We start from the raw sequence: 56,974 nt of genomic DNA on the forward strand, positions 1-56,974 counted from the left end.
CGACACCGACGCCGCCGGGGGCGCGGTGGAATGGGTGACCGGGCTGTGCAGGTAGCGCTTGACCAGCTTGTCGACCTCCCCGTCGAGGGTGGCCGAGAAGAGCAGCCGCTGGCCATTCTTCGGGGTCTGATCGAGCAGCCGGGTGACCTGGGGCAGGAAGCCCATGTCGGCCATGTGATCGGCCTCGTCGAGCGCGGTGATCAGCACGTCGTCGAGGGCGGCCGCGCCCTGGGCGATCAGATCGGACAACCGGCCGGGCGTGGCGATCAGCAGATCGACACCGCGCGAGAGGCGGTCGGCCTGCCGCTTGATCGGCGCGCCGCCGACCACCGAGGCGACCCGCAGGCCGAGGGAGAGGGCGGGCTCGTCGAGCGCGCGCTCGATCTGGGCGGCCAGCTCCCTGGTCGGCACGAGCACCAGGCCGCGGGGGCGGCGCGGCGCGGCGGCATTGCCCGCCAGCCGCACGAGCATGGGCAGGCCGAAGGCCAGGGTCTTGCCGGAGCCGGTGGGGCCCCGGCCGAGGACGTCCTTGCCGGCGAGCGCGTCGGGGACGGTCGCGGCCTGGATCGGGAAGGGTGCGTCGATGCCGCCACGGCGTAGCGCTTGCACGAGCACGGCGGGCAGGCCCAGAGACTCGAAGGACACGGTGGGTGTCGCGGCGTCGGGCGTAGTGGTCACGGAGATGGGTGAAGCCTTTCTGGGTGCGGTGCCCTCGGGCGCCGCTCGGGTCGGCCCACGCCGGAGGGCGGGGCCGTGCGCGCGCCGGACCGTTGCGATCGTCGCTGCGGAGGGTGCGCCCGCGGATGGCCGGTGAATCTCGGGCCTCGCGGTGGAAACCGTTCGTTGCTCGGGCGGTGGATCCGCTCGGTGAACAGTCGTCGTGGTGTCGGTTCGGTCGTCGGACGGTCTGTGCGCGAACTCCGGGATCTGTGCCCCGGACAGCTCAGTGACCGAACAATCGACTCAGTTCGACCAGCCAGGGTACCGCGACCGCGAGGGTCGGCACCACCAGGATCGCCAGCGAACCGAGATACGCGGCAGTGGCGATGCGCACATCGGTGCCGTTGGTGCGATCGCCGAGCCGCTGCACGCGGATGAGCGTGGTCGGCCCGCCCGCGGCCAGAGCGCCCTGCGGGGCGGTGGATTTCGCGCATGCCACCAGGGCGCGGGCCAGCGGGGTGGGCCCGGTGACCTTCACCGCGGAGTCGTCGGCGAGCAACTCGATGAGCAGCTTCACCGAGCCCAGTGCCGCTTTGCTGCGCACCACTCGGGGGAAAGCCTCGTGCACCGCGGTGAACGCCTCGAGCACGAGGTCGTGGCGGGCACGCAGATGGGAACGCTCATGGCTGACGATGGCGGTGATCTCCGGGCCGTCCATCTTGGTCAGGGTGCCTTCACTGAGCACGACGCGCCTGCGCAGGCCGGGCAGGCAGTAGGCGATGGGCTCGGTGGCCGCCAGGACACGGATGTCGTGTGCCTGGCGGTGCGGCCCGCTCTGGTCGAGCAGGTCGACCAGCATCCGGTGTCGGGCGCGTCGGCGGCGGGTGTGTACGGCGACGCGGACGATCGAGAACACCAGCCGTGCGCCGACCAGCAGGGTCAGCGCGAAGACCAGCACGTAGGCCAGCCACAGGGGCAGCCCGAGGGCATCGATCTCGCTCGTGGGCGAGGTGGTGGGCCGCCCGTCCGGGCCGGGCACGAGCAGTTCCGCGGCGATGGCCAAGCCGGAACCGAAGGCGCTGAGCACCGCGGCCAGGGCGACGGCCTGCCAGAGCACCAGGGCGGCGCGGGGAGTGCGATAAGGCCATGTCGCACGGCTGAGCAATGCGGGTGCGGGGCCCGCGAGAAGCAAGGCGAGTCCGGCGAAGACCGGCGCGGTTGCGTTCATCGACTCAGCTCACTGCGTTGTGGGGACCGGGAACGCACCTCGTTGTGCGTCCCAGGGCGGTTGGCCGACCACATCCTAACCTGGTCGGCTCGCCGCTTCAGTCGAGCGGCGGTGAGGTGCCTTCGGCGGCCTCGAGTCTGGCCAGGGCTTCTCGCAGCGCGTCGGCCTCGTCGGGGCCGACCTGCTCGACGAAGTGCACCAGCGCGGCGGCGCGGCTGCCCGCCTCGTCGGCCTGCTGGAGAGCGTCGAACATCAGGCTCGCGACCAGTTCGTCGCGAGTGTGCACGGGCGCGTAGCGGTGCGCGCGATCGTCGCGCCGCTGGACCACCAGATTCTTCTTCGCCAGTCGCTGCAGCACAGTCATGACCGTGGTGTACGCGAGCTCGCGACGTGCGGCGAGTGCTTCGTGCACCTGCCGGACGGTTTGCGGTTGGTCGCTGGACCACAACTGGTCCATGACCGCCTTCTCGAGTTCACCAAGACCTGCCATCCTTTGAGTTTACGGACCCAACGACGCAAATGCGTACTACACCCTGTCGTAACTATCGGGTTGCTGGTGTGGTATTGGTCATATCCGCCGGTGGAGTCGCTGATTTTGGGGTCGCGCCGCCGGGTCCGGCCGACGCCCGGGAGTCATGGGTGACCCGGCCCTCGCGTATGTCCACCGGCTCGGTCGATGTATCGGATGGGCCGATCGAGACCTCGAGGCTGTCGCGGGCGAGCGCCGCCCGCGACGGCGCGCCCCCGATCCTCGATCGCGGCGCGTGCGACCCTGGTGACTCGCCGTCAGGTCTGGTAAGCCTAACCTAATCTACTCGCTCCGAGACTTCCCTCGTTCCGGAGCCGACCCGAGGAGCTGCCATGACCGAAACCGTGACCGGTTACTCCAGTCGCCACGCCGATTCGGTGTTCGAGCGCACGAGTTCGCGGCTGCGTGCCCTGCAGCCGGATCATCCGCGCGTCTACGCCGTGGCCGCGGTCTCCGAACACGGCCGCAGGCGCTGGTGGAAGCTGTCGGAGGGGGTGCGCGAGGGGCGTATCGAGGTGATGTACCGCAGGCACGCCGCCGAGATGCGCAGCGCCGACATCGCCGCCGAGGTGGTCGCGACCGCGCTCGTGCACGCCGTCGTCGGACGAGTGGCCGCGCTGTGGGTGATGGACGGCCGTGCCTGGGATCCCGGGCTGGAGAACCTGTGGGTGCACAACGACAACGACGGCGGCCTGGACTGGGCCGGCCTCGAGGACACCACGCTGCGCGTGCTCGATGGTGACCCGATGTCCGGCCGTGCGGGCGTCGTCGCCCTGCCGTGTGAGCGGGCCATGGCGGTCTGGCTGGCGCATCGCTGCGAAGCGTCGCTGACGCTGGTCTACGAGGGGCTCGCGCGCTGCTCTCGGCTGAGCGTCCACCGATTCTGGTCGTTGGTGGGCCAATCCGTCGTCGGTGCGGCCACGTACGTGCCGGATCTGGCGCGCACCGATGCGATGCTGGGTGCCCGGCGCGGTCAGGCATTGCTGGCGGCGCTGGGGGATCGCGGTCCGGCGGTGCGGCGCGACGCATTCGTGCCGGGTTGATCCGTCTCGGTCCGTCTCGGTCCGTCTCGAGGGTTCTGTCTCGGCGATCGAAAGCGCACGGAAATCGCCACGCTCTTGTGAGTTAGGTAAGCCTGTCCTATAGTTCGATGTGGCGTAAGGATCGCGCGTGCGTCCTGAGGGCTGCAGAGACCCCCGATCCGTGCCGCGGCGGGCCCCACCCCGGTGGGGCCCGCCGCTTCGTTCCGCGGGCCGGGCATCCCCCTCCTCGTCGCGGTTTCGTGTGGTGTAAAGCTGGAGCGCATGACAGAGCAGAGCTTCCCCACCATGACCGCCGAGGCGATGAACAAGGTCGACGCCGAGCTGGGCACCTTCACCGACATGATCGGCCTGCGCTACACGGAAATGGGCCCGGACCGCGTCGCGGGCGAGTGGACCGTCAAGTCGCACCTGTATCAGCCCGCGGGCATTGTCAACGGCGGCGTCTACTGCACCGTCGTGGAAAGTCTCGCCAGTGTTGCCGGTGCGATCTGGTACGGCGATCAGGGCTCTGTGGTGGGTGTCAACAACAACACCGATTTCCTGCGGTCCGTGCGTGAGGGCGTACTGCGCGGCGTGGCGACCCCGCTGCATCGCGGTCGCACCCAGCAGCTGTGGCAGGTGGTCATCACCGACGAGCAGGAGCGCGTCGTCGCGCGCGGTCAGGTGCGGCTGGCGAACCTGCCCAAGCGGGACTGAACGGCCCCACGCTCGACCGGCGGTACCGGCGCGCGCGTGCCAGAATGGCCGTCATTCTTCGACCGACCGGTGAGGAGCCCGGATGCGACTGTCGCCGCACGAGCAGGAACGACTGCTGCTGAGCTACGCGGCCGAGCTGGCGCGGCGCAGGAAAGCCCGCGGCCTCGCGCTGAATCATCCCGAGGCGGTCGCGATCATCACCGACCACGTGCTCGAGGGCGCGCGCGACGGACGCACCGTCGCCGAGCTGATGTCCTCGGGCCGCACGGTGCTCACCCGCGCGGACGTGATGGACGGGGTGCCGGAGATGATCCACGACGTCCAGGTGGAGGCCACGTTCCCGGACGGCACCAAGCTCGTCACGGTCCATCAGCCGATCGCGTGAAGGAGACGCCAGCGTGATTCCGGGCGAATATCTCTGCGCCGAGGGCGTGATCGAGCTCAACTCCGGGCGCGAGCGCCTCGAAATGGATGTCGTCAACACCGGCGACCGCCCGGTGCAGGTCGGCAGCCACGTCCATTTCCCGCAGGCCAACGCCGCGCTCGACTTCGATCGCGCGGCCGCGCACGGTCATCGTCTCGACATCCCGGCGGGCACCGCCGTGCGATTCGAGCCCGGCCTGGGGCAACGCGTTCGCCTGGTCCCGCTGGCCGGCACGCGCGAGGTGTACGGCATCGGTCCGAATCCGCCGGGCCGCCTGGATGATCCGGGCCGCGTCGATGATCCGAACCGTCCCGAGGGGGAGCAGCAGTGAGCGAACTGAGCCGGGCCCGCTACGCGGAGCTGTTCGGACCCACCACCGGCGACCGGGTGCGCCTGGCCGACACCGATCTGCTGATCGAGATCACCGAGGACCGCAGCGGCGGTCCGGGGCTGGCCGGTGACGAAGCCGTCTTCGGCGGCGGCAAAGTGCTGCGCGAGTCGATGGGCCAGTCGCGCGCCACCCGCGCCGACGGCGCCCCCGACACCGTCGTCACCGGCGCGATCATCGTCGACTACTGGGGAATCATCAAGGCCGACATCGGTATTCGTGACGGCCGGATCAGCGCCATCGGCAAGGCGGGCAACCCCGACATCATGTCCGGTGTGCACCCGGATCTGGTGGTCGGACCCTCCACCGAGATCATCGCCGGCAACGGCCGCATCGTGACCGCGGGCGCGATCGACTGCCACGTCCACTTCATCTGCCCACAACTGATGGACGAGGCGCTCGGCGGCGGCATCACCACCCTGATCGGCGGCGGCACCGGCCCCGCCGAAGGCAGCAAGGCCACCACCGTCACTCCGGGCGCCTGGCATCTGGCCCGCATGCTCGAGGCCACCGACCACTGGCCGCTGAACATCGCCCTGCTCGGCAAGGGCAACACCGTGAGCGAAGCCGCCATGTGGGAGCAGTTGCGCGCGGGCGCCTCGGGTTTCAAGCTGCACGAGGACTGGGGCTCGACTCCCGCCGCGATCGACGCCTGCCTGCGCGTGGCCGACGCCTCCGGGGTGCAGGTCGCCCTGCATTCGGACACGCTCAACGAGATCGGCTTCGTCGAGGACACCTTGGCCGCCATCGCCGGCCGCGGCATCCACGCCTATCACACCGAAGGCGCGGGCGGCGGTCACGCCCCCGACATCATCACCGTCGCCTCGCACCCGAACGTCCTGCCCAGTTCCACCAACCCCACGCGCCCGCACACCGTCAACACCCTCGACGAACACCTCGACATGCTCATGGTGTGCCACCATCTCAGCTCGGCCATCCCCGAGGACCTGGCCTTCGCCGAGAGCCGCATCCGTCCCTCGACCATCGCCGCCGAGGATCTGCTGCACGATCTGGGCGCGATCTCGATGATCGGCAGCGACTCCCAGGCCATGGGCCGCATCGGCGAAGTGGTGATGCGCACCTGGCAGACCGCGCACGTGATGAAGCGCCGCCGCGGCGCCCTGCCCGGCGACGGCGCCGCCGACAACCACCGCGTCCGCCGCTACGTCGCCAAATACACGATCTGCCCGGCCGTCGCGCACGGCCTCGACGACGAGGTCGGCTCGGTCGAACCCGGCAAACTCGCCGACCTGGTGCTCTGGGATCCCGCCTTCTTCGGTGTGCGCCCACACGCGGTTCTCAAGGGCGGTGCGATCGCGTGGGCCGCCATGGGCGATGCCAACGCCTCCATTCCCACTCCACAGCCCGTCCTGCCGCGCCCGATGTTCGGCGCCGCCGCCCCCGTCGCCGCCGCCACCTCGCTGCATTTCGTCTCCGCCCACGCCGTCGAGGACGGCCTGGCCGAGCGCATCGCGGTCCGTCGTCGCCTGGCCCCGGTCAAGGACGTTCGTCAGGTGACCAAGGCCGATATGCCCGGCAACGACGCCATGCCCCGCATCGACGTCGACCCCGACACCTTCACCGTCCGCGTCGACGGCGAGGTGTGGGCCGAGGAACCCGCCACCGAACTGCCCATGGCTCAGCGCTACTTCCTCTTCTGACCCACGGTCCACGGGCCGCGGGTCTCCGGCGAGATCGGTCTTGACCTTGACGCGACGTCATGGTCGAGACTGGGGCGCATGAGAATAGGTCAGCTCGCCGAGGCCGCGGGGACGACGACGCGGACGGTGCGGCACTACCACCGCCTCGGTCTGCTCCCCGAACCACGACGGCTGGCCAACGGCTATCGCGAATACACGGTGGGCGACCTCGTGCGCCTGATGCGGATCCGGTGGCTGGTGGCGAGCGGGGTGCCGCTCGGCTCGGTCGCCGCCGTGTCGGCCGAGCGGATGTCGAGTGCGGACGAGCGCGATGTGGTGGCGGATCTGCGTGCCGTGCTCGAGGCCGTCGAAAGTGAGCAGGCCGTGCTCGCCCGGCGTCACGCCCGGCTGACCGCCATGCTGGCCGAAGCCGAACGGGGACATCCGGTCTCGGCGCTGCCCGGCGAACTCGTCACCGCGTTGAACGGTGCCGTGGACTCCGCGTCCTCGCCCGCGGTCGGCGCCGCGCTGCGCCTCGAGCGGGATCTGCTCGAAGCCGTGGTCCTGACAGGTGCGGCACCGGAGGCGCTCGTCTCCGGCTTCTCGGCGATGTTGGGCGATGCCGAGGCTCGCGCGGACTATCTGGCACTGCTGTCGGACTGGGCGGAAATGGAAGGGCTCGAACCCGATTCGGTGGTGGCGGCCGGTCGGATCGACGCTCTCGTGCATCGGATGCTCGAATTCCACGATCGCGGCGGCGGGATCGATGTCGGCATGGCGGAAACTGCCGGTGCCGAGTCCGGCGCGTTCTCCCTCGAGGAGATCGTTCCCGACCGCGCGCAACGCGCGGTCGTGCGGCGCTTCCTGGAAGAACTCTCGGCTCGTTCGGTGATGCGGAGCAGCGGGTGAGGACGGGCCTGAGGCTTCGGCGATTCCAGTGGGTCGCGCAGGGGGTCACCGTGATCGTCGTGCTGTTCGACGCCGCGCTGTCGGCCACCGGGGTTCTCACCGTGCGGCAAGCGCTGGTCCTTTTCGCCGTAGTAGAGATTCCGTTGATGTGCGTTGTCGCAACAGCTTTCACAGTGACGGTGGTGTCCAGGACACGCCGGGGTGATGGAGTCCGGTCGGCGATGGTGCATGCGCTCGGTCATTCCCCGTTCCTGCCGCTTATCCGGGCCGAGATCCGGGGGTATCGGGCGCTGTGGCAGGCGATTCGTGGCCGCGACTGCGGTGTCGAACCCGATGCGATCGTCCTGCGTGCGCGCCGGGGTGCACTGGCGCTGCCGGTCGCTTTCGCGATCGCGACCGTGGTCGAGATCGGAGCACTGCACCTGCTGCTGCCGTGGGCGTGGCTGCGCGTCGCGCTGGCGCTCGTGTCGGTGTGGTCGCTGATCGCGCTGTCCGGGTACCTGGCCGTGCATCGAACGCACCCGCACTATCTGACCGGCGCCTCGCTGGTGCTCCGGCAGTCCGGGGCAGTGGTGGCCGTGATCGACCGCGCGCGTATCGAATCCGTGGTGGCCCGAGGAAGATTCACGCAGACCGCGCCTACGGTCGTCGACGGTAGGCTGTTCCTCCCCGGTGCGGATGGAACGACGGTCGATCTGACGCTGACCTCGCCGGTCACCGTCACGCTTCCCGCGCTCGTACCGGCACGCAGGAAGACCGGGGAGGTCGATCACATCAGCGTGTACGTCGATGAGCCCGACCTGCTGGTCTCGGCTCTGCGGGGTCGTCGCCGGAGGCGAAACCCGCTGGACTCGGACGAGGTGTCCCGGTGACCGGCACCGCCGGGACGTCGCCGCCCGGGAGACAGGAGACCGGGCGGCGACGTTCCGAGGTTCGTCAGGCGTCGATCGAGGACAGGTCGCTGTAGCGTTCGCCCGCGACCGCGTCGCGCGGGACGGCCTCGGCCAGCCGGGTCAGATCCTTGTCGTCGAGGGTCACGCTCGCGGCGGCGACGTTCTCCTCGAGATACTTCACGCGCTTGGTGCCGGGAATCGGAACGACGTCGTCACCCCGCGACAGCACCCAGGCGAGGGCGAGCTGACCGGGCGTCACGCCCTTGTCCGCGGCGATCTCGGTGATCCGGGCGACGAGCGAGAGATTGGCTCGCAGCGCCTCACCCTGGAAACGGGGGAAGCGGCCCTGGCGGCGCGAATCAGCCTCGGCCAGGTCATCCGCCGAGGTGATCGCCCCGGTCAGCATGCCGCGCCCGAGCGGGGAGTAGGGGACGAGCCCGATGCCGAGTTCGCGCAGCACCGGCAGGATCTGGTCTTCGAGATGCCGGGTGAACAGGGAGTATTCCGACTGCAGCGCGGTGATCGGGTGGACGGCGTGCGCGCGCCGGATGGTGCCCGCCGCGGCCTCGGACAGTCCGAGGTAGCGCACCTTGCCCGCCTCCACCAGTTCCTTCATCGCTCCGACGGTGTCCTCGATCGGGACCGTCTTGTCGACCCGATGCTGGTAGTAGAGGTCGATGTGGTCGACGCCGAGGCGTCGCAGCGAGGCGTCGGCGGCCTTGCGGACGTAGTCGGGATCCCCGCTGACGCCGAGGAATTCGCCGTTCGCACCGCGCATATTGCCGAACTTGGTGGCCAGCTGGACTTCGTCGCGGCGGCCCGCGATCGCCCGGCCGACGAGTTGTTCGTTGGTGAACGGGCCGTACATGTCCGCGGTGTCGAGGAACGTGACGCCCAGGTCGAGGGCGCGCCGGATGGTGTCGATGCCGGTCGCCTCGTTCGCGGTGCCGTAGAACTCCGACATGCCCATGCAGCCCAGCCCCAGGAGGGAGACGGTGAGGGCATGGTCGCCGGCGCCGAGAGTGCGGTGGCCGAGGGAAGCGTGTGATTCGGTCATGAACTCATCCAATCCCTTCGAGCGCGCTCTAGGTCAAGCCTCGGAATTCCAAACGGTCGGCGTAGATGCCGATCTTGCGGTCGATCGCCCCGAGATGGTCCTGGACCTCGGCGAGCTGGTCGAGTACCCGCTGCCGGTGGTCGCGCAGCAGCGCCAGCCGCTCGGCTTCGTTGCCGCTGCCCGCACGCACCATTTCGGCGTAGCGCTTGATGTCGCGGATCGGCATCCCGGTGGCCCGCAGGCGGGTGACCAGCTCGATCCAGGTCAGATCGTGGTCGCTGTAGCGGCGGTGGCCGCTGGACGAGCGGCCGACCCGCCGCAACATCAGCCCGTCGCGCTCGTAGTAGCGCAGGGTGTGCGCGGACAGACCGGTCCGGTTGGCGGTCTCGGCGATGGAGTAGGTGCGGGTGCTGGTGTCGACGGGTGTCACCCTGCCAGTCTGATCCTTGGAGCGCACTCGAAGTCAACGCCCACGCTCGAAGCCGAAGCCGCAACGTCGGTGCCTGCCCACGCCGCGCACCGGCACCGACTCCCGTGTCGGTGGCAGCCCCCGAGCGCGGGGATCGACATCGAGCGTGGGTTTCGGAATCGACCGGGCGTCAGCCGAACGACATGGTCGCGAAGGTCGCGCCCGCCGGATCGGCGACGACGCCCACCCGCGACGGTCCGGGCAGATCCTTGGCGGGCTCGACGATCGAGCCGCCGAGTTCGACCGCGCACGCGGCCGCTTTGTCGGAGTCCTCGACGCGGAAGGTGACCGACCAGAACGGTGCGGGCTCGCCCTCGGCCGCGATATGCGCGCCGCCGAATTCACGCCCACCCGTGCTCGGCGCCAGCGCCTGATAGGGGTTGACGGTGGCGGTTTCCCATGCCGCGTTCGCGTGCTGCCAGCCGAGCACGGTGCGGTAATGGGCCATCGCGTCCGCAGGGGAGCCGGTCGCGGCGTATTCCACCCAGCACGGGTTGTCCTGTTCGGCCCAGTTCGCGGAGCCCGGGTGGGTGAGCAGCTGCGCGAGCGCGTAGGTCGCGCCCGCCGGGTCGGTCAGCACCGCGAAACGCAGCCGCCCGAAGACATCGACCGGTTCGAGGTCCACCCGTGCGCCTGCCGAGCCTGCCGCCGCCACCGTGGCATCGATGTCCTCGACGGCGAAGTACACCGTCCACACCGGCGGTGCTGTACCGCCGTCGGGCGCGGTGGCGGGCGCGATGCCCGCGACGGGCGCGCCGTCCTGGTGCAGGATCGTGTAGTGACCGGCCTCGGGGCCGAGATCTTCTGCCTGCCAGCCGAATACACCGGTATAGAAGGCGGCTGCGGCCGGGATGTCGGGTGCGGTCACGTCGAACCAACACGGTGTGCCCGGAGCGAAAGCGGATGTCATCGGAGTCTCCCTGTGCGTAGGTGGCCTGTGGTGCGGCCCGAAGGTCGATACGTCCGTGATGACGAATCCGGCCGCCGGAATTCATCGCTGTGTCCGTCGGTTCTCCGGACGGTGACGCCCCCGCGAACACTCGACGCACTGGCGGGCAGCCCCGGCGTCGTCGAGGCCTCCACGAATTCCCGGAGGCAGCTGTGCGGCCGGCCGAGGTCGCGGGCGGCTGGGCGCAGGCGGTGGCGACTGCGGCGCAGGCCATCGCCACGGTCGCGAAGATCGAGCACATCGCTGACCCCCAGCGAACCCCGGGCGCGCTCCGGCGGGCGCGTCCGGGCCGGTGGCAGACTTGCGTCATGACGCCTTCCGATTGGTCCGATGTCGACGCCTACGTCGTGGAGCACCTGGTCGCCGACGATTCCTCGGCGGCCACCCTCGACGCCAACGCGGCCGCGGGGCTGCCCGCGATCGACGTGTCCGCGGCGCAGGCGAAGTTCCTCTACCTGCTCGGCAGATCCGTGCGGGCGCGCCGCGTGCTCGAGATCGGCACCCTCGGCGGGTTCAGCACCCTGTGGCTGGCCCGTGCGGTGGGGGAGGGAGGACGGGTGGTCACCCTCGAGTACGAGCCGCGCCACGCCGAGGTGGCCCGGGCGAATCTGGAGGTGGCAGGCGTCGGCGAACGGGTCGAGATCCGGGTCGGCGCGGCGCTGGACACGCTGCCCGCGCTCGAGGCCGAACAGGGGGAGCCGTTCGATCTGGTGTTCATCGACGCCGACAAGGTGAACAACCCCGGGTATGTCGACTGGGCCGTGCGGCTCGGGCGTTCGGGCACGGTGATCGTGGTCGACAATGTCGTTCGCCACGGCGCGCTCGCCGACGCGAACACGATCGACCCGTCGGCGCGGGCGAGTCGCGAACTGGTGGAGCTGCTCGGCAAGGACAGCCGGCTCGAAGCGACTGTGCTGCAGACCGTCGGCGCCAAAGGCTGGGACGGCTTCGCCTTCGCGCTCGTCGTCTAGCGGCTCGCCGGTCGCGGTGCCGCTTGCTCGGGTGCGGCGACCTGCGCCGACTCACCGGTGAGTCGCCGATGGCGGCTACGGTTCCGCCTGCGCAGGCGCGTGCGCGCTCTTCCCGGCGAACCCGAGCCGCGCCTGGAAACCGTCGCAGATCGCTTCCAGCCCGTCGTGCAGCGACTCCTGCGCGGTGAGCCGGTCGCTGCCCGCACCGTGCAGTTCGGCGAGCGCGGCCGGCGTCTCCCACAGCGGCCTGCCGTCGAGCAGTGCCCGCAAGCCGTTGTTCTCGTCGGGGTCGGCGCGTTTACGGCTCAGCAGCGCGGTGCTCACATTCGGCAGGCTGGCTCCGGAGATGTAGTTCCACACCGTGAACGCCATCCGGGTCGCCTCGCGCACCGGTACCCCCAATTCGCCGAACCCCTCGACCAGCCAACCCAGGCAGGCAAGGCTCTGCGGGCCGAAGCTGTACCGGGGCGTGGCGAAGGTCAGCAGCACCCATGGATGTTGCTGGTAGAGCCGCCAGTCGACGTCCGCGGCGATGTGCACCCGGTCACGCCAGCTCCAGCCGCGACCTTCGGCGGGTGGATAGGGGTAGCGGCGGGCGACCTCGTCGGTCATGGCCGCGACCAGCTCGTCCTTGCCCGGCACATGCCGGTACAGCGACATCGCGCCGACCCCCATCCGCTCGGCGATGCGACGCATGGACAGCGCGTCCAGACCCTCGGCATCGGCGAGTTCGATCGCGGTGTCGATGATCGCCTCGCGACTGAGTTTCGCCTCTGTCATAACCACTCGCTCATAACCACTCGCTTCCCGCGGACCCTGCTGCGTACACTGTACCCGCACCGGGCGTACGGTGTACGCGTGACAGGGGAAGGTTCGGACATGACACAGGCACAGACGCAGCGGCCGGCCGGCATCGGAGCGGAGGCGAGCGGCTCCCGCCGCGCTTGGCTCGGTCTGGCCGTTCTGCTGCTGCCGGTGCTGCTGGTGTCGATGGACGTCTCGGTGCTGTTCCTCGCCCTGCCGACGCTCTCGGCCGATCTGCACCCCTCGGCGGCCGAGCAACTCTGGATCCTCGACGTCTACGGCTTCCTGATCGCGGGCCTGCTCATCACGATGGGCAATCTGGGTGACCGCGTCGGACGGCGCACCATCCTGCTCGTCGGCGCGGCCGTGTTCGGTGTCGGCTCGGTACTGGCCGCCTTCGCCCCCAGCGCCGGCGTGCTCATCGCGGCGCGGGCGTTGATGGGCATCGGCGGGGCCACGCTGCTGCCCTCCAGCCTGGCGCTGATCACCAGCCTGTTCGCCGACGCCAGGCAGCGGGCCACGGCCATCGGCATCTGGACCGCGTTCTTCGCGGGCGGGTCGGCGGTCGGTCCCATCATCGGCGGCTTGCTGCTGCACCACTTCTGGTGGGGCTCTGTCTTCCTGATCAATGTCCCGGTGCTGCTGGTGCTGCTCGTACTCGGTCCGATCCTGCTGCCCGAGCAGCGTTCCGGCTCGCTCGGTCCGCTGGATCTGCCCAGCGTCGGGCTCTCGATCGCGGGCATCCTGCCGGTGATCTACGCCGTCAAGCACGCCGCCGCCGAAGGCGTGGACCTCGAGGCGGTCGTCGTCGGCGTGATCGGCGCGCTGCTGCTGATCGTGTTCGTCCGCCGCCAGAAGGTGCTCGATGAGCCGCTGCTGGACCTGCGCCTGTTCCACCGCCCGCAGTTCCGGCTGGCGATCGGCTCCAGCCTGGCAGGCATGATGTCGCTGGCCGCGCTGGGCTATCTCACCAGCGTCTACCTGCAGTCGGTCACCGGCCGCGATCCTCTGGCGGCAGCGGTGCTCGGCATCCCGATGGCGCTGGCGGTGTTCGTCTGCTCGATGAGCGGGGCCGGGGTGAGCCGGCTGCTCGGGGTGCGCGCGAGTTTCGTCGTCGCCCTGCTGGCCGCCGCGGTGGGCAACCTCATGGTCCTCGGCGTCGGCGTGGACGGCGGCATCGCCTGGTATCTGGCCGGCTCGACCATCGCGGGCGCCGGTTACGGCGTGGCTTTCACCCTCGTCTCGGAGGTCGCCGTCTCCTCGGTGCCGCCCGAGCGCGCGGGCTCGGCGGTGGGCATTTCGGAGACCAGCTTCGAACTGGGCAATGCCCTCGGCCTGGCCCTGCTGGGTTCGCTGGCCGCGCTGGTGTTCCGCTCCGACGGCGACTACGCGGGCACGCTGGGCGAGACGCTCACACGATCCGGCGCGGATTCACCGCAGGCCGCCGCCGCGCGCGAATCGTTCGTCAGCGGCATGCACGTCGCACTGGCCGCGGGCGCCGCGATCCTGGTACTCATGGCGGTGCTCGCCTGGAGTTCGGCCGGTCGGGTGCGCGACGAGGAGAAGAGCGCGTCGGCGCACTGATCGCCGCTTCGGCGCGAGGACTGAGCGCCGCGGGGACCGAGACCGGGCCGGCGGGTGCGGCAGACGAGGACAGTGCATCCGGAGCGGAGTCCGTTGTGCGCGCGTTCAGCGCCCGAACACGGCCCCGAGCACGTCCGCGGCGAACCGGTTCATCGGCATCAGGACGGTTCGGTGCACCCAGCTCACTGGAACGACCACACACGTCCGCCACACCGTGGCGAGCGCGGCCAGTGCCGGACGCAGTACATGGCGGTAGAGGTAGGCGCACGGCACGACGACGAGCACCCGGACGATCGCGCTCGCCCCGCGCCAGCCGAAGTACAGGGTGGCGGCCAGCGCGATCCACAGCGGGCGCAGCACCCATCGCCACAGCAGCGCGAGCGGCCGGACGACGCACCAGGTCCAGACCCATCGCAGGCTCACCGCGATGGCGTACAGCGCCGGGCCGAGCACCCACTTCCCCAACCACTTCGCGACGGGGACGACGACGTAGTTCAGGAGTGCGTTCAGCGCGGGCCGCAGAATCGACTGCCACAGCCACTGCTCGATCACCCGCAGCAGCGGCCGCAGCAACCAGTTCAGCAGCGCCGAACCCAGCGGCGTGAGCACCATGCCCCACAACACCTGCTGGATGGCCCACCCCCACACCATGTCCTTCAGAAAGAACCACAGCGGCCGGATCACCCAGAGGTGGACGAACCGGCCCACCGGCGCCAGCACCTGCTCGAGCACGAAGACCAGGACAGCGACGAACGCCCGCCCGCACCACTTCACGCCCTCCCAGACGAGTCGCACCGGAACGAGCAGCACGACCGCGATCGCGCGCGCCACCCATTCGCCGATGCCGACCCGTGGCGGTCCGGCCTCATTCCTCGCGTTCATCGAATCCTCCTCCTGCACAGCATCGTCGCACCCGCGTGCGACCGGGTGCCCTGTGCTTCCCCGTGATCGGCCCGGGTAGAAACCACTACCCGCGGGGTCTCCGGCACAGGGACTCGCCCGGCGCGCAGGACACGCCCGACATAGGATCGTGCGAATGGACACGAGCGTGAACGCCGGGGCGATCTTGTACGCCCTCGCCGATTCGCGCCTGCCGATCGGCGGTCACGTACATTCCGGTGGGGTGGAGGAGGCGGTCGCCTCCGGGCTGGTCCGCGATCTCGCGACGGTCGAGGCATATCTGCGCCGCCGGATCACCACGTCCGGACTGGTCGCCGCGTCGCTGGCCGCCGCGGTATGCGCGGGGGAACTCACCGAGACGCGCGCGGACGCCGAAGCCGACGCCCGTACCCCGGCCCCGGCCGCCCGCGCGGCTTCCCGAGCGCAGGGGCGTGGCCTGGTGCGATTGGCCAAACAGATCTGGCCGCACGAGGATTGGACGCGCCTGTCACCGCGCCCGCACCTGTCCACGGCCTTCGGCGCGGTCGGCGCGGTCGCGGGCATCGCACCCGCGGATCTCGCGGGCATCGTCGTCTACACCACCCTGACCGGCGCCGCCACGGCTGCCCAGCGCCTGCTCGCGCTCGACCCCGCCGATGTCGCCGCGTGCACGGTACGCCTGGCGCAACTGTGCGACCGCACCGCCGCCGAGGCCGCGACCGGCCCGGCCGCGCTGTCCGACCCGCTGCAGGATGTGCTGGCACAGCGCCACCCACTGCGCGACATGCCGCTGTTCGCCAGCTGAGTCCGACCGAGAAGAAGGAGCCTGTGATGCCGCCGCACCTGATCGACGGTGAACCCCACGACCATTCGCACGATCGCCCGAAGCGGCAGCGGACCCCCGGGGAACCGCTGCGCATCGGCATCGGTGGCCCGGTCGGCTCCGGCAAGACCGCGCTGGTCGCGGCGCTGTGCAGGCAGCTGCGCGAAGAACTGTCGCTAGCCGTGCTGACCAACGACATCTACACCACCGAGGACGCCGACTTCCTGCGCAGGCACGCGGTGCTGCCCGACGAACGCATCACCGCCGTGCAGACCGGCGGTTGCCCGCACACCGCGATCCGTGACGACATCACCGCCAATCTCGACGCCATCGACGACCTGATCGCCGCCAACCCGCCGCTGGACCTGATCCTGGTCGAATCCGGCGGCGACAACCTCACCGCCACCTTCTCCTCCGGCCTGATCGACGTGCAGATCTTCGTCATCGACGTCGCGGGTGGTGACAAGGTGCCCCGCAAGGGCGGTCCGGGGGTGACCTTCTCGGATCTTCTGGTGGTCAACAAGACCGACCTGGCCCCGCTGGTCGGCGCGGACCTCGGCGTCATGGAACGCGACGCCGCCAAGGTGCGCGCGGGCCGCCCGACCGCGCTGATCTCCCTCACCGCAGATCCTGCCGCGACCCCCGTCCTGGGTTGGGTGCGTGCGCAACTGGCGGAGGCGGCCGAAGCGGATCGCGTGGCGAGCGCCGATTCCTCCGTGGCGCGTTGAGGCCGACGGGCCGAGTCCTGGGGCGGCGACCGGCCGCGCGATGCGGGAGCAGCGTGTGGAAGTCGGTGGCGTGACGGGGCGGTCGAGCGCGGAAAGCAGGGGACGCGCGGCAGGCGAGCAGCCCCGGCGAGCGAGGGCCGGGGGTGGCAGCGAGCTGCGTACCGAGCTTCGCATCGTCGCCGAGCAGGGCCGGGTCGCGCACATCGACGCGCGCGGCGGACTCACCGCACGGCACACCGGCGCCGATCGAGTGCACCTGATCGGCGCCGCCGCCACCCCTCTGGGGGGCGACCACATCGGCGTGACCGTGCTCGTGGGGCCGGGAGCGCGCCTGATCCTGCGCGGCGTGGCCGCCACCCTCGCGCTGCCGGGCCGAGCCACTGTGGAATCCTCGGCGCACTGGCGCTTCGAGGTCGCCGACGGGGGCGAACTCGATGTCGACGCCCCGGCGATGATCGTCGCCGGCGGGGCCGGGCACCAGACCCTGACCAGCGTCGCGCTCGCGCCCGCGGCCAGGCTGCGCCTGCGGGAACAAGTGCAGATCGGCCGTTCGGGCGAGCGTCACGGCCGCTGGCGCGGCGACCTCGTCGCCGATCTCGGAGACCTGCCGCTGGTCCGGCACCGGCTGGAATTGGGCGCGGGCGCCGCCACCGACGACATTCTCGGCGCGCACCGTTCGCTGATCAGCGAATTGCGTTACCCCGACGACCGTCCCGCCGAGATGTTCGGCCTGGCGGCCGCCCGCCTGCCGTTGGAAGCCGGTGGGAGTCTGTACACCGGCCTCGGCGACCGGCTCTCGGACACGCCGAAACCCTGAAGGACCGGCTCCGTGCCCTGTGTCGATCGGGCCGGAGTCGTCTCGTGCGGTGCGCGGGCCAGGGCCGCGGCCCCGCAGACGGTCGCGGAGTCGACGGCCGGGAGTCGACGTGCGCGAGTGGACCGGTCGCCCGTCGGTGCGCGGAGCCCGCGGCAGCATGGTCGCGGCGAACCGCGACGCCGCTCAGGACGCGCGCTGATCGGCCGCCTTCTTGCCCGGTGCGCGCCCGGGCGCGGGCGGTGCCCCCAGCGCGGCATGGAGTTCGTCGGCATCGTCCTGATCGTCGTAGACCTGTTCGAGCGCGAGGCGGGCGAACACCCACTGCTCGGTGGCCGCCATCTGACCGCGGCTGCGGCCGAGGAAGGTGACGAACCACTGGATGCAGGTGATCAGCCGGCTGCGATAGCCGATCAGGTAGTACAGGTGCAGGCCCAGCCAGGCCAGCCAGGCGATGAAGCCGCCGAACTCCAGCTTGCCGACCTGGCACACCGCGCTGAACCGCGACACCGTGGCCATGCTGCCCTTGTTGAAGTACTTGAAGGGCTTGCGCTCCTGCGGCGAGTGACCTTTGAGCCCCGCCTTGATCTGCTTGGCGGCGTAGGTCGCGCCCTGGATCGCGCCCTGTGCCTGGCCGGGCACACCGGGCACCGACATCAGGTCGCCGACGACGAAGACGTTCGGATGCCCCTTGATGGTGAGGTCGGGTTCGACGATCACCCGGCCCGCCCGGTCCACCTGGGTGCCCTCGGAGCGTTCGGCCAGCATCTTGCCCAGCGGGCTGGCCTGCACGCCCGCCGACCACACCTTGCACGAGGATTCGATGCGCCGGGTGGTGCCGTCGGCATCGCGCACCGTGACGCCGTGCGCGTCCACATCGGTGACCATCGCGTTGAGCTGGATCTCCACGCCCATGCGTTCGAGCCGTCGCTGCGCCTTGGCGCCGAGCTTGGGGCCCATCGGGCCGAGCACCGCGCCCGCGCCCTCGATGAGGATGACTCGGGCGTCGCGCGGGTCGAAGTTGTCGAAGGTGCCCTCGAGCGTGCGGTCGGCGAGTTCGGCGATCTGCCCGGCCAGTTCCACGCCGGTGGGGCCGGCGCCGATGACGACGAAGGTCAGCAGGCGGTCGCGCGTGGCCTGCGAGGTCGCCACCTCGGCGCCCTCGAACGCGCCGAGGATGCGTCCGCGTAGCTCCAGCGCGTCGTCGATGGTCTTCATGCCCGGCGCGTAAGTGGCGAACTGGTCGTTGCCGAAGTACGACTGCTGCGCGCCGGTGGCCACGATGAGGCTGTCGAAGTGGGTCAGGGTGTCGTGGTTGAGCAACCGCGAGGTGACCGTGTTGTTCTCCAGGTCGATGTCGGTGACCTCGCCGAGCAGGACCCGGACGTTCTTCTGTTTGCGGAGAACCAGCCGGGTGGCGGGGGCGATCTCGCCGACCGAGAGAATGCCGGTGGCGACCTGATACAGCAGCGGCTGGAACAGGTGGGTGGAGGTCTTGGAGATCAGGGTGACGTCCACGTCGGCGCGCGCGAGGTGCTTGGTGCCGAACAGGCCGCCGAAGCCCGAACCGATCACCACCACCTGGTGACGACGCTTCTCGACCGGCTGAGTGCTCATCGTCGTGCTCCTCGACAGACCAGGGGACAGACCAGGGGCTCGCCCCGCCAACGGTGCTTCTGACAGCTCAACCGTAGTCGGCCCGTCGGCGGGCGTCACGACGAGAGGGCACTACGGCGCGTGCGCCGCGCCCGCCGCTCGATGCGCGGCGGGGCGCGGCGCCTCGGGCGTCAGCGCCCGGCGAGCAGGGTTTCCGCCAGCTTCGTGTCGGTCTCGGCGCCTTCGGTGTAGCCACCTTCGGCGCCCATCGCGGTCATGATCGACAGCGTGTAGCGCTCGCCCTGGCCTGCGAACCCGACCGAGTTGACCACCCAGCCGCCCTCCTCCTGCGACCAGCCGTTCTTCAGGCCGGGCCGCATCGACGCGCCCGCACCCCACACGCCCCAGTGCTGGTTGGGGTCGACCCGGCGCATCTGATCGAGCAGGTAGGCGCGGTCGTCGGGGTGCATGGCGTCCAGGACGTGGCTCATCAGCCGGTCCAGATCGGCCGCAGTGCACTTCTGGTACGACCAGTCCGGGAACAGCATCGGCCCGACGGGCGGCAGCGGCACCAGGTTCGCCATGCCGTTGGCGCGGAAGGCGTTGTTGAAGGCCATCCGGTCCGGGCCCGCGTGCTTGTTCCACAGCAGGTCGGTCGCGGCGTCGTTGGAGGTCGACAGCATGGACTCCATCAGGCCGCGATCCTCGGGCGTGAGCACCAGCGCGCCGACGCGGGCGCGATTGAGCAGATCCGCGGCGATGGCCAGCTTGATGGTGGAAGCGGTCCACACCGAATCCTCGGCGTGCTCGTTGGCGTAGACGGCGCCGGTCACTCGGTCGCGTAGCACGTATCCGGTGACGCCCGGTCTGTTCTGCAGGTACTGGTCGGCGTTGCGGATCCGATTGCTCATATCGCAGTCGAAACCGTTGAAGCAGCCGCCGGGGGCGGCGTGGGCGATCGGCGCGGCGGCGCCGGGCATGAGGGTGGGCGCGCTGGGGATCAAGATCGCCGCGGCGGCCAGGACACAAGCGGTTGCGGCCACGCGGGGAACGGCCCCGGTGGCGGCCTTGGGATAACGCACGAGGGACGACGATGGCACACCTGAGCCCCGGATGCACGTCTTGAGCTCGGCGTGCCGATGTGCTAGTCGCCTCGACGCCCACAGCGAGGAGGAATCGATTGCACCGCACGAGGATTCGTCGGCGCGCGCACAGCCGTTCAGCGGAAGGCGGCGCGCAGGTTCTCGACGGTGCGGCCGTTGAGGCGGTGACAGTGCTCGAACGCCTCGGAGTGCCGATCCCGCGGCCAGTGGTGCAGGACGACGGAACGCCCGTAATGCCGGGTGTTGACCAGTTCCCAGTGCTCACCCACGCGGCGGACGGTGAATCCGTCCTTCGGAATCAGTGGGAGGACCCTCGCACCCATGAACGCGGACCAGCCTTTCGACGCGAATCATTCCCGGTAGCCCCCCGTGAGGGGAGACTGTGGCACACCGCTCGGCGCGGTCGGCGGTGACACGACCGGCGTGCGCGCGTCGGTGTGTTCCAATTCACTCTCCGTGGGTGGCCCGGAGGAGTTGCGCACCGGTCGCTGACGTATAAACGGACCATGCCGCTGCACATCCATCGGGCCGAGCGCGCGGACACCCTGGTCGACGCTCTCGCCGTGCGATCGGCGGTGCCGCAACCGGATCCGTTCGCACCCGAGGTGATCGCGGTGCCCGCCAAGGGCGTCGAGCGCTGGCTGACGCAGCGGTTGTCCGGGACGCTCGGTGTGTCGCCGAACGGGTCCGACGGGATCGCCGCGAACATCGACTTCCCCTCACCGGCCGCCTTGGTCGCCGGAGTCCTCGCCTCCTGCACCGGTATCGACCCCGAGGACGATCCGTGGGCGCGGGACCGGCTGGTGTGGCCGGTGCTGCGGGCACTGGACCGTGCGGTGGCCGAGCCGTGGTGCGCGGTGCCCGCTCGCTACCTCGGCGCTGCCTCGGAGGGTCGCGATCACCGGATCGGCCGTCGTTACGCCACCGCCGCGCACCTGGCCGCGTTGTTCGACAGCTATGGAGCGCAGCGTCCCGAACTGGTCCTCGACTGGGCTCGCGGCGGCGACGGCGACGGCGCGGGCGGCCGGGTGCCCGATGATCTGCGCTGGCAGCCGCGATTGTGGCGGATGCTGCGCGAGGAGATCGGGGTGCCCGCCCCCGCCGAACGCCTGGCCGCCGCCTGCGCGAGACTGCGCGCGGAGCCGTCGGTGGCCGAGTTGCCCGATCGGATCTCCTTGTTCGGCGTGACCAGGCTGGCGACCGATCAGCTCGCCGTCCTCGACGCGCTGGGCGCGCATCGCGAGGTGCATCTGTGGCTGGTGCATCCGAGCCCGGCCATGTGGCGTGCGCTCGCCGGTCTCGGCCCGGCCCGTTCCCGCGCCGAGGACACCAGCGCCACCGTTGTGCGTCACCCGCTGCTCGCGGGCTTGGCGCGCGAGGCCAGGGAATTGCAGCAACGCCTGTCCGGTATCGGCGTCCACGCCGGGGACACCGGCTGTCTCGCGCCTGCGGCGCCGGGCGAGCCGACACTGCTCCGCGCGCTGCAGGCCGGGCTGCGCGAGGATGTCTGGCCGCCCGCCGACCGCGTCGCGCCCGACGGCACCGTGGAGGTGCACGCCTGCCACGGATCGGCCCGTCAGGTGGAGGTGCTGCGGGATCGGTTGCCTGCGCTGTTCGCGGCCGACCCCACCCTGGAACCCCGCGATGTGCTGGTCATGTGCCCCGAGGTGGAGACCTTCGCCCCGCTGGTGCGGGCCGCGTTCGGGGTACGCGGCGCCGACGAGCCGGATGAGCAGACACATCCGGCGCAGCTGCTGCGGGTCCGGCTGGCCGATCGCGGGCGCGGCGTCACCAATCCGCTGCTGGCGGTGGCGCGGACCCTGCTGGAACTGGCCGACGGTCGCGTCACGGTGACGCAGGTGCTCGACCTCGCCGCCTCCGACACCGTCCGCCGACGCTGCGGCTTCGACGACGACGCGCTCGAGCGGCTGCGCGAATGGGCTGCCGCGTCCGGCGCCCGATGGGGCATCGGCGCGCGCCAGCGTCAGGCTTTCGGGCTCGCGGATTTCGCGCAGAACACCCTCAACGGCGCGGTGGACCGCATCCTGCTCGGCGTCACCGCCGACGAATCCGGTGACGACTGGCTCGATCTCGCGCTGCCGCTGGCCGATGTGGACAGCAACGACGTCGACCTGGCCGGGCGTTTCGCCGAATTCGTCGACCGCCTCGCGGTGTGCCTGCGCGACCTGCGCGGGCCCCGGCCCGCGCGCGAATGGGCGCACGTGCTGGGCCGCGCGCTGGACCTGCTCACCGACGTCCCGGAGCACCAGGCGTGGGTTCGCACCGAAGCCCGCGCCGAGATCGCCGTCGCCACCGGGGCCGACGCGCGCGATGCCGACGCCGCCGACGTGCCCTTGCGGTTGGCCGATGTCACGGTGCTGTTCGGCGAGCGCCTGGCCGCGCGGCCCACCCGCGCCAACTTCCGTACCGGCGAGCTGACCGTGTGCACCATGGTGCCGATGCGGTCGGTGCCACACCGGGTGGTGGTCCTGCTCGGCCTCGACGACGAGGTGTTTCCCCGCGCCGGTGGCGTGGACGGCGACGACGTGCTCGCCCGCGACCCGCTGCCGGGCGAACGCGACGCCCGCGGGGAGGACCGTCAGCTGCTGCTCGACGCGGTGTGCGCGGCGGGGGAGCGACTGCTGATCTTCCACACCGGCGCCGACCCCGTGACGGGATCGATTCGGCCACCGGCGATTCCGGTCGCCGAACTGCTCGACGCGGTGCGCGCGCACGTCGGCGACGACGCCATGGCCGCGGTGGTGACCCGCCATCCGTTGCAGAGCTTCGACCGGCGGAACTTCGACCCCGCCCGGCCCCGCAGTTTCGACACCGTCGCGCTGGCGGGCGCCCGCGCCGCGGCGGCGCTCGCGCGCCCGGCCCCGCCACTGCCTGCCGCGCCGCTGCCCGCACTCGAGCGCGCCGATGTGGCGCTGTCGGAACTGATCTCCTTCGCCGAGCACCCGATTCGCGGTTTCCTCTGGCAGCGCCTGGGACTACGGGTGCCCGACCACGAGGAGGACATCGCCGAGAACCTGCCGATCGAACTGGACGGGCTGGCGAAATGGGAAGTGGGCGAACGCATGCTCACCGCCCGGCTCAACGGCGCCGACCCCGTGGCATTGCGCCAGGCGGAGTGGCGGCGCGGCACCCTGCCGCCGTTCCAGTTGGGCGCCGCGGTACTCGCCGAGATCGAGCGCACGGTCGAGACCCTGGTGCGGGCGGCCCAGCCCGACTATGCCGCCGAACCGCGCGCGGTGGACATCTCGGTGGATCTCGGCGACGGGCGCAGGCTCGTCGGCACCGTTCCCGAGGTCCGCGGCGACGCGCTGGTCCGCACCACCTATTCGCAGGTCAAGGCCAGGCACCGGATCGCCGCCTGGGTCGGCCTGCTCGCGCTGGCGACCGCCGAGGACCGGCCGTGGCGCGCGGTCACCATCGGGCGCGGGGGCTGGCACCGTCCGGCCTGGCGGTGCGAACTCCTTGCCCCCGACCGCCCCGACGCCCTCGCCCTCCTGCGTGACCTGGTGCGTCTACGCGACGAGGGCCTCACCGAACCGCTGCCCCTGACTCCCACCGCCTCGGCCGCCTATGCCGAGCGGCGGGTCCGCGGTGGCGCGACGGAGGATGCCGTTCTCGCCGCCGAGCGCGAATTCAACGGCAAAGCAGAAGGTTTCGGCGCCTTCGGTGATCACACCGACCGGCATCTGCGCTACGTCCTGGGCCCCGCCCCGCGGCTGGACCATCTCCTGACCACCCCAGCGCCCGCCGGAACCGCCGGCGAGCCGACCCGATTCGGCGCGCTGGCCGTGCGGCTGTGGGCGCCGCTGCTCGCCGCGGAAACGCAGAGGCAACCGTGACCGTCCCGCCCGCAACCGTCTCCCCGCACGCGACCGCGATCCCGGCGCCGCGGCCCCCGGGCGGCGACACCTTCGACCTGTGCGGCCCGCTGCCGTCCGGCACCACTGTGCTCGAGGCCAGCGCGGGTACCGGCAAGACCTACGCGATCGTCGGGCTGGCCGTGCGCTACGTCGCCGAAGCCGGAGTCCGGATCTCCGAGCTGCTGCTGGTCACCTTCTCCCGCTCGGCCACCCAGGAACTGCGCGAGCGCACCAGGGACCGCTTCGTCACCGTCGCCGCCGCCCTGGCCGATCCGGAGCGCGCCCGCGCCGCCGAGGACGAACTGATCGCCCACCTCGCCGCGGCGCCCGACGAGACAGTGGGCCTGCGCCGCGCCCGCCTGCTCACGGCCCTGTCCGATTTCGACGCGGGCACCATCGCGACCACACACAGCTTCTGTCAGCGCATGCTTGACGAACTCGGCGTCGCCGGGGAGCGGGACCCGGCGGCACGCCTGGTGGAAGCCGTCGACGATCTGGTGCACGCCGTGGTCGAGGACCTGTACCTACAGCGCTACGCCCGCACCGAGCCGCCGTTCGCGTTGCGCGAGGCGCACGCGCTGGCCCGTGAGGCGATTCGTGACCGCCACGCCCGCCTGACCCCCGAGGACGACGGCGCGGCGGGGGAGCGGGTGGCCTTCGCCGAGGCGGTGCGCACCGAGACCGAGCGCCGCAAACGTCTCGCCGGACTCCGCGATTTCGACGACCTGCTGGTGCTGTTGCACGACGTGCTCGCCGAACCCGGCCACGGTCCCGACGCGTGCGCCCGGATCAGGTCCCGCTTCCGCGTCGCGCTGGTCGACGAGTTCCAGGACACCGACCCGCTGCAGTGGGACATCCTGCGCGGCTGCTTCCACGGTCACACCACGCTGGTGCTCGTCGGCGACCCCAAGCAGGCCATCTACGCCTTCCGCGGCGCCGAGGTGCTCAGCTATCTCGACGCCGTCTCCCTCGCCGACCACCGCCAGGAGCTGACCCGCAACCGGCGCAGCGATCCCGGCCTGTTGCGCGCCCTCGACCACCTGCTCGGCGGGGCCGCCCTCGGCCACCCGGAGATCAGCGTGTACCCAGTGGCCGCCACCCGAGCGGGCAGCAGGCTGTCCGGGCGGGCCGAACAGATCCGCCCGCTGCGGGTGCGCTGCCTGCCGCGCACCGGCGTCGGACCGTTGCAGAACGGGTTCCCCCGGGTGGACCGCCAGCGCGCCGTCGTCGCCCGAGATCTGGCCGCCGATCTCGTCCGCCTGCTCGAATCCGGGACCGAAGTGACCGTCGGCCGGGGTGCGGCGGTGGCCCGCCGTCCGGTCACCGCCGGGGACATCGCAGTCCTGGTGCGCAAACGGTCCCATGTCTCGCTGGTGCGCGACGCGCTGGACCGCGTCGGCATCCCGTCGGTATTGGCAGGCGGCACCAGCGTTTTCGCCACACCCAGCGCCACGGATTGGCTGTGGGTGCTGCGCGCGCTGGAACAGCCGCACCGCTCCGATCGTGTCCGCCTCGCCGCCTGCACACCCATTCTGGGATGCACGGCCGCCGAACTCGACAGCGGCGGAGCCGATCTGGTCGGCACGCTGAGCGCCCAGCTGCGCGAGGCCGCCCGATTGTTCGGGCGCGCCGGATTCGCGGCGCTGTTCGAGCGGCTGGCCGACCGCTCCCGGCTCGCTGCGCGCCTGCTGGCCGTCGAGAACGGCGAACGCACACTGACCGACCTGCGCCACATCGCCCAACTGCTCGACGAGGTATCGGCCACCGAGGGCTATGGACTGACCGCGCTGACCCGGTGGCTGGGCGAGCGGGTGCGTGACCCCGCGTCCGGCGCGGTGGCCGGCCGCTCGCGCCGCCTGGACCGCGACGCCGCCGCCGTCCAGATCGCGACCGTGCACGCCAGCAAGGGGCTCGAGTTCCCCATCGTGTACCTGCCGTTCGCGTGGGACAACGCCAAGAACCCGAAACCGCCCACACTGCTGTTCCACGACGACGACGGCGCCCGCGTGCTCGACGTCGGCGGCCCCGAAGCCCGCGGTTACGCCCGGCGCAGGCAGCGCTGTGAAACCGAGGAGGCCGGGGAGGAACTGCGCCTGCTCTACGTGGCGCTGACCCGCGCCATGTGCCAGGTCGTCGCCTGGTGGGCGCCCTCGGCCACGACGGCGGGTGGGCCGCTGCACCGGATGATGCTCGGCCGCGCCGACCGCGGCCCGGAGGTGCCCGAACGCGCGCCGGTGCCCGCCGAGGCCCGGGCCGTGCCCGCGATCACGGCGTGGGCCGAGCCTGCGGCGGAGGTGATCTCGGTGACCGCCGTGGACACCGCCGAATCCGTCGCGCCACGCCGCGTCCGCGTCGAACCGGACACCGCCGAACTCGCGGCCGCACGCTTCGACCGCACTCTGGACCTGCTGTGGCGGCGCACGTCCTATTCGGCGCTCACCGAAGGCGCGCACGAGACCGTCACCGACACCGAACCCGAGGATCTGCGCGGCCCCGGCGACGAGCCCACCACGCCCGCGCTGGTGGCGATCGAACCGGACACCGCGTCCGCCGCGCCGTCGTTGATGAACGACCTGCCCTATGGCGCGGAGTTCGGCACCCTCGTGCACGCGGTCCTCGAACGCGTCGACACCGACGCCGCGGATCTGGCCGCCGAAGTCCGGCGGCGCTGCCAGGAGACCGCCGCCGAACTCCTCGCCGAACTCGACGTCGACACCCTCGCGAGCGCTCTGCACGCGGTCCTGCGCACCCCGCTCGGTTTCGGCTGCCTGGCCGACATCGCTGCCCGGGATCGGCTGAGCGAGCTGGACTTCGAGCTGCCGCTGGCCGGCGGTGACACCCCCACCGGGCGGTGCGCCACCCTGGGCGCCGTTGCCGACCTGCTGCGCACCCACCTCGCACCCGAGGACGACCTGTGCCCCTACGCCGATCTGCTCGCCGGTCTCGACGACCGCGCCCTGCGCGGCTATCTGACCGGCAGTATCGACGCTGTCCTGCGCGTCATCGGCCCCGAGGGGCCGCGATTCGTCATCGTCGACTACAAGACCAACCGCCTGGGCATCGACCTGCTGACGGTCGACCACTACACCCGGCCGCGCATGGCCGCCGAGATGCTGCGCTCGCACTACCCGTTGCAGGCGCTGCTGTATTCCGTCGCCCTGCACCGGTATCTGCGTTGGCGACTGCCCGACTACGACCCGGCTCGTCATCTCGGCGGGTGCCAGTACCACTTCGTTCGCGGCATGATCGGCCCGGACACCCCGCCCGGCCACGGCGTCTTCGACTGGCATCCGCCCGTCGACCTGGTCGTCGCGCTCTCGGACCTGCTGGCGGGCACGGGAGAGGGAGCGCGATGACCGCGATCCAGGTGGCTCAGCGCGGCACGGGGCTGCTGCGCGTGTTCAACGAAGCCGGTGTGCTCTCGGCGGCCGACGTGCACGTCGCGGTGCGCCTGGGCAGGCTCGGCCGGGAGGAATCGGAGCTGGTGCTGTTCGCGGCCGCACTGGCGGTGCGCGCGGTGCGCTCGGGATCGGTGTGCCTGGAACTGGACCGGATGCGCGAGATCGGCGTGGACGTCGACGAGGACTGGGATGTCGGTCATGGCGTGGACCCGGCCGCCCTGCCCTGGCCGGACATCGACGCGGTGACAGCGGCGCTGCGGGTGAGCCCGCTGGTGTGCGGCGGTCCGGCCGGACCGTTGTGCCCGCTGCGGGTGGTGCCGCCCGCGCCCGGCGACGACGGTGGCCCGCTGCTCTATCTCGATCGCTACCACCGGCAGGAACAGACCATTCGCCGGGTGCTCACCGAGCGGGCGGCGAGCCACCCCACGGTCGACGCGGCCGTGGTCCGCCGCGAGCTGGACCGGCTGTTCGGCGTCGACGGCGGTGCCCCCGACCGGCAGCGTCTGGCCGCCGCACTCGCCGCGACCCACTGGACCACGGTCGTGGCGGGCGGTCCCGGCACCGGCAAGACGCACACCATCGCCCGCGTGCTGGCGCTGCTCGAGGCGCACCGGCGGGCCGGTCCGGGCGCCGCGCCGCTGCGGATCGCGCTGGCCGCGCCCACCGGCAAGGCGGCCGCCCGCCTGCAGGAGGCGGTCCGGGAGCAGGCGGGCGAACTCGGCCTGCCCGAGCTGGCCGCCGCGACACTGCACCGGCTGCTCGGCTGGCAGCGCGGGCGCGGAAACCGTTTCCGGTACAACGAGTTCAATCGCCTGCCCTACGACGTGGTCGTCGTCGACGAGACTTCCATGGTGTCGCTGACCATGATGAGCAGCCTGCTGTCGGCATTGCGCGCCGACACCCGGCTGGTGCTCGTCGGCGACCCGGACCAGCTCGCCTCCGTCGACGCGGGCGCCGTGCTCGCCGACCTGGTGGCCGGACCGGTCGTCGGTGCGCCCAACCCGGTGCTCGACGACATCCTCGGCACGCCGCCCCCGGACGCCGCCGAGCACCCGGAGGGTGTGACCGAACTCGAGCGGACCCGGATACGCGGCGGCATCGTGCGCCTCACCCGCGGCAGGCGCTTCGGCGGCCACATCGCCGAACTGGCCGTCGCGGTCCGGGCCGGGGACGCCGACCGCGCCCTCGAGTTGTTACGCGCGGGCGGCGCCGACCTGTCGCTGTGCGAGCCCGAGGACATCGACGCCGTGCGCGCGGACGTGGTGCGCGCCGCCCGCACGGTCTCCGACGCCGCCCGCGCCGGCGATGCCGCGGCCGCTCTCACCGCCCTGGAATCGCACCGACTGCTGTGCGCCCACCGCCGCGGTCCCTTCGGCGTGGAGCGCTGGGACCGGATGGCGGGGGAGTGGGCAGCCGCCGCGGGCGCGGGCCAGGACGGCGCGTCCGGACCCTGGTATCCCGGTCAGCCCCTGCTCGTCACCGCCAACGATCACCAGGCGCGCATCTACAACGGCGACACCGGTGTCATCGTCACCATGCCCGACGGCTCGCTGCGCGCCGCCCTGCTGCGCGGCAGCGACCCCTATCTGGTCCATCCGACCCAGTTCCCCTCTGTCGTCACCGTCTTCGCGATGACCATCCACCGCAGCCAGGGCAGCCAGTACGACACCGTCTCCATCGTGCTGCCCGAACCCGAATCGACCCTGCTGACCAGGGAACTGCTCTACACCGCGATCACCCGCGCCCGCGGGCACGTCCGCGTCATCGGCACCGAGGAAGCGATCCGCGCCGCCGTCGGGCGACGCGTGTTGCGAGCCAGCGGACTCGCCAGGCGCGTGACCATCTGAGCCGCGCCCGGTTCGGCCCGCCGCCCGCCTCGGCCGCGGGCCGAACCGGCCCAGCGATCACGGCCCGCGCCTGTCCTCGGTCGTCCGAGGGCGGTTCTCAGCTCAGGTCGAACATGCGGGCGGCGTTCTCCCAGAACACCTTCCGCAGCCAGTCCGCGCCGAGATCCAGGCGCTCGACGGCCTGGACCGCGTGCGCGTACGGGTACGGGATGTTCGGGAAGTCGCTGCCGAAAAGGATGCGCTCGGACAGCGCGCGCAGCCGGTCGTACTCGGTGACCGGGTACGGCGCGCCTGCCTCGCTGAAATCGGTCCACACCATCGTGGTGTCGAGCGAGACGTTCGGATAACGCTCGGCCAGGTCGAGGAACCTGCTGTACTCAGGGGTGCCCATGTGCGCCACGATCAGTCGCAGAGTGGGAAACCGGCTCAGCAGTTCGGCGATCGGCTCCGGCCCGGTGAACCGCCCCGGCGCGGGCCCGGACCCGCAGTGGATCACCACCGGAACCCCTGCCTCGGCCAGCTGCCCCCACACCGGGGTGAGCAGCGGATCGTTCGGGGCGAAATCGCCGACCTGGATGTGCACCTTGAACACCCGGGCACCGCGCTCGATCGCCGTGGCGACATAGGCGGCGGCCTGCGGTTCGGGGTAGAAGGTCGCGGTGTGCAGGCAGTCGGGCGTGCGGGCGGCGAACTCGGCGGTCCAGTCGTTGAGCCACGCGGCCATGTCCGGCTTGTGCGGATACACCAGCGCGGTGAAGGCGCGGACACCGAACCCGCGCAGGGTCTTCAGCCGCACCTGCTCCTCGTCGCGGTAGGTGATCGGCCACTGCCTGCCCACCAGCGGGCCCACCGAGTCGAAGTAGGCCCAGACCTTGCGCAGCACCGACTCCGGCATGAAGTGGGTGTGCACGTCGACGATGCCCGGCAGGCCGAGTCGATCCCGGAACGCGGCCAGGTAGGCGGTGTCGTCGGCGTAGTCGGTCGACAGCGAGTACTCGCCGTGGTGGCTGTGACCGGTCATGAGACCTCCAGGCTCGAACGGTGCGCCACGCGCGGCGTGGGCGGATACACAGAGCGCGCGAAATCACCCACCCGGGCGAGGAGACGGTCGAAGAACGCCTCGGGATCGGTGCCCACGACGATGTCGGCATTGAACGGCCTGCCCCACATGCCCGCCCAGTCGGCGACCGTGGTGGCGCGGGTCAGCGTGCCGGTCAGCTCGACGTCCACCGTGGCCGGGCGGACCACCGCCAGCGAGGGGTCCAGCGCCACGGCCGCGGCGAACGGGTCGTGCATGTGCGCCAGATACCCCTGGTCGTAGGACTGGTGGAACTCGAAGTAGAAGCGCACCGCGTCGGTGAGGTGCCGCACGATCGGATTGCTCGCCGTCGAACATCGTCCGGGCGGATCGGTGGGCGCGGGCACCTCGACCGGGCTGCTGCCCGCCCGTTCGGCCAGCACACGCAGATGGCCCGGACGCATCTCGATGGTCTCGGTGACGTCCAGCGCGCAGATCAACGGCCTGCGGTCGGGCGGTGCCGCGGAGAAGGCGTCGAAGACTTCTTTGGCCGCTTCCGGATCGACGTGCACGTTCCACTCGTTCGTCGGCGTCGTATTGCCCGGGTGGTTGAACGCCCCGCCCATCACCACCAGCCGGCGCAGCAGGCGCGGCAGCTCGGGTTCGAGCCGTAGCGCCAGGGCCAGATTGGTCAGCGGTCCGGTGCACAATCCGATGATCTCGCCGGGATGCGCCCGTGCCGACTCCACCCACATCCGCGCCGCCGACCGGTCCGACAGCGCCCGTCCGGACACCGGCAGCCGGGCATACCCGATGCCCTGTGGTCCGTGGGTGTCCTCGGTGGTGCGCAACTCGATCGCCAGCGGTCGGTCCGCGCCCAGCGCCACCTCGATCTCCGGCGCGCGGCACACCTCCAGCCAGGCCAGATTGTTGGCGGCGACCTGCGCGGCCCCGACATTGCCCGCGGTCGACGCGATGCCGAGCACCTCGGCCTCGGGCGAGGCCAGCAGGTAGAGCAGCGCCAGCGAGTCGTCGATCCCGGTATCGACGTCCACGATGATCTTCTGCCGCACGCCCCGAGCCTAATCGCCGCGTCCGAGCGTGCGCTGTCGGCTCCCGTGAGGACGGTGCCCGCACCTGGGCAAGCCACCGTCGACGGCGTAGCCGGACCTCCGACGCGGGCTTCGCGGCTACGCCGAGGCTCGCCGGCCTACCGCGGGCTGCTCGGCCACGGCATCGACACGGGGTCGGTGACATCTGCGGGCGACCCGGTGGCAGGGCTGCCGGGCCGGGAACGACCAGACGTCAGCGCGTGCGCACCGGCCAGGCCGGTGTTCCCGACCCGATCTGGGGCGCGGGCCAGGCGTAGTCCGGATACTCGGCCAGCGCGGGAGCGGCGGTGTGCAGGTTTCCGTGCGCCACCACCGCGTTGAGGTTCGGCACCGCGGGCGGCGGATGCTTGAGGGTGCGGCCCGGTGCGCTGAGCAGCCAGGAAGCGGTGCGCGCCAACGAGGCCCGGACATCGCGGCCGACGCCGTCATAGGTGTGCGCGGCGAGCGCGTCGATGATGCCCGCGGCGAGCAGGTAGCCGGTCGAATGGTCGATGGCCTGCGCGGGCAGCGAGCCGGGCATCTGGGGGGCGCCCTCGAGCACGGCGATACCGGTCGCGGCCTGCACGATGCTGTCGAAGCCGCGCCGCCCGCTCCACGGGCCCGATTCGCCCCAGGCGCTGATCCTGGCGTGGATCAGGCCGCGCCGGACCGCGGTGATCAGGCCCGCGCTCTCCAGCGCGCCCGGCCGGTATCCGGTCACCAGCACATCGGCCTGGGAGAGCAGATCGTGGAAGGCCACGGCGTGGCCGCGCATGTCCATCAGCACCGAATGCTTGCCCTGACAGGTGTCGGCGAACTGCCACGGCAGTTCCGGCAGCCACGGCGGGTCGATGCGCAGCACCTCCGCGCCGAGCAGCGCCAGGGTGCGGGTGGCGACGGGCCCGGCGATCACCCTGGTCATGTCGAGTACGCGCACCCCGCGCAGCGGCTGGAACGGGGTGGCCTCCGAACGCGGCCGGGTGCCCGCGCGGTCCTCGCGTTGTTCCATCGACACCAGGGGCCCGGCGGCGGCGTCGGCGGCCTGTGGGGTGGCCGCCCACTCCTCCTCGGTACGTACCTGGACCGCGACAGCGCCCGCCGCGGCGGCATTGTCCTCGATGTCGGAGGCACGGCTCATGGCGATCTGCGCGACCGCGATGTCGAACGGGATGTCCTCGGGTAGACCGAGGGCGGTGAGCAGACGGGAACGATGGTGCGGGTAGTTGGCGTGGGTGCGGACCCAGCCGTCGAAGGTCGGGAAGAAGCCGGACAGGTCGGCCCAGCTCTGCACCTGCTTGCCGTCGACGCGCAGCAGGTGGTCGCTGGAGAACGCGGCGGTGATGCGTTCCGGGTCGATCCGATGGGACACGGGTGCGAGCCCGTGCGCGTCGCGCATACGATTGGCCGCGGCCGCCACGGCCGCCACCGATCCCGCGGCCAGCGTCCACACCGGCAGTGTCGCAGCGAGATTGCTGCCGGGATCAGGCGAATCGATAACGCCGGACGCCGGGACGCCGATTCCGGATTCGTACTCGTGGACCAGCCGATTGTGCGCGTTCACCAGTCCGAGACTAGCGGTTACAAGCAGAAGGAGACCGACGTGGAGACTGCGATCGCGGCCACCGAATGGCTGCGCGCCTTGCGAATCGAGCCCGCGCCACGCCACTACCTGGTGTGTTTTGCCCCGGGAGGTGGTTCGGCCACCGCCTACCGGGATCTGGCCGGTCGGGTCGGTCCGGGGATTGCGGTCTTCGCCGTGCAATACCCGGGCCGTCAAGATCGTTTGGGCGAAGCTCCGGTGACCGATCTGCATGTGCTGGCCGACCGGATCGCCGAAGAGTTGCTGGCCCAGCCCGCCGTGCCCGGCCTCGCGCTGTTCGGTCACAGCATGGGCGCCACCGTCGCCTACGAGACCGCCCGCAGACTGGAGTCCGCGGGCCGCACGGTGTCGCGGTTGTTCGTCTCCGGACGCCCCGCGCCCACTTTCGCCGAACCGGGCAGACTGCACCTGGGGCCGGACGAGGATCTGATCGCCGATCTCGAGCGTCTCGCCGCCGACCCGGCCCCGATCGCCATGCTGCGCAGCGAGCCGGGCCTGGCCGAGATCGTGCTGCCCGCCGTGCGCGGCGACTATCAGGCGGTGGAGACCTACGCCCAGCGCGCCGGCGATCCGCTGCGCTGCCCGGTCACCGCCCTGGTCAGCACGGAGGATCCGACCATGAGCGTCGAACAGGCCGACGAGTGGCGGGATTTCACCTCCGCGGCATTCCGGCGCGAGACCTTCCCGGGTGGGCACTTCTACCTCGACGAGCGGCCCGACGATGTCGCCGCGCTCGTCACCCGCAGCCTGCGCTGACGAACCGCGCACCTCACCGGATCGCGCGCCGGGATGCCGCCGCGCGCCGGGATGCCGCCGCGCGCCGGGATGCCGCCGCGCGCCCCGCGGGTCGGCGGCGGAACGTCACCAGAGCGCCCGCCCAGGAGACCGCGACGACGGCCGCCACGAGCAGGCGGATGAGTCCCACCGCGTCCTCGGGATAGACGACCCCCGTGATGTAGTGGTCGATGAATCCGGTCGAGAGCAACTCCGCCGTCCCCGCCGATCGCCGCGCCCAGTTCTCCACATGCGTCAGCGGGCACTCGTAGCCGATGACCACCGAGCCGAATCCCCAGACGGCCGCGGCCAGATGGGGCCAGAAGGCCCACGGCCGCCACCACGCCAGGAAACCGCCGAGCACGACGTAGGCCACGAACGCGAAGTGCGTGAACGCGGTGAGGTCGGCGAGCAGACGGAAACCCATATGCCAAGGGTAGGCCCCGCCTCACCAGGGTGAGGGCCGGTAATCCTTGAGGAAGCAGCCATAGAGGTCGACGCCGTTCTCGCCCCGCACGATCGGGTCGTAGACCCGGGCGGCGCCGTCGACGAGGTCGAGCGGCGCGTGGAAGCCCTCTTCGGCCAGGCGCATTTTCGTGTAGTGCGGGCGCTCGTCGGTGATCCAGCCGGTGTCCACCGCGGTCATCAGGATGCCATCGGTCTCGAGCATCTCCCCGGCGCTGGTCCGGGTGAGCATGTTCAGCGCTGCCTTCGCCATATTCGTGTGCGGATGCCCCGGGCCCTTGTAGCCCCGACTGAACTGGCCCTCCATCGCCGAGACGTTGACGATGTACTTGCGGCGGGCGGGCGCGGCCGCCATCGCCGGGCGCAGCCGCGACACCAGGATGAACGGCGCCACCGAATTGCACAGCTGCACTTCCAGCAGTTCGGTCGGATCGACCTCGGCGACGGTCTGCACCCAGCTGTTGGTGTGTGCGAGATCGGGCACCAGCCCGCCCGCGTCGATGGCCACGCCGCGCGAAATGCGTTCGGGCGTGGCCGATCCCGCGACCAGCGCGAGCTCGGCGACATCGGCGGCGGTGAGCGAGGGGGCCGCGAGCAGCGAGGGCGACAGCGAGGCGGTCAGCGCGCTGGGGTGCGCCTGCATCGTCTTGCCGAAGGTCACCACGTCGGGCAGCGCGCCCGCGGGCAGCGGTGCCGACTCCGCCTCGACCAGCGCGCTGTAGGCGCCTGCCGAGCGGCGCACGGTCTGCGCGGCATTGTTGATCAGGATGTCGAGCGGACCCTGCGCGGCGATGTCGTCGGCCAGCGCGATCACCTGGGCGGGGTCACGCAGGTCGATGCCGACCACACGCAGCCGGTGCAGCCAGTCGGCGCTGTCCTCCATGGCGGCGAAGCGGCGCACCGCGTCGTTGGGGAAGCGGGTGGTGATGGTGGTGTGCGCACCGTCGCGCAGTAGTCGCAGCGCGATGTACATGCCGATCTTGGCGCGCCCGCCGGTGAGCAGCGCGCGGCGGCCGGTGAGGTCGGTACGCGCGTCGCGCCTGGCGTGGCTGTCGGCCGCGCAGTCCGGGCACAACTGGTGGTAGAAGGCGTCGACGCGGGTGTAGTGCTGTTTGCAGATGTAACAGGGCCGCGAGCGCATCAGGGTACCCGCGCTCGCCCCCGCGGCGTTGGAGCTCAGCGGGATGCCCGCGGTCTCGTCGTCGATGCGGTTCGGCGAGCCGGTCGCGGTGGCCGCCACCACCGCCTTGTCGTTCTCGGCGACCTTGCGTCGCGCTTCCTCGCGCCTGCGCTGCTTGAGCTTTTTGAACATGTGCCCGACCGCTCGCTGCACGGCGATCGAATCCGCATGATCCTTGTCCAGTTCCGCGGCCTGCTCGAGAACCCGTAGACAGGTGGCCAGCTCGTCGGGATCGATACTGTTCTCGGCCATCGGGTCTTCGGACATCCTTCGTGAGCTGGGGTGCGAACGCAGTGGATCGGGGTGACCGGGTGCGGTGGCGCGCCGCGATCGTGGGGTCCATTGTCGCAAACGCCGACTTTCCGGATTCCGCCGCGTTCGGCACGCTGTTGACAACTCGCCAATAGTGCTGGGAATCTGATGCCGGGGTCCCGGCGCCCGAGGCCGGGTCACATCGAGCAAAGGATCGTGAGCACATGGCACGCGCCGCATGGAGTGACGACGAGGTCGAGGCGGTACGCGAACTCGCCCGGAACTTCTTCGAGAAGGAGGTCGTCCCGCACGAGGAGAAGTTCGTCGCGCAGGGCCACCCCGACCGCGAGCTGTACAACCGGGCAGGCGAGCTCGGCCTGCTGTGCACCGCGGTGCCCACCGAATACGGCGGTGGCGGCGGCACTTTCGCGCACGAGGCCGCCATCATCGAAGAGCAGACCTTCGCAGGCGACGGCGCCCTCGGCATGCCCGTGCACAGCTCGATCATCGCCCCCTACATCGCCGAGTTCGGCTCCGAGGAACTCAAGCGCCGGGTGCTGCCCAAGGCCGCCAGCGGCGAGATGGTGCTCTCGATCGGCATGACCGAGCCGGGCACCGGTTCGGACCTGCAGAACATCAAGACCAGGGCCGTGCGCGAGGGTGACGAGTACGTCATCACCGGCTCCAAGATCTTCATCACCAACGGCTGGCTCTGCGACGGCATCATCATCGCCGCCAAGACCGATCCGACCAAGGGCGCGGCGGGCGTCTCGCTGATCTTCGCCGAGGTGGGCGACGACACCCCCGGCTTCAAGCGCGGCCGCATCCTGAGCAAGATGGGCGGCAAGGGGCAGGACACCGCCGAGCTGTTCTTCGACGGCCTGCGGGTGCCCGCCGCCAATCTGCTCGGTGAAGCCGAAGGTCAGGGCTTCTACCAGATGATGCGGCTGCTCGCGCAGGAGCGACTGGTCACCGCCGTGATCGCGGTGCCCATGATGGAGAAGGCCGTCCAGCTGACCGTCGACTACACCAAGGGCCGCGAAGCCTTCGGCAAGCCGCTGTACGCGATGCAGAACACGAAGTTCGAGCTCGCCGAATGCGCCACCATCACCAAGGTCGCGCGCACCTTCCTCGACGAGTCGATCGTCAAGCACCTGCGCGGTGAACTCGACATCCCCACCGCCGCGATGACCAAGTACTGGATCACCGACCAGCTCAACATCGTGGTGGACCGCTGCCTGCAGCTGTTCGGCGGCTACGGCTACATGACCGAGTACCCGATCTCGGAGCTGTACACCGGCGCCCGCGTGCTGCGCATTCTCGCCGGCAGCAACGAGGTGATGAAGGATCTCATTGCCCGATCGCTCTGAGGTGTCCGCTCGCTCCGGGACGGCCGGTCACACTGGAGCGGTGTCCGGTCGTACTGCCTCGGTGTCCGCGCGCACCGAATCCGATGAACCGCCCGCGCGTCGCAAACGCCTGGAACCCGACGAGCGCCGTGCGCAGATCCTGGCGTGCGCGATCGAGATGTTCGGCGAGCGGCCGTACGCCGCGGTGTCCACCGCCGAACTCGCCGCGCGCGCCGGCGTCGCCCGCGGGCTGATCAACCACTACTTCGGCAACAAGCGCGACCTCTATCTGGCGGTGGTGCGCCGGATGGTCACCCTGCCCAGGGGTGACGACATGGTGGTGCCGACCGGCACCCCGCGCGAGCGGGTCGACGCCAGCGTGCGGTGGTTGCTCGACACCATCGCCGAACACGGCAGCACCTGGGTGAAGGTGACCAGCCACGAGGGCGTCGGCGACGACCCCGAGGTCCAGCAGATCCTGGACGAGGCCGACGACGCGGCGGCCGAACGCACACTGTGCATGGTCGGGCTCGCGAATTCGGCGCACAGCGCGGAATTGCGGGCCATGGTGCGCGCATACGGCGGATTGGTGAAAGCCGCCGGGCGCGAATGGATCACCCGCGGAAACCTGACCCGCGAACAGGTGCACCATCTGCTCGCGGACCTGCTGTGGGCACTGGTCAGCGAGACGATGGCGAAGGTGGGCCACACGTCCTGAATACCGCTTCGGCGAACGCATCGGCCGGTGGGCGACTCGGAAATCCGGGTGCGCCCACCGGCCTTGTTCGTGCGCACCGGGACGTCAGCGCTTATCGCCGGTAGTTTGCCGAGCGAATATCCGGCCGGGCCTTCGAGCTGCGTTTCCGATTCCCGGCGCAATTTCGGATATCGGATACCGCACCCGGGTGTGACCCGCATTACTCACCGGTCGGGCGGCCGACTCACGCATTCCGGTGGCAGTTTCTCCTCCGGCCACTATTCTCTCCCGGTAGCTGGTGGGGTTCGCCGCTTCCGGGGCGCCGCGCGAGAGCTCGACATGCGAGAGGGACCGGGATGGCACGGACGCGGGATTGGCAGGACTCCGAGGCATGGCCCCAGGCATGGCCCGAGGAGCGGGACCCCGAGGACCCGTTCGTCGCCGACTCCCGTCCCATCGTCAATCCCTATGCGGTGATCGCGCTCGTCGCGGCGTTACTGGCCCTGTTTCCGGTCGCCATCGTGTTCGGGCTCATCGCCTTCGGGCACCCGAGAGGGCGGGCCATGGCCACGTTCGCGGTCCTGCTCGGTATCGCCGAGGCGGCTGCCGTGGCCGCGGTGGTGGTGCTGACGGGCAGCTCGCTGACCGACACGCTGGCCGATCTGGACGACGCGGCTGTCCAGACCACCACGATCACCGCCGACCAGACCACCGTGGCGCAGGCGCCGACCGCCGTACTTCCTTCCGCGCGGCCCACCCCGGCGCCGACGACCGAGGAGGCTCCGGTGGTCCGCAAGGGCGCTGCCTGCGCCGCGAGCCAGCTCGGCACGATCGGGACCGCTATCGACGGCGGCACGCTGTTGTGCCTGGAAGCCTCGAGTTCGAGCGGCACCTACCACTGGTCGGGCCCGTACAACATCGGCACCGGAGTCTTCGAACCCGGCCAGACCTGCGACGAGACCATCGCCAAGTCCGGCCGCACCGCCGACGGCAGGGCACTGGTATGCGAGAGCCAGGGGAGCGAGGGCGGCGCCTGGGTCCGCTGGACCGATTGAGGCAGATTCGCAGGACCGGTCGATACCGCCGCGATCGCGCGCTCGCGATCGCGCGCTATTCGGTCTTCGCCCGGCTGGGCTGTACCCTCGGTGGCTCGTTCGGCATCTTCGGATACTGCGGCGGCCACGGCGCGTCCATCAATCCCGACGCCATGTCCCGTTCGGACATCTCCAGCAGCGCTTCGATCGACTGCGGCGCGCGATCGGCCCACGGATCGCCGACGACGGCCAACCTGTCCGGGACGGTGGCGATGGTCAGATCCTCCGGCGCCACGGTATCGAGATCGTCCCAGAACAGCGGTGTCGAGACCTGCGCGCCGACCTTGGGCCGCACGCTCCAAGCTCCGAAAACCGTCTTGTGCGGGGCGTTCTGATTGAAATCGACGAACACCCGCTGCCCGCGTTCCTCTTTCCACCACTGCGCGGTGATCTGCTCGGGATGCCGTCGCTGCAGTTCACGCGCCAGCGCGACCGCGGCCGCCCGCACCTGGTAGCCGTCCCAGCGCGGCTCCAGCGCCACGTAGATGTGCAGGCCGCGCGACCCCGAGGTCTTCACCGAGGATTCGATGCCCAGTTCGTCGAACAACGCCTTGGTCAGCCGCGCCGCCTCGACCAGGTCGGGATAGCCGATGCCGGGGGAAGGGTCCAGATCGATGCGCAGTTCGTCGGCGATGTTCAGATCACCGGCCCTGTTGGGCCAGACGTGGAAACCGAGGCAGCCCTGGTTGACCGCCCACAGCACGTGCGCGAGATCGTGCGCGACCAAGGCCTCGCTCGTGGTCCCGTTCGGGGTGCTGACCTGCACGGTGTGCAGCCAGTCCGGGGCCGAGGCCGGCACCCGCTTCTGGAACCACGACTTGCCCGAGGCGCCGTCGGGATAGCGTTCGAGCAGCAGCGGGCGGTCCCGGATCACCCCGAGCAGCGGCTCGGCCACGGCCTGGTAGTAGTGGACGAGGTCCAGCTTGGTCTCGCCGCGCTTGCTGAAGTACACCTTGCCCGGATTGCTGATGGTCAGCGTGCGTCCGTCGACCTCGAGCGCGACGCTCTCCTTGGGACTCATCAGCGCGCCGCCGTCTCGGTGAAGATCGCCGTCAGCTCGGCCGGGGCGACCTGTTCGAGCTGTGCGTAGGTGCACGACCGCGGTGTCCGGTCCGCGCGGAACCGCACCAGCCTGCCGCCGTGCCGGAACCGGCCCGATTGCAGGTGCTCGTAGCGGACCTCGGCGACCAGTTCCGGGCGCAGTGCTGTCCAGGACAGGTCTTTGCCCGCGCTCCACCTGCTCAGCCCACCCGGCATCTTGGCTTCGGTCCCGGCTTGGACGGCGGCCTGGGCGGCGGCGTCGGCCCATTCCCGCCATGGATGGTTCGCCAGGGCGTTCTCTTTCAGCGGCGCGAGCTCGGTGACCAGTTCCGCGCGCCGGGCGGCGGTGAAGCTGCTGGCCACGCCGACGTGGTGCAGCCGTCCCTCGTCGTCGTAGAGCCCCAGCAGCAGCGACCCCACGCCCTGACCGTCCTTGTGCATCCGGAAGCCGGCCACCACGCAATCGGCGGTGCGTTCGTGCTTGACCTTGAACATCACCCGCTTGTCCTGGTGATAGGCCTGGTCGCCGCCCTTGACCATCACCCCGTCGAACCCGGCGCCCTCGAACCGGGTGAACCAGTCCTGCGCCACGTCGGGGTCGCGGGTGATCGGGGTGAGGTGCACGCGATCGAATGCGGCGCCGAGGACGGATTCGAGCCCGCCGCGGCGCTCGGCGAACGGCGCTCCGGTGAGGTCTGTATCGCCGAGGGCGAGCAGATCGAAGGCCACGAAACTCGCGGGCGTCTCGCGGGCGAGTTTCTCCACTCGCGACTTGGCCGGATGCAGCCGGTTCTGCAGGGTGTCGAAATCCAGGCCGTGCTCGGTGACCACCACGATCTCGCCGTCGACGACGCAGCGCGGCGGCAGCGCCGTGCGCAGCAGTTCGGCCAGCTCGGGAAAATACCTGGTCAGCGGGCGGTCGTTGCGTGATCCGAGTTCGATCTCGTCGCCGTCGCGGAAGACCACGCACCGAAAGCCGTCCCATTTCGGCTCGTAGTACAGACCGGGACCGCGCGGCACCGACGGCATCGACTTCGCCAGCATGGGTTTGACGGGTGGCATCACCGGTAGATCCACGTTTCCTCCTCGGGCAGGTCCGCACCCATCACGCCGCTCACCCTTCGAGACGCCGTGGCGGGCGCGAATTCATCGCCCCGGCGGTCGGCTCGATGGTAGGACGCCGAGCCGACAAGTCCGTGGACCTCGCCTGGCTAGTCGAGCCAGCCGTGTTCGGAGGCGAAGGTGGTCAGTCGCTCCCGGATGGTGAGGATCTCCCCGGCCGTGAGTGCGGGGCTGGCGTCGAGCAGCAGTTCGGTGATCAGCCGCCGGTGCTCGTCGGCCGAGAGTTGACCGCCACCACCGGAGCGCTCCTTACGGGCGCGCGGCGACGGACTCGGCGCCCCGCCGACCGCGGTCAGATTGATCGCCTTCGGGCCGCGATCGCCCTCGGTCATATCGAATTCGAATACCCGGCCCTGGCGCAGTTCGTCCTCGTCGAGCCCGATGTCGTTGACATGGACGAACACGTCGGGGCCGCCGTCCTCCGGCCGGATGAATCCGAACCCGCGTGAACTGTCGAACGACACCAATTTTCCGATGGACACCAACACCCGCTCCTCGCCGCCGCTGCCAGCTATGCGCCAACTCTAGCTATCGGGCAACTCTAACTCGCCATTTCCGGTGTTGTCGTTCCGCGAGCGCCGGATTCGCCGCCGTCGGCTCAGCGGTAAATCGTCCGGTAGACGGTGAGGGTGGCCACGCAATGTTCGACGATCTGTTCCCGGGTGGCGCGCAGCGAACCGTTCAGCCAGGCCGAGAACATGCCCGCATTTCCGCTGGCCATGCTCACCGCCGCCAGCCTGCGCCGGACCGGGTCCTCGATGTGGACGAACAGATGATCCTGGATCAACCGGGTGAACGTGGGCATCACCGCGATGGTGGTCTGCCCCAGCCCGGTACTGGAATACGGCTCGACCAGGAACAACCGCGATTTCCGTGGATCGGAGAGCACTTTGTCCACCAAGATCTCGGCGAGCGCGCGGTCGCGGGAGGGATCGTCGGCATCGGTGAAGGCGGTCATCGGGCCGAGGAATTCCTCGGCGACACCGCGATAGAGCACATCGAGCAGTTCGTCGCGACTGCTGAAACTCTCGTAGAAATAGCGGTCGGTGAGATTGGCGCGTCTGCACACCGCGCGCATGGTCACACCCGCCGCCCCCGCCTCGCCGATCAGGTCGAGCGCGGCGTCGAGCAGTGCCGAGCGGCGCGCTTCCCTGCGCTCGGTGAGCGTCGTCCCGCCCCAGATGCGGGGGCCGCCGCTCTCGGAATCCTGGCCTGTTTGCACCGGCCCAAGACTAGTGCCTGTGACCCGGACTGCCGGATACCCGTCTCGGCCAGGACACGCCGGGCTCGATCCGTGCTCCGGCGCAGTGCGTGTGGGACACCGCTGCCCGGCCGGATCGGTGTCAGCCGCCCCGCTCGAGTGACAGGCCGGCATCGCGCCAACCGATGACGCCCCCGTCCAGGCTCGCGGCGTCGTAGCCCGCTCGACGGGCGAGCACCGCGAAGCGCAGGGCGATGTCCCCCACCGGGCAGACGAAGACGATCGGGCGGGAGCGGGGGAACGGCATGCCCTGGGCGATCATGTCGTCGAGCTGGTCGTCGCGGATGTTCACCGCGCCGGGCACGTGCCCGATGCGGTAGGCCATCGCGCCCCTGGTGTCGACGATCGTCAGGCGTTCGTCGCGATCGCGCCGCTCGAGCTCGACGGGGGCGACCCGGGGGATGGTGGCGAGTTCGGCGTCGGTGGGCGGCGCGGGCCGATCGCGACCGCCGAACAGTTCCGGGCGGCGCTTGCGCAGATACGACAGATACGGCTCGAGCCGGTCGCAGACGATGAACACCGCGACCAACGGGTCGCCAGGGCCGCGTCCGGACGGATCGTGCGCGCGAAGGGCCGCGAGCGTCGCCGCGTAGGCCGCGCCGCTGGTGGGCCCGGCGAGCACGCCGTGGGTGGTGGCCAGGGTCAGCGTCGCCTCGATGGCGTCGGCGGATTCCACGGCCGTGATCCGGTCGTAGAACTCCGGCTGGAACAGTCCCACATCCCACATCTCGGTCTCGGAGCGGATACCGGGTATGAAGTCCGAGCGCGCCGACACCACACCGATGGCGCACAGATCCGGATTGCTCTTGCGCAGATACGTCGCGGCGCCGCGGGTGGATCCGGTGGTGCCCAGGCCGCCGACGAGATAGTCGACGCGCTCGATGCCGCTCGCGGCGAGATCGTCGTGGATCTCGCGACCGGTACCGGCCCAGTGCGCTTCGATGTTCTTCTCGTTGGTGTACTGCGACAGATGATGGAACCTGGCGGGTTCGGCGGCCAGCATCGAGTCGATGACGGCGTAGACGTCGTTCGGAGTGGTCGGGTCCGGGCACTCCGACAGCCCGGGCAGCTCCACGATCTCGGTACCGAGCAGGCACAGCAGATCACGCACCTCGGTGACTCGGATCCGGTTGGTGATCGCACGCAGACCGATGCCCTCCATCGCGGCGAGCACCCGCAGCGATTTGGCGGTATTGCCGCTGGAAGCCTCGATGAGCGCGCGGCCCTCGGTGCGCAGTCGAGGCAGCTCGTCGTACAGCATGGCGGCCGCGGCCCGGTCCTTGACCGAGCCGAACGGATTGTGCGACTCCAGTTTCGCGAACAACTCGACGTTCGCGAGCCCGTGCCTGGCCGGGTCCAGGCGCAGCAACGGTGTGTTGCCGATCAGTTCGGCGATGTGGTCGTAGCGCATCAGATCTCCTTCGGGAACGCGCGCGCGTGCCCGTCGGGCAGCGCGGAGAAGCCCCGCTCGGTATGGGCGACGACCACTTTGCGAGGAGGTAATCGCATCGACGCCGCGGTCGCCGACAGATCCATGTGATAGGCGGCGGTGTTCGGGAAGACGATCAGGTCGCCCGGTCGCGGCAGGCCCGGCAGGTGCACGCGGTGATTGGTCACCATGTCGCGCTCCAGGCACAGCCTGCCCGCGAAGAACACCCCCGTGGGCGGCCCGGTGAGCGGAGCCGACCACGGCACGACCAGGGGATCGACCATCACCTCCTGGTCGGCGGGGGTCACCGCGTCCCGGCTGAGATCGAGGTGGACCAGCGGCGTGCCGTCGCCGAGTTCCTTGGTGAACTCGACCCCGGCGACGGTGACGCCGGCGTGGTCGACCAGGGCCTTGCCCGGTTCGAGCCACAGCTCGAGCAGGTTGTCGGCCAGCACCCGGGCCAGCGGACGATGGTCGTGTTCGGGCAGTTCGGCGGCCAGCAGTTCGGCGAGCATGTCGGCCGCGGTGACAGTGTTGCCGTACTTGTGGAACACCGGAGTACCATGTGTCGCACCGGATTCGATGTGATATCCGAAGCTGTGACCTGCCCAGGCCAGCGGCTCGCCGCGCCCGGCCAATCCCTCGCGCAGTGCGTGGACATACGCGTCGAACCGGTCGGCGTCGGCGGTGAAGACCTGCCGCAGTCCGCCGCCGATATCGATCACGGTGGGAGACAGCCCCTGCCCGTGCGCGCGCTCGATCAGGCCCAGGCACGTCTGCACGGCCCGCACACGGTCGTCGACGGCCCCGGAGTCCAGGTGGAAGGCGAAGCCCAGCAGACGTATTCGTGAGCCGGGGGACGCGAGCACGGTCAGCGCTTCGTCGATCCGGGCGAGCGGGATGCCGAAGCGGCTGAAGGGGGTCGCGGGCAGTTCCCCGACCCGCAGCAGCACCGTCACCGGATCGCCGGTCGCGTGCTCGGCGCGGGTGATCCTGTCGATCAGGTCCAGTTCCCACAGATTGTCGACATTGATCGTGACGCCCGCGCCCAGCGCGATACGCGTGAACGCTTCGCCTTTCGGGCCCGTCACCTCGATCTGTTCGGGTGTGAACCCCGCTCGCGTCGCGCCCGCCAATTCCTCGGGTGAGGCGACATCGATGCCGATTCCGCAGTGTCGAGCCGTCCGTGCCAGCGTCGCGGACTGATTCGCCTTGTGCGCGTAGAAGAGCCGGTAACGCACGTGTTCGCGGTCGAGCACCGCACGCAGCGCCCGGACGTTCTCGGCGAAGATCTGCGGGAAGATCAGATGCACGGGAGTGCCGTGGTGCGCGAGGGCGCCCGCGAGTCCGCAGCGGTCGGCCAAGAACGCGCCGACCAGCGTGGGCAGCAGTGCGGGTAGCGCCGGAGGTTCCGCGCTCATATCGCATTCTCGGTCGCCGCCGCGCCGGCGGACGGGGGAGCGGAGACCGGGTTGTAGCCGCCGTCGCGCAACACATCGAAAACCCGTGCCCGGTTGCGCGGACTGCGGAACTCCGCGACCACCCGCTTGCTCGCCAGATCGATCTCGGCCACCGGCACGCCCATGGATTCCAGGGTCGCGGTGATGGTGCGCACGCAGTGCTGACAGCTCATGTCCGGCACGTGGAAGACCTGGTCCTCGGCATCGATCGGAGCGTCCGACAGTGCGGTGGGGTCGACGCGGCCTTCGGTGAGCCGACAGCGGTCGAGCACCGCGCAGAACGTGTCGACGAAGCGGTCGACCACCAGCGGGAGCAGCGTGTAGTGCCTGCCCTCGAGCTGGTGCGGCATGGCAGCCAGGCACGACGGGCGGGTGCCGGGCGCCAACAGCGCGTACTGGCGGGAGATGAGGTCGAGGTCGTCGTGGTATCTGTCGATGGCCTCGGCCACCGAGAGTCCCTCGACCGTGGTCGCACGACGCATGACGGCGTGCGCCTCGGCGATGGTGGTGTCCTTCATGGCGCGCAGGGTCGCCACCGTCTCGGCGGTGTAGCGGACGCTGCCGTCGGGCTGGCAGGCCAGTGTCACCGGGATCATGCCGCGCCGGTAGGTCGAAGCCTGCAGCTCCCAGTACCAGCGGGTCGCCACCGCCGTGAAGATGCCCGAATCCCGCAGTCCGCGAGCCAGTTCGGCGGCCGTACGGTACGGGGTACGCCGTGCCAGCAGCGCGTGCTGGGCCAGCGTGCGGGCCGCCGCCTCGACGCCGACGCGCAAGATCTCCATCGGCTGGTGATCGGTGGTGGTGCCGAGCAGCACGGCCTGTGCGCGGGCGTCCAAGCCCGCGATCCGCGCGGCCAGCGCGGTGTCGGCCTCGAGCGCGTGCCACAGCACGAGCACCGCTTCCCTGGCCGCGATCGGCACGATCGGACCCAGGCCGTCGGCGCGGTAGTGCCCGGTGTTGGGGATGCCGTCGCTGTCGGTCCAGGTCAGCCGATGCGTGGCGGTGGTGACCTGCTCGGGCCTGCACGGGCGCATGAAACGCTCCAGGTACAGCCGCTGCGAGGTGGTCAGGTGGCTGCCGGGCTCGCAGCGCACCGCGGCACTGAGGAACTCGATGTCGCGATGCCCGACCGGCCCCTGCGGCGCGTCGAACAGACCCGGCTCGGCCAGCCGGGCGAGAACCTGCGAGGCCGCCCGGCGGTCGTAGCGTGACAGGTCGCTTCCGTGCGGCCCGGTGTTTGCGCCGGAACCGGCGCTGCCCGTGGGGGAGGCGCTGTTGTAGGGGACGATACTGCCGCTCACGTGATCTCCTCGGCGATGGATGCGACACAGGCGGTGAAACGGTCGATTTCCTCGACCGTCGTGTAGATATGAGTGCTCACCCGGACCGAATCGCTCTCGGCGTCCGGCTCGGGTGGCGCAACACAGTGGGCTCCGGTGCGCACGAGGAAGCCGTGCTCGGCGAGGACGAACCCCAGATCCCGCGAACCGATCCCGTCGAGGGCGAACGAGACGATTCCGTAGCCGGGGGAGATCGAGTTCGTGACCGGGTGAGCGGGCCCCGGCAGGAACCGGATGCCGGGGATCGGGCGCAGCCGGTCCACGATGCGCCGGGTGAGCAGGCGGTTGTGCTCGGCGATCACCCGCCGGTCCAGGGATTCGAGCACCGCGAGCGCGCTGCCGAGCGCGAGGATACCCGGGATGTTGGGGGTGCCCCCTTCGAGCAGGCGCGGCATGCCGGTCGATTCGAGCCCTGAGGCGGTCAGCCGGACACCGGTGTCGCCGCCCGGCAGGAAGGGCAGCAGCCGGTCGTGGACCCGGCGGGCACAGTAGAGCACGCCCGTTCCCGGTGTGCCGAACATCTTGTGCGCGGCGAAGACGGCGAAGTCGGCACCGAGCGCGCGCACGTCGACCGGCAGGTGCCCGCCGCTCTGGCTGCAGTCCACGCACAGCAGCGTCGCCGGGGGCAGGCGGGCGCGCAGCCGCGCCACGTCGGTGAGCCCGCCGTAGACGTGGTGCAGGTGCGCCAGGGTCACCAGCCGGGTGTGCGGACCGGCCTTGGTGACGATGTCGTCGATGTCGGCCTCGCCATGGGGGGTCGTCCGATAGGGAATCAGGTCGATCCGGTGGCCCGCCCGGGCGAGCAGGGTGCGCAGATGATGCCAGGGCAGCACGTTCGAGGCGTGATCGAGTGGATTGAACAGGATCTGATCGCCGTCGCGGAGTTCGGGCAGGGCCCAGCACAGAGCGACCGCGTTGAGCGCGGCCGTCGCGCCGGAGGTGAAGACGATCTCGTCGGGCTGCGCGGCCCCCACGAATTCCGCCGTGCGCGTACGGATCTCGGCGATCCGCGTGGCCAGGCGCGAGGACCACGGGTAGGAGCCGCGACCGGCGTTGGCGGTGGCACGGCGGTGGTAGTCGGTGACAACCTCGATCACCGGACGCGGTTTCTGGGTTGTCGCCGCGCTGTCGAGGTAGGTGTCGGTCGTGCCGAGGGCGGGGAACAATTCGCGGACATCGGAGGGCGGCGGGTCGGTGGACGGCGCCGAGCCGGGCATGGACGTCCCCACCGCGACCCTCCCTCCGACCACCGGGCGGACTCGATCCACGATACGCATCGATCGCCCGGCGCTCGAAGGTTTCTGGCAGACAACCTTTTTCGGCGCCGATCACACACGCCGCGCTGCCCGGCGCCCGGTCTCGCGGCAGTCGGCGCCCCGCCGTCGCGTGGGTCCGCCGGGATGTCGTACCCCGCGCCTACACTCGCGCCCATGTCGTTGAGCCAGGAAGAACGTCAGGAATTCCTCGCCGCGCCGCATGTGGCGGCACTGTCGGTGACCGTGGCAGGGCGCGGCCCGCTGGTCGTGCCGATCTGGTACCAGTACGAGCCCGGTGGCCAGGTCTGGGTGCTGACCGGTCCCGAATCGACGAAGATGCGTCACATCAGGGAGGCGGGCCGGTTCTCGCTGATGGTGCACCAGGAGGCCCCGACCGTGCGCTATGTCAGTGTCGAAGGCCCGGTCACCGAGGTCGCCCCGATGACCGACGCGCAACACCGGGAAATGGTCTCCCGGTACCTGCCGCCGGACGAGGTCGACGCCTATCTCCGCATGGCCGAGGGCTTCGGTCCGCAGGTGGTGGTCGCCATGCGGCCACAGCGTTGGCTCTCCGCCGATCTGGGGGCGATCGCCGACATGTGACGCACCGCCCCGGTTCCTCGCAGGGGAGGACGTCAAGGAAACCCGCCTACGACGCTGACGCCTCTGGTTCTCGACCCTTCGGCGGTCCCGGTGGTCACCGATGTCGACGTGGCGATCGAACTGCCGGAACTCGCTGTGCTGTCTGCCGTAGCGCACCCACGGCACCCCGACCACACCGAGATCTGGCGGGCGGTCGCCGTCGGCCTGCGAAACCTCGGAGCTGATCCCGCCTTGCGATACCATGACGTCATCCTGACGATGCTGCCGCGCGCTGTTCGTCCTGTGTGGGAGGCTTTCATGTCGACCGGTCTGAGCGATGACAACTTCACCAGCGACTTCGCTCGCAGATACGTCGCCGAAGGTCGGGCACAGGGCGAGGCGGTCGGCGAGGCCAAGTCGATCCTGACCGTCCTCGACGCTCGTGGAATCGACGTGCCCGACAAGATTCGGGACACGGTGTTGTCCTGCGAAGATCTCGGTCGACTTCAGAAGTGGCTCCGTCGCGCCCTGGACATCAACCAGGCCGACGAGTTGCTCGACTGAACGCCTGCGCCTCGATCGGTCGGGGGCCGAACACGTGACAGAGGAACAAACCGATTCGCAGCGTCCGTCGGCGGTGATGAATTCACCTGCGACAGCGCGGGCTTGGACTGAAAGTTCGGTGGATGACGACGCCGGGCCGGCGAACGCTGATGCGGGAGTCACGAACGAGAAGCGGTGAGCGTAAGTAGGGCTGTGCTCCGGCGGTGCCGGCTGGGAAAGGGGCGTGTGGGTGCGAGCGGTTTCGGCGACAGACACCAGGGAGGAACTCGCCGAATCCGGGCATACGGCGGAGCGCCGCCGATGGGTGCTGATGTCCGCCCGGCAGGTGATGGTCGCCGCGGGGTGTCTCATCGCGCTGCAACTGGCGATCCGCGCGGCGGTCGCCTTCTCCGGGGATTTCTACTGGGACGATCTGATCCTGATCGGGCGATCGGGACAGCTGCCGCTGCTGTCGGGGGAGTTCCTGCTCTACGACCACGACGGTCATTTCATGCCCGCGGCCTTCGCGCTCGCGTGGCTGTCGACGGCCCTGGCGCCGTTGGACTGGACGGTGCCCGCGGTGACATCGATCGCGGGGCAGGCGCTCGCCTCGCTGGCGGTGCTGCGGGTGGTGCGGCTGGTGGTGGGCACGCGGCCGGTGCTGTTGCCGCCGTTGGCGTTCTACCTGTTCTCGCCGCTCACCCTGCCGTCGTTCGCGTGGTGGGCGGCCGGTCTGAATTCGTTGCCGCTGCAGATCGGTCTGGCGTGGGTGGCCGGGGACGCGATCGCGTTGTGCCGCACCGGGCGTCTCCGGTTCGCGGTCTCCGGCGCGATGGTCGCGGTGGTGTCGCTGGCGTTCTTCGAGAAATCGGTGCTCGTGCCGCTGGTGGCGTTCGTGACCGTGGCGCTGATGTATCGAGTGGACGGGGTGCCGCGAGCAGTGCGCACGACGCTCGTGCGCGGCCGCGCGCTGTGGATTCCGCTCGCGGTGGTCGTCGCGTCCTGGGCGGCGGTCTACCTGCGTTTCACGGACCCTCGGCCGGCCGGACCGACCGCGGCGGAGGCTGCCGAGCTCGTCCATCACGCCACCTCGCTGGGGCTGGTGCCGACTCTGCTGGGTGGCCCCTGGACGTGGGAGCGGTGGCCGCCGAGCCCGCCGTGGGCGACGCCGCCGGTCGGTCTGGTCGTCCTCGGATGGCTGGCCGTCACCGTCGCCGTGGCCTGGTCGCTGCGGTATCGGCAGCGCACCGCCGCGGTGTGGGCGATGCTGCTGGTCTATATCGCCCTCTCCGAAACCTCGATGATCCTGGTGCGCACCGGCCCCGACACCGCAGACGAGCTGGCGCAGACACTGCGCTACGTCGCCGACAGCGCGGTGCTCATCGCGCTCGGGTGGGCACTGATCGCCCGCGCTCCGCGTCGCACGGCAGTGCGCCCCTCGTACGCCCTGTCCCGGACTCGATCGCACTCTGTCGTGGTCGTGGTCGTGGTCGCGGTCACCGCGTTCGTCGTGAGCAGCCTGTGCTCGACGGTGACATTCGCGCAGCGCTGGCGGGACAATCCGACGGTCGGCTATCTGGCGAACGCGCGGGCGGGGCTCGCCGCCGACCAGAGCACCCCGATCCTGGATCACCCGGTGGCGATCCACATCCTGTTGCCGGTCGCGCACCCGCACAACCGCGTCAGCTCCGTCTTCGGTCCGCTGCGCGAGCGCCCGGAGTTCCGGCGATCCACCGAGGTCCTGCGCGTTCTCGACGATTCCGGCCGGTTGGTCCCGGCCACTGTCACCTGGACCCGCGCCCTCGGGAAGGGACCGGTGCCCGGCTGCGGTCATCGCGTCGCGGGCGGGTCCGCGGAGCTGCCGTTGGGCGGGCCCCTCATGGATTGGGAATGGGCGGTGCACCTGAACTACTACGCGAACACCGACGGCGACATCGAACTCGGCCTCGACGGCAGCGAGGACACTGTGCGGGTTCCCGTCCGCGCGGGCCTGCACCAGGTGTTCGTGCGGCTGCTCGGCGCGGGTCGGGCCCTGCGTGTGCGCACCGTGACGCCGGGACTGACACTGTGCGTCGGCAACGGTCCCGTCGGAGTGGTCGTGCCGACGCCCGGAGCGGGATCGTGAGCGGTGCGGGGCGGACAACAGCGCCCGGAGCAGCCGATCAGTACCCGCCCTCGACGTAGTCGACCAGCAGTTGCCGTTCGGTGGCGAGTTCGTCGATGGCGCTCTTGACCACGTCGCCGATGCTGACGATGCCCGCCAATCTGCCGTCGCTGACGACCGGCAGGTGCCGCACCCGGTGTTCGGTCATGATGTGGCGCAGACTGTCGACCCGGTCGTCGGGCGCGCAGGTCCGCACCCGGGTAGTCATGAGCGTGCCGACGGGTGTGTCCAGCAGGCCCGCGCCGTGCTCGTGGAGCCCGCGTACGACGTCGCGCTCGGAGACGATGCCCGCGATCACCCCCTCGCCGGGGGAGACGACCACCGCGCCGATATCGTGCTCGGCGAGGATGCCGAGCAGTTCGCGCACTGTCGTGGCAGGCACGACGGTGGCGACGTGGCTGCCCTTCCTACGCAGGATCTCCGCTATACGCATCTGTTCACCATCCAGACTCACGGGGTTCCAGCATCTCGCTTCCCCGTGCCGGTGACCAGCACGAAACGGCATCGGGCGCTGTCGCGCGGCGTCCCGGCGCGCCGCGGGCGAGCAGGGCGGCGGTGGCCTGGGCGATGCCCGTGGCGGTCGCCAGGTCCATGCCGGTGAGCTGGACGATCCGGCGTAGCCGGTAGTCGACGGTGTTGGGATGCACGAACAACTGCCGCGCGGTGAGCCTGCGGTTCATGTCGTTGCGCAGGTAGGCGCGCGCGGTGTCGAACAGTTCGGGATGGGCATCGAGCGGGTCGAGCAGGCCCGCCAGCTGCCGCCCCGCCGGCCCACCCCGGGTGAGCTGGTACTCCATCGCCAGGTCGGCGAGCCCGTAGAAGCCGGGGCCGCGACCGGCGATGCGCGCCAATTCGAGCAACTCGTGCGCATGTTCGGCGGCCGCGGGTACCTGCCCGGCGTCGGCGAGGACCGCGGTCGCCGACAGCGCGACTCCGGCCACGGCGGACAGTTCGGCCAGCAGTTCGGCGGTGAGTTCGCGCTCGTCGGCGCCCCGTGGCAGCAGCAGTGTTCCGCCGGTGGGCGACAGCAGCGCGAGCACCTGCGCGCCCAGGACGCTCGACACCGCCGAGTGCAGCCTGCGCAGGGCGTGCCCGGGCGCGGTCGGCGCGCTGAATCCGTCGTCGAGGTCGCCACGGTGGGCGGGGGCCGACAGCGCGACCACCTGATAGGACTTCGCGATCGGCACACCGGTGTGCCGGGCGGCGGCGGAACCGGCCCGCCCGCTCAGCAGCGCCGAGGCGAGAGCGTGCGCCGCGGCGTGGCGCTCGCGGGCCAACTGCTGATCTTCGTCGACATAGGCGTCGCAGACCACGGCGGTGACCACACGCAGCAGTTCGAGCATCAGTTCGGTGGCGTCGAGCGCCTTGCCGGCGTCCTCGGCGACCGGGCGCGTGGCGGCCGAGGCCAGCGCCGCGCGCAGGCTCTCCTGGCACGCGCGCAGCACCGCGCTCAACGGCAGTGCATCGCGTGCCCACCGTGCGGCGGCCTCGCCCAACCGGGCGAGTTCCTCTTCACGGGGCGCCTTACCGACGTCGAACGCCTGCGTGGCCACCGTGCGACAGAACCTGGCCACCTCGGCGGCCCCTGTCGCCCCGCCGGGCCCGGCCGCCGCGGCCGTGTGCCCGGCGTCGCCGGGGGATCCGCGCCGATCCGCGCTCGCCGAGAGCGGGACCGGCATCCGGGTGGGGCGAGGGGCGGTGCCGGGCCGCGGTACCGCGGCCGGTGCGACGCCGCTACTGCCTGCCGAGGGTTCCGGCGGAAGGTCCGGTGCGGCGATACTCATAGGTGTGTGCTCCCACTACCACCTCGGACACGCGATGACCGGCCCGAATCGAGCCTCACTATAGGTAGACGACTCCGCTCGCGGGGCCGCTTCGGTGAGAACGAGAGCGGTGGGACGCTCACGCGGGCCGCCGGATCAGCCCGCGTCGGAGATGGTGGCGCTGCGGATCTCACGTTCGATCGCCAGGGCGGCGTAGTGCTGACCGGAGGCGTGTAGTTGCGCGATCCGGCGTTGTAGGGCCTCGGTGCCGTAGGCTGCGGCGACATCGGCGATGCCCAGACGACGGGACCGCTCCGGATGTGGTGAATGGTGAAGTGGCTGATTCATGACGCCTGGCCTTCTGCGGGTGTGAAGCTCCCCTGTTTCCCGAAATCCTAAGGGTCACCTTTCTTCGAGTGCAAGTGCATCTGCATGAACACATGTGTGCGCAAATGGCTTTCGGCGCGGGCCGCCGACACGCCGACACACCGGTGAGGGCCCTGAGAATCTCTCTCAGGTAGTTCTGAGAGGCTGTTGATCGTGAAACCTGGAGATCGGTTCGCCGCGGCTGTCACCGGCCGGCGGTCCTGGTTGGTGCTGCTGTTGGTGTTTCTCGCGTCCGGAGCCGTGATGGGTCTGGCCGGCTCCAACGAATCCGCGGGAGCGGGGCCCACCTCGCTGCCCCAGTCGAGCGAGTCCGCTCGCGTGCAGCGCATGGTCGAAGAATTCCCCGGCGGTCGCGACACCGCCGCGATCGTGGTGTTCGACCGGCTCGACGGCGAGCAACTCTCCGATGCCCAGCTGTCGGCCGCGACCGAGGCGGTGGCGGCGATCCGCGCCGAGACCGGTGGTCGGGCCGGTGGCCCGCCCGCCGATCTGACGATCTCCGAGGACCGGATGGTCGCGCTCGGCCAGATCCCGGTGTCCTCCGAACTCAGCGGCGCCCCGCTCAACGACGAGATCGAGCGCCTGCGCGCGCTCGCCGAGGACCGTGCCCCCGACGGGCTGCGCACCCAGATCACCGGCGGCCCCGCCTTCGGCGCCGACATCGCCAACGCCTTCGCCGGCGCCGACGTCACCCTGTTGCTGGTCACCGCGTCGGTGGTCGCGGTGCTGCTGATGCTGACCTATCGCTCGCCTGTGCTGTGGCTGGTGCCGCTGCTGGTGATCGGTCTGGCCGACCGCATCGCCGTGAGCCTCGGCGTGCTCTTGTCCCGGGCTACCGACCTGACCTTCGACGGCTCGACCTCCGGCATCACCAGCGTGCTCGTCTTCGGCGCCGGCACCAACTACGCGCTGCTGCTCATCTCGCGCTACCGGGACGAACTGCACCGCCACGAGAACCATCGCGACGCCCTGCGCCGAGCCGTGCGCCGGTGCGGTCCCGCCATCGTCGCCAGCAATGTGACCGTCGTCCTGGCGCTGCTCACCCTGCTGCTGGCCGCGCTGCCCAACACCCGCAGCCTCGGTCTGATGGCGGCGGCCGGCCTGGTCACCGCCGCGCTGTTCGTGCTCACCGCGCTCCCCGCCGCACTGGCACTGTGCGGCCGCCGGGTGTTCTGGCCGTTCATCCCGGCCGTCGACGGCACCGACAACGCCGGTTCCGGCGCCTGGTACAAGCTGGCCGACCGCGTGGTGCGTACGCCCGCGCCGGTCGCCGCGGGCGCCCTGGCCGCCCTGCTGCTGTGCGCGGCGGGACTGCTCGGGGCCGAGGTCGGTCTGTCGCAGTCCGACCAGTTCCGGGTACGCGCTGAGTCGGTGGACGCGCTCGACACGCTGGCGGCGCACTTCCCCTCCGGCGCCTCCGATCCCACGATCGTGCTGGCGCGCACCGAAGCGGAGGCGGACGTGCAGCGCGCGCTCGATGCCGAGCCCGGAGTCTCCCGAGCCGCGCGGACCGGTCCGCCGCACGAGGGCATGACCCGCTGGGCGGTGATCCTCGACGCGCCGCCCGCCTCCGCGGAAGCCTTCGACACCATTCGCGACCTGCGTGGCAGGCTCGGGGAGGTGCCCGGCGCCGAGGCGCTGGTCGGCGGTAGCGACGCGAAGCAGCTCGACACCGCCGAGGCGGCACGCGACGACCAGTTGCTGGTGATCCCGCTGATCCTCGCCGTGGTCTTCATCGTGCTGCTGGTGCTGCTGCGAGCGGTACCCGCCGCGCTGGTGCTCATCGGCGTGACGGTGCTCAGCTCCGTGGCCGCCATCGGTCTGGGCAGCCTGGTCAGCGAACACATCTTCGGATTCCCGGCACTGGATACCACCGTCCCGCTGTTCGGTTTCCTGTTCCTGGTCGCCCTCGGCGTCGACTACACGATCTTCCTGGTGACCCGCGCGCGGGAGGAAACGCTCGACCACGGCACCGCGGGTGGCATGGTGCGGGCGGTCTCGGCGACCGGGCCGGTGATCACCAGCGCGGGCATCGTGCTGGCGGCGGTGTTCGCCGTCCTCGGCGTGCTGCCGCTGATCACTCTGACCCAGCTCGGCATCATCGTCGGCATCGGCATCGTCTTGGACACCTTCGTGGTGCGCACGGTCGTCGTCCCCGCGCTGTTCGCCCTCATCGGCCCCCGCATCTGGTGGCCTGCCGATCTCGAGAGGCCCGAATCCGCCCAGGCGGGGCGGGAAGTCAGCAACCCGACGGGAACACGATGACCATCATCACGGCCACCGAACTCGCCGATCTGCTGGCCGGCGACGCCCCGGTCCGACTGCTCGACGTCCGCTGGACACTGACCCGCCCCGACGGCAGGGAAGCCTTCGCCGACGGTCACATCCCCGGCGCGGTGTATGTCGACCTCGAGACCGAACTGAGCGACCACTCCGTCACCGGCCGCGGTCGCCATCCGCTGCCCTCGGGCCGCGATCTGCAAGCCGCGCTGCGACGCTGGGGAATTGACGACGGCGACACCGTGGTGGCCTACGACGACTGGAACCGCGCGGGCTCCGCGCGGGCCTGGTGGGTGCTGCGCGCCGCGGGTCTGACCGATGTGCGCATCCTCGACGGCGGGCTGGCAGGCTGGCTGGCGGCGGGGGGATCGGTCCAGTACGGCCGCGCGGCCGAACGCACCGGCTCGGTCACCGTCGCGCACGACGATCTGTACGCCGGTGCCCTGCCGGTCCTGACCGCCGCCGAGGCCGCGCGGATCGCCGGAAGCGGCGTCCTGCTCGATGCCCGCGCGCCCGAGCGCTTCCGGGGCGAACTGGAACCGGTCGACCCGATCGCCGGGCACATCCCCGGCTCGGTGAACCTTCCGTCCACCCGTGTGCTGCACGAGGACGGCGGATTCGTCGAGCCCGAGAAACTGCGCGAGCGTTTCGCCCGGCGCGGCGTGAACGGTGCGACCCCGCTGGGCGCCTACTGCGGATCCGGTGTCACCGCGGCCGTTCTCGTCGCCGCCGCCGCATCGGCGGGCATCGAGGTCGCGCTGTTCCCCGGTTCGTGGTCGCAATGGTCCTCGGACCCGGCCAACCCGGTCGCGACGGGCGAGTAGCCGAGACGGCCGAGCCTGCGCCCGCCCGATCGAGCGGGGGAGCGCGCCGGGTCAGCGCAGGACACGCAGCGCCGAGCGCTCGATCCGGTCGGCGATGTCGGTATAGGACTCGTGCCCCATACCCGCCCGCATGAGCGCTCCGGCGTAGATCAGCTCGAGCGACTCCACGATCTCCGGGTCCGGGTCGGGCGCCAATGCCGTGCTGATGCGCGCGCGGATCTCCAGGCCGATGCGGGTGCGCAGATGCCGCACATCGGGGTCGCGGCCGAGCAGTGCGCTGGTCACCGCCCCGGACAGTTCCGGTTCGCTCGCCACCAGCAGGGCGATGCTGCGCAGTTCCGCGACCACTCGGGCGGTACGTTCGGCCTCGGGGGCGACCGGACTCGGCGAGGCGTGCAGTCGCCGCCAGAAGATCTCGGCGACCAGATGCTCCTTGGAAGAGAAGTAGGTGTAGGCGGTCGCCGCCCCGACCCCCGCCTCGGCGGCCACGATCCGGATGGTCATGCCGCTGTAGCCCTCCCGCCCGAGTACGGCGAGCGCGGCCTTGGTCAACTTCTCGACTGTGTCCGCCTGTTTGCCGCTGAGTCGCCGCCGAGTCGCCTCGAGGGTCTTGGAATCGCGTTCGGACATGTGTCTGGATGCTACTATCGGCGTTCTCGAGCAGCAACATCCGAAGGAGCACGGTC

52 protein-coding genes (1 of these 52 only partly in view) are annotated in these 56,974 nt (G+C 70.6%); 24 read left to right on the forward strand and 28 right to left on the reverse strand.

Going from position 1 to position 56,974, the window contains the following annotated elements; genetic code table 11:
• The 3 genes from IU449_RS02285 to IU449_RS02295 form a co-directional block, all read right to left on the reverse strand.
• Positions 1-678, reverse strand: the 5' portion of a protein-coding gene (locus tag IU449_RS02285; protein WP_324188048.1) for a DEAD/DEAH box helicase. 867 nt of this gene lie to the left of the window's left edge; only the first 678 of its 1,545 coding nucleotides appear in the window; it begins with the start codon at positions 676-678; its stop codon lies beyond the left edge, outside the window.
• A 265-nt stretch (positions 679-943) separates the two neighbouring features.
• The gene (locus tag IU449_RS02290) at positions 944-1,888 is read right to left on the reverse strand and encodes a M56 family metallopeptidase (RefSeq protein WP_195000305.1); all 945 of its coding nucleotides are present in this window, start codon (positions 1,886-1,888) and stop codon (positions 944-946) included.
• Positions 1,889-1,985: 97 nt separating this feature from the next.
• Entirely contained in the window at positions 1,986-2,378 is a 393-nt protein-coding gene (locus IU449_RS02295) for a BlaI/MecI/CopY family transcriptional regulator (RefSeq protein WP_067862148.1), read from the reverse strand.
• Between the two features lie 371 nt (positions 2,379-2,749).
• Here IU449_RS02295 and IU449_RS02300 point away from each other — a divergent pair, with 371 nt between their 5' ends.
• The 7 genes from IU449_RS02300 (at position 2,750) to IU449_RS02330 (ending at position 8,389) form a co-directional block, all read left to right on the forward strand.
• A complete protein-coding gene (locus IU449_RS02300) occupies positions 2,750-3,460 on the forward strand; it encodes a hypothetical protein (protein ID WP_195000306.1) in 711 nt (236 codons plus the stop codon).
• 285 nt (positions 3,461-3,745) lie between these two features.
• On the forward strand, positions 3,746-4,156 hold the full coding sequence (locus IU449_RS02305) for a PaaI family thioesterase (protein WP_228804043.1): 411 nt from the start codon (positions 3,746-3,748) through the stop codon (positions 4,154-4,156).
• Positions 4,157-4,238: 82 nt separating this feature from the next.
• Positions 4,239-4,541: an urease subunit gamma gene (locus IU449_RS02310; protein WP_195000308.1), complete on the forward strand. Its 303-nt coding sequence runs from the start codon at positions 4,239-4,241 to the stop codon at positions 4,539-4,541.
• Positions 4,542-4,554: 13 nt separating this feature from the next.
• On the forward strand, positions 4,555-4,911 hold the full coding sequence (locus IU449_RS02315; RefSeq protein ID WP_195000309.1) for an urease subunit beta: 357 nt from the start codon (positions 4,555-4,557) through the stop codon (positions 4,909-4,911).
• Positions 4,908-6,629, forward strand: a complete 1,722-nt coding sequence (locus IU449_RS02320; protein ID WP_195000310.1) for an urease subunit alpha — start codon at positions 4,908-4,910, stop codon at positions 6,627-6,629. Before IU449_RS02315 ends, IU449_RS02320 begins: the two co-directional genes overlap by 4 nt.
• 78 nt (positions 6,630-6,707) lie before the next feature.
• Positions 6,708-7,517: a MerR family transcriptional regulator gene (locus IU449_RS02325; RefSeq protein WP_195000311.1), complete on the forward strand. Its 810-nt coding sequence runs from the start codon at positions 6,708-6,710 to the stop codon at positions 7,515-7,517.
• Positions 7,514-8,389: a hypothetical protein gene (locus tag IU449_RS02330; protein WP_324188049.1), complete on the forward strand. Its 876-nt coding sequence runs from the start codon at positions 7,514-7,516 to the stop codon at positions 8,387-8,389. The genes IU449_RS02325 and IU449_RS02330 overlap by 4 nt, the downstream gene beginning before the upstream one ends.
• 64 nt (positions 8,390-8,453) lie before the next feature.
• Here the strand turns inward: IU449_RS02330 and IU449_RS02335 are convergent, their stop codons facing one another.
• The 3 genes from IU449_RS02335 to IU449_RS02345 all read right to left on the reverse strand — a co-directional run bounded on the left by IU449_RS02335 (position 8,454) and on the right by IU449_RS02345 (position 10,846).
• Positions 8,454-9,467, reverse strand: a complete 1,014-nt coding sequence (locus IU449_RS02335; protein ID WP_195000312.1) for an aldo/keto reductase — start codon at positions 9,465-9,467, stop codon at positions 8,454-8,456.
• Between the two features lie 28 nt (positions 9,468-9,495).
• Positions 9,496-9,897, reverse strand: coding sequence for a MerR family transcriptional regulator (locus IU449_RS02340; RefSeq protein ID WP_195000313.1), 402 nt, complete (start codon positions 9,895-9,897; stop codon positions 9,496-9,498).
• 169 nt (positions 9,898-10,066) lie between these two features.
• Entirely contained in the window at positions 10,067-10,846 is a 780-nt protein-coding gene (locus tag IU449_RS02345) for a VOC family protein (protein ID WP_195000314.1), read from the reverse strand.
• A 347-nt stretch (positions 10,847-11,193) separates the two neighbouring features.
• On the opposite strand from IU449_RS02345, the gene IU449_RS02350 reads away from it, so the two are divergent.
• Positions 11,194-11,856, forward strand: a complete 663-nt coding sequence (locus IU449_RS02350) for an O-methyltransferase (RefSeq protein WP_195000315.1) — start codon at positions 11,194-11,196, stop codon at positions 11,854-11,856.
• Between the two features lie 75 nt (positions 11,857-11,931).
• On the opposite strand, the gene IU449_RS02355 is transcribed toward IU449_RS02350, so the two are convergent.
• Positions 11,932-12,636, reverse strand: coding sequence for a TetR/AcrR family transcriptional regulator (locus IU449_RS02355; protein WP_195000316.1), 705 nt, complete (start codon positions 12,634-12,636; stop codon positions 11,932-11,934).
• A gap of 99 nt (positions 12,637-12,735) precedes the next feature.
• Between IU449_RS02355 and IU449_RS02360 the strand changes: the two genes are divergently transcribed.
• Positions 12,736-14,244 (forward strand): MFS transporter, encoded by a 1,509-nt coding sequence (locus IU449_RS02360; RefSeq protein WP_195000317.1) that lies wholly within the window; start codon positions 12,736-12,738, stop codon positions 14,242-14,244.
• A 105-nt stretch (positions 14,245-14,349) separates the two neighbouring features.
• Here IU449_RS02360 and IU449_RS02365 read toward each other — a convergent pair whose 3' ends face one another.
• On the reverse strand, positions 14,350-15,126 hold the full coding sequence (locus IU449_RS02365; RefSeq protein WP_195000318.1) for a hypothetical protein: 777 nt from the start codon (positions 15,124-15,126) through the stop codon (positions 14,350-14,352).
• 154 nt (positions 15,127-15,280) lie between these two features.
• On the opposite strand from IU449_RS02365, the gene IU449_RS02370 reads away from it, so the two are divergent.
• The 3 genes from IU449_RS02370 to IU449_RS02380 all read left to right on the forward strand — a co-directional run bounded on the left by IU449_RS02370 (position 15,281) and on the right by IU449_RS02380 (position 17,491).
• Positions 15,281-15,928 (forward strand): urease accessory protein UreF, encoded by a 648-nt coding sequence (locus IU449_RS02370; RefSeq protein ID WP_195000319.1) that lies wholly within the window; start codon positions 15,281-15,283, stop codon positions 15,926-15,928.
• Between the two features lie 26 nt (positions 15,929-15,954).
• Positions 15,955-16,674, forward strand: a complete 720-nt coding sequence (gene ureG, locus IU449_RS02375; RefSeq protein ID WP_195000320.1) for an urease accessory protein UreG — start codon at positions 15,955-15,957, stop codon at positions 16,672-16,674.
• A gap of 154 nt (positions 16,675-16,828) precedes the next feature.
• Complete coding sequence (locus tag IU449_RS02380) at positions 16,829-17,491, forward strand: urease accessory protein UreD (protein WP_195002252.1); 663 nt, start codon at positions 16,829-16,831, stop codon at positions 17,489-17,491.
• Between the two features lie 183 nt (positions 17,492-17,674).
• On the opposite strand, the gene IU449_RS02385 is transcribed toward IU449_RS02380, so the two are convergent.
• The 3 genes from IU449_RS02385 to IU449_RS02395 all read right to left on the reverse strand — a co-directional run bounded on the left by IU449_RS02385 (position 17,675) and on the right by IU449_RS02395 (position 20,456).
• Positions 17,675-19,105 (reverse strand): NAD(P)/FAD-dependent oxidoreductase, encoded by a 1,431-nt coding sequence (locus IU449_RS02385; RefSeq protein WP_195000321.1) that lies wholly within the window; start codon positions 19,103-19,105, stop codon positions 17,675-17,677.
• Positions 19,106-19,275: 170 nt separating this feature from the next.
• Positions 19,276-20,166 carry a tat pathway signal sequence gene (locus IU449_RS02390; RefSeq protein WP_324188050.1) on the reverse strand — a complete coding sequence of 297 codons (891 nt, stop codon included), beginning with the start codon at positions 20,164-20,166 and terminating at the stop codon, positions 19,276-19,278.
• 137 nt (positions 20,167-20,303) lie between these two features.
• Positions 20,304-20,456 (reverse strand): hypothetical protein, encoded by a 153-nt coding sequence (locus IU449_RS02395; RefSeq protein WP_228803647.1) that lies wholly within the window; start codon positions 20,454-20,456, stop codon positions 20,304-20,306.
• 237 nt (positions 20,457-20,693) lie between these two features.
• Here IU449_RS02395 and recC point away from each other — a divergent pair, with 237 nt between their 5' ends.
• The 3 genes from recC to recD are packed head-to-tail and all read left to right on the forward strand — an operon-like array spanning position 20,694 to position 29,316.
• Positions 20,694-24,047, forward strand: coding sequence for an exodeoxyribonuclease V subunit gamma (recC, locus tag IU449_RS02400; protein ID WP_195000323.1), 3,354 nt, complete (start codon positions 20,694-20,696; stop codon positions 24,045-24,047).
• Between the two features lie 38 nt (positions 24,048-24,085).
• Positions 24,086-27,424, forward strand: coding sequence for a UvrD-helicase domain-containing protein (locus IU449_RS02405; RefSeq protein ID WP_324188227.1), 3,339 nt, complete (start codon positions 24,086-24,088; stop codon positions 27,422-27,424).
• Positions 27,421-29,316: an exodeoxyribonuclease V subunit alpha gene (recD, locus tag IU449_RS02410; protein WP_195000325.1), complete on the forward strand. Its 1,896-nt coding sequence runs from the start codon at positions 27,421-27,423 to the stop codon at positions 29,314-29,316. Before IU449_RS02405 ends, recD begins: the two co-directional genes overlap by 4 nt.
• A gap of 97 nt (positions 29,317-29,413) precedes the next feature.
• Here recD and IU449_RS02415 read toward each other — a convergent pair whose 3' ends face one another.
• From IU449_RS02415 to IU449_RS02425, 3 genes are all read right to left on the reverse strand, one after another.
• Positions 29,414-30,337, reverse strand: coding sequence for an amidohydrolase family protein (locus IU449_RS02415; RefSeq protein ID WP_195000326.1), 924 nt, complete (start codon positions 30,335-30,337; stop codon positions 29,414-29,416).
• Positions 30,334-31,407 (reverse strand): nucleoside hydrolase, encoded by a 1,074-nt coding sequence (locus IU449_RS02420; protein WP_195000327.1) that lies wholly within the window; start codon positions 31,405-31,407, stop codon positions 30,334-30,336. The genes IU449_RS02415 and IU449_RS02420 overlap by 4 nt, the downstream gene beginning before the upstream one ends.
• 232 nt (positions 31,408-31,639) lie before the next feature.
• Positions 31,640-32,986 (reverse strand): CoA transferase, encoded by a 1,347-nt coding sequence (locus IU449_RS02425; protein ID WP_195000328.1) that lies wholly within the window; start codon positions 32,984-32,986, stop codon positions 31,640-31,642.
• Between the two features lie 39 nt (positions 32,987-33,025).
• Between IU449_RS02425 and IU449_RS02430 the strand changes: the two genes are divergently transcribed.
• Positions 33,026-33,781, forward strand: a complete 756-nt coding sequence (locus tag IU449_RS02430) for a thioesterase II family protein (protein ID WP_195000329.1) — start codon at positions 33,026-33,028, stop codon at positions 33,779-33,781.
• Positions 33,782-33,794: 13 nt separating this feature from the next.
• Here IU449_RS02430 and IU449_RS02435 read toward each other — a convergent pair whose 3' ends face one another.
• Together IU449_RS02435 and IU449_RS02440 are read right to left on the reverse strand one after the other, a co-directional pair.
• Positions 33,795-34,226: a DUF2784 domain-containing protein gene (locus tag IU449_RS02435; RefSeq protein ID WP_195000330.1), complete on the reverse strand. Its 432-nt coding sequence runs from the start codon at positions 34,224-34,226 to the stop codon at positions 33,795-33,797.
• A 21-nt stretch (positions 34,227-34,247) separates the two neighbouring features.
• On the reverse strand, positions 34,248-35,696 hold the full coding sequence (locus tag IU449_RS02440; protein ID WP_195000331.1) for an SDR family NAD(P)-dependent oxidoreductase: 1,449 nt from the start codon (positions 35,694-35,696) through the stop codon (positions 34,248-34,250).
• 224 nt (positions 35,697-35,920) lie between these two features.
• Between IU449_RS02440 and IU449_RS02445 the strand changes: the two genes are divergently transcribed.
• The 3 genes from IU449_RS02445 to IU449_RS02455 all read left to right on the forward strand — a co-directional run bounded on the left by IU449_RS02445 (position 35,921) and on the right by IU449_RS02455 (position 38,797).
• On the forward strand, positions 35,921-37,066 hold the full coding sequence (locus tag IU449_RS02445) for an acyl-CoA dehydrogenase family protein (RefSeq protein ID WP_195000332.1): 1,146 nt from the start codon (positions 35,921-35,923) through the stop codon (positions 37,064-37,066).
• 40 nt (positions 37,067-37,106) lie between these two features.
• Positions 37,107-37,763: a TetR/AcrR family transcriptional regulator gene (locus IU449_RS02450; protein WP_324188051.1), complete on the forward strand. Its 657-nt coding sequence runs from the start codon at positions 37,107-37,109 to the stop codon at positions 37,761-37,763.
• A gap of 335 nt (positions 37,764-38,098) precedes the next feature.
• Complete coding sequence (locus IU449_RS02455) at positions 38,099-38,797, forward strand: hypothetical protein (protein WP_195000333.1); 699 nt, start codon at positions 38,099-38,101, stop codon at positions 38,795-38,797.
• 55 nt (positions 38,798-38,852) lie between these two features.
• Here IU449_RS02455 and ligD read toward each other — a convergent pair whose 3' ends face one another.
• The 8 genes from ligD to IU449_RS02495 form a co-directional block, all read right to left on the reverse strand.
• Positions 38,853-39,857, reverse strand: a complete 1,005-nt coding sequence (ligD, locus tag IU449_RS02460) for a non-homologous end-joining DNA ligase (protein ID WP_195000334.1) — start codon at positions 39,855-39,857, stop codon at positions 38,853-38,855.
• Complete coding sequence (locus IU449_RS02465) at positions 39,857-40,954, reverse strand: ATP-dependent DNA ligase (RefSeq protein ID WP_195000335.1); 1,098 nt, start codon at positions 40,952-40,954, stop codon at positions 39,857-39,859. Before IU449_RS02465 ends, ligD begins: the two co-directional genes overlap by 1 nt.
• A 134-nt stretch (positions 40,955-41,088) precedes the next feature.
• Positions 41,089-41,487, reverse strand: a complete 399-nt coding sequence (locus IU449_RS02470) for a cold-shock protein (protein WP_195000336.1) — start codon at positions 41,485-41,487, stop codon at positions 41,089-41,091.
• A 110-nt stretch (positions 41,488-41,597) separates the two neighbouring features.
• A complete protein-coding gene (locus IU449_RS29415; protein WP_195000337.1) occupies positions 41,598-42,221 on the reverse strand; it encodes a TetR/AcrR family transcriptional regulator in 624 nt (207 codons plus the stop codon).
• 121 nt (positions 42,222-42,342) lie between these two features.
• Positions 42,343-43,671, reverse strand: coding sequence for a pyridoxal-phosphate dependent enzyme (locus IU449_RS02480; RefSeq protein WP_195000338.1), 1,329 nt, complete (start codon positions 43,669-43,671; stop codon positions 42,343-42,345).
• On the reverse strand, positions 43,671-45,110 hold the full coding sequence (locus tag IU449_RS02485) for a decarboxylase (protein ID WP_195000339.1): 1,440 nt from the start codon (positions 45,108-45,110) through the stop codon (positions 43,671-43,673). Before IU449_RS02485 ends, IU449_RS02480 begins: the two co-directional genes overlap by 1 nt.
• Complete coding sequence (locus IU449_RS02490; RefSeq protein WP_324188052.1) at positions 45,107-46,450, reverse strand: heavy-metal-associated domain-containing protein; 1,344 nt, start codon at positions 46,448-46,450, stop codon at positions 45,107-45,109. Before IU449_RS02490 ends, IU449_RS02485 begins: the two co-directional genes overlap by 4 nt.
• Entirely contained in the window at positions 46,447-47,718 is a 1,272-nt protein-coding gene (locus IU449_RS02495) for an aminotransferase class V-fold PLP-dependent enzyme (RefSeq protein WP_324188053.1), read from the reverse strand. Before IU449_RS02495 ends, IU449_RS02490 begins: the two co-directional genes overlap by 4 nt.
• Positions 47,719-47,919: 201 nt before the next feature.
• On the opposite strand from IU449_RS02495, the gene IU449_RS02500 reads away from it, so the two are divergent.
• The 3 genes from IU449_RS02500 to IU449_RS02510 all read left to right on the forward strand — a co-directional run bounded on the left by IU449_RS02500 (position 47,920) and on the right by IU449_RS02510 (position 50,995).
• Positions 47,920-48,348, forward strand: a complete 429-nt coding sequence (locus IU449_RS02500) for a pyridoxamine 5'-phosphate oxidase family protein (RefSeq protein WP_195000340.1) — start codon at positions 47,920-47,922, stop codon at positions 48,346-48,348.
• 90 nt (positions 48,349-48,438) lie between these two features.
• On the forward strand, positions 48,439-48,891 hold the full coding sequence (locus tag IU449_RS02505) for a hypothetical protein (protein ID WP_195000341.1): 453 nt from the start codon (positions 48,439-48,441) through the stop codon (positions 48,889-48,891).
• Positions 48,892-49,201: 310 nt separating this feature from the next.
• Positions 49,202-50,995, forward strand: coding sequence for a hypothetical protein (locus IU449_RS02510; protein ID WP_195002257.1), 1,794 nt, complete (start codon positions 49,202-49,204; stop codon positions 50,993-50,995).
• Between the two features lie 37 nt (positions 50,996-51,032).
• Here the strand turns inward: IU449_RS02510 and IU449_RS02515 are convergent, their stop codons facing one another.
• From IU449_RS02515 to IU449_RS02525, 3 genes are all read right to left on the reverse strand, one after another.
• Positions 51,033-51,467, reverse strand: coding sequence for a CBS domain-containing protein (locus IU449_RS02515; RefSeq protein ID WP_195000342.1), 435 nt, complete (start codon positions 51,465-51,467; stop codon positions 51,033-51,035).
• A gap of 4 nt (positions 51,468-51,471) precedes the next feature.
• Complete coding sequence (locus IU449_RS02520; RefSeq protein WP_195000343.1) at positions 51,472-52,818, reverse strand: PucR family transcriptional regulator; 1,347 nt, start codon at positions 52,816-52,818, stop codon at positions 51,472-51,474.
• A gap of 135 nt (positions 52,819-52,953) precedes the next feature.
• Positions 52,954-53,145 carry a hypothetical protein gene (locus IU449_RS02525; RefSeq protein ID WP_195000344.1) on the reverse strand — a complete coding sequence of 64 codons (192 nt, stop codon included), beginning with the start codon at positions 53,143-53,145 and terminating at the stop codon, positions 52,954-52,956.
• Between the two features lie 282 nt (positions 53,146-53,427).
• Between IU449_RS02525 and IU449_RS02530 the strand changes: the two genes are divergently transcribed.
• Together IU449_RS02530 and IU449_RS02535 are read left to right on the forward strand one after the other, a co-directional pair.
• Complete coding sequence (locus IU449_RS02530; RefSeq protein ID WP_195002258.1) at positions 53,428-55,449, forward strand: MMPL family transporter; 2,022 nt, start codon at positions 53,428-53,430, stop codon at positions 55,447-55,449.
• Positions 55,446-56,288 (forward strand): sulfurtransferase, encoded by an 843-nt coding sequence (locus IU449_RS02535; RefSeq protein WP_195000345.1) that lies wholly within the window; start codon positions 55,446-55,448, stop codon positions 56,286-56,288. The genes IU449_RS02530 and IU449_RS02535 overlap by 4 nt, the downstream gene beginning before the upstream one ends.
• A 51-nt stretch (positions 56,289-56,339) precedes the next feature.
• Here the strand turns inward: IU449_RS02535 and IU449_RS02540 are convergent, their stop codons facing one another.
• Positions 56,340-56,918, reverse strand: coding sequence for a TetR family transcriptional regulator (locus IU449_RS02540; RefSeq protein WP_195000346.1), 579 nt, complete (start codon positions 56,916-56,918; stop codon positions 56,340-56,342).
• Positions 56,919-56,974: the final 56 nt, after the last annotated feature.

It is taken from the genome of Nocardia higoensis (assembly GCF_015477835.1).
GTDB lineage: Bacteria > Actinomycetota > Actinomycetes > Mycobacteriales > Mycobacteriaceae > Nocardia > Nocardia higoensis_A.

What these genes read in the sequence shown, in the direction of transcription:
- IU449_RS02290 (WP_195000305.1), bottom strand. Translation starts at nt 1,888, where the DNA reads ATGAACGCAACCGCGCCGGTCTTCGCCGGACTCGCCTTGCTTCTCGCG.
- IU449_RS02295 (WP_067862148.1), bottom strand. Translation starts at nt 2,378, where the DNA reads ATGGCAGGTCTTGGTGAACTCGAGAAGGCGGTCATGGACCAGTTGTGG.
- IU449_RS02300 (WP_195000306.1), top strand. Translation starts at nt 2,750, where the DNA reads ATGACCGAAACCGTGACCGGTTACTCCAGTCGCCACGCCGATTCGGTG.
- IU449_RS02305 (WP_228804043.1), top strand. Translation starts at nt 3,746, where the DNA reads ATGACCGCCGAGGCGATGAACAAGGTCGACGCCGAGCTGGGCACCTTC.
- IU449_RS02310 (WP_195000308.1), top strand. Translation starts at nt 4,239, where the DNA reads ATGCGACTGTCGCCGCACGAGCAGGAACGACTGCTGCTGAGCTACGCG.
- IU449_RS02325 (WP_195000311.1), top strand. Translation starts at nt 6,708, where the DNA reads ATGAGAATAGGTCAGCTCGCCGAGGCCGCGGGGACGACGACGCGGACG.
- IU449_RS02335 (WP_195000312.1), bottom strand. Translation starts at nt 9,467, where the DNA reads ATGACCGAATCACACGCTTCCCTCGGCCACCGCACTCTCGGCGCCGGC.
- IU449_RS02345 (WP_195000314.1), bottom strand. Translation starts at nt 10,846, where the DNA reads ATGACATCCGCTTTCGCTCCGGGCACACCGTGTTGGTTCGACGTGACC.
- IU449_RS02350 (WP_195000315.1), top strand. Translation starts at nt 11,194, where the DNA reads ATGACGCCTTCCGATTGGTCCGATGTCGACGCCTACGTCGTGGAGCAC.
- IU449_RS02355 (WP_195000316.1), bottom strand. Translation starts at nt 12,636, where the DNA reads ATGACAGAGGCGAAACTCAGTCGCGAGGCGATCATCGACACCGCGATC.
- IU449_RS02360 (WP_195000317.1), top strand. Translation starts at nt 12,736, where the DNA reads ATGACACAGGCACAGACGCAGCGGCCGGCCGGCATCGGAGCGGAGGCG.
- IU449_RS02365 (WP_195000318.1), bottom strand. Translation starts at nt 15,126, where the DNA reads ATGAACGCGAGGAATGAGGCCGGACCGCCACGGGTCGGCATCGGCGAA.
- IU449_RS02370 (WP_195000319.1), top strand. Translation starts at nt 15,281, where the DNA reads ATGGACACGAGCGTGAACGCCGGGGCGATCTTGTACGCCCTCGCCGAT.
- ureG (WP_195000320.1), top strand. Translation starts at nt 15,955, where the DNA reads ATGCCGCCGCACCTGATCGACGGTGAACCCCACGACCATTCGCACGAT.
- IU449_RS02385 (WP_195000321.1), bottom strand. Translation starts at nt 19,105, where the DNA reads ATGAGCACTCAGCCGGTCGAGAAGCGTCGTCACCAGGTGGTGGTGATC.
- recC (WP_195000323.1), top strand. Translation starts at nt 20,694, where the DNA reads ATGCCGCTGCACATCCATCGGGCCGAGCGCGCGGACACCCTGGTCGAC.
- recD (WP_195000325.1), top strand. Translation starts at nt 27,421, where the DNA reads ATGACCGCGATCCAGGTGGCTCAGCGCGGCACGGGGCTGCTGCGCGTG.
- IU449_RS02415 (WP_195000326.1), bottom strand. Translation starts at nt 30,337, where the DNA reads ATGACCGGTCACAGCCACCACGGCGAGTACTCGCTGTCGACCGACTAC.
- IU449_RS02435 (WP_195000330.1), bottom strand. Translation starts at nt 34,226, where the DNA reads ATGGGTTTCCGTCTGCTCGCCGACCTCACCGCGTTCACGCACTTCGCG.
- IU449_RS02440 (WP_195000331.1), bottom strand. Translation starts at nt 35,696, where the DNA reads ATGGCCGAGAACAGTATCGATCCCGACGAGCTGGCCACCTGTCTACGG.
- IU449_RS02445 (WP_195000332.1), top strand. Translation starts at nt 35,921, where the DNA reads ATGGCACGCGCCGCATGGAGTGACGACGAGGTCGAGGCGGTACGCGAA.
- IU449_RS02455 (WP_195000333.1), top strand. Translation starts at nt 38,099, where the DNA reads ATGGCACGGACGCGGGATTGGCAGGACTCCGAGGCATGGCCCCAGGCA.
- ligD (WP_195000334.1), bottom strand. Translation starts at nt 39,857, where the DNA reads ATGAGTCCCAAGGAGAGCGTCGCGCTCGAGGTCGACGGACGCACGCTG.
- IU449_RS02480 (WP_195000338.1), bottom strand. Translation starts at nt 43,671, where the DNA reads ATGCGCTACGACCACATCGCCGAACTGATCGGCAACACACCGTTGCTG.
- IU449_RS02485 (WP_195000339.1), bottom strand. Translation starts at nt 45,110, where the DNA reads ATGAGCGCGGAACCTCCGGCGCTACCCGCACTGCTGCCCACGCTGGTC.
- IU449_RS02500 (WP_195000340.1), top strand. Translation starts at nt 47,920, where the DNA reads ATGTCGTTGAGCCAGGAAGAACGTCAGGAATTCCTCGCCGCGCCGCAT.
- IU449_RS02510 (WP_195002257.1), top strand. Translation starts at nt 49,202, where the DNA reads ATGTCCGCCCGGCAGGTGATGGTCGCCGCGGGGTGTCTCATCGCGCTG.
- IU449_RS02515 (WP_195000342.1), bottom strand. Translation starts at nt 51,467, where the DNA reads ATGCGTATAGCGGAGATCCTGCGTAGGAAGGGCAGCCACGTCGCCACC.
- IU449_RS02520 (WP_195000343.1), bottom strand. Translation starts at nt 52,818, where the DNA reads ATGAGTATCGCCGCACCGGACCTTCCGCCGGAACCCTCGGCAGGCAGT.
- IU449_RS02525 (WP_195000344.1), bottom strand. Translation starts at nt 53,145, where the DNA reads ATGAATCAGCCACTTCACCATTCACCACATCCGGAGCGGTCCCGTCGT.
- IU449_RS02530 (WP_195002258.1), top strand. Translation starts at nt 53,428, where the DNA reads ATGGGTCTGGCCGGCTCCAACGAATCCGCGGGAGCGGGGCCCACCTCG.
- IU449_RS02535 (WP_195000345.1), top strand. Translation starts at nt 55,446, where the DNA reads ATGACCATCATCACGGCCACCGAACTCGCCGATCTGCTGGCCGGCGAC.
- IU449_RS02540 (WP_195000346.1), bottom strand. Translation starts at nt 56,918, where the DNA reads ATGTCCGAACGCGATTCCAAGACCCTCGAGGCGACTCGGCGGCGACTC.